At 66.0% G+C, this 57,671-nt stretch carries 46 protein-coding genes and 4 pseudogenes (1 of these 50 running past the window's edge); 28 read left to right on the top strand and 22 right to left on the bottom strand.

The annotated features are described in order from the left end of the window. Together A5753_RS11645 and A5753_RS11640 are read right to left on the bottom strand one after the other, a co-directional pair. On the bottom strand, positions 1-619 hold the 5' portion of the coding sequence (locus tag A5753_RS11645; RefSeq protein ID WP_082971282.1) for an ATP-binding cassette domain-containing protein. The gene continues 2,048 nt to the left of window position 1, outside the view; only the first 619 of its 2,667 coding nucleotides appear in the window; the start codon lies at positions 617-619; its stop codon lies beyond the left edge, outside the window. Positions 620-787: 168 nt separating this feature from the next. Beyond that, positions 788-1,831 carry an alpha/beta hydrolase gene (locus A5753_RS11640; RefSeq protein WP_082971281.1) on the bottom strand — a complete coding sequence of 348 codons (1,044 nt, stop codon included), beginning with the start codon at positions 1,829-1,831 and terminating at the stop codon, positions 788-790. A 204-nt stretch (positions 1,832-2,035) separates the two neighbouring features. On the opposite strand from A5753_RS11640, the gene A5753_RS11635 reads away from it, so the two are divergent. From A5753_RS11635 to A5753_RS11620, 4 genes are all read left to right on the top strand, one after another. Further along, positions 2,036-2,881, top strand: a complete 846-nt coding sequence (locus A5753_RS11635; RefSeq protein ID WP_067127449.1) for an SDR family NAD(P)-dependent oxidoreductase — start codon at positions 2,036-2,038, stop codon at positions 2,879-2,881. Between the two features lie 204 nt (positions 2,882-3,085). Next, positions 3,086-3,532 (top strand): nuclear transport factor 2 family protein, encoded by a 447-nt coding sequence (locus A5753_RS11630; RefSeq protein WP_067127483.1) that lies wholly within the window; start codon positions 3,086-3,088, stop codon positions 3,530-3,532. Positions 3,533-3,837: 305 nt separating this feature from the next. Continuing rightward, the gene (locus tag A5753_RS11625) at positions 3,838-5,232 is read left to right on the top strand and encodes a wax ester/triacylglycerol synthase family O-acyltransferase (RefSeq protein ID WP_067127447.1); all 1,395 of its coding nucleotides are present in this window, start codon (positions 3,838-3,840) and stop codon (positions 5,230-5,232) included. Positions 5,233-5,292: 60 nt separating this feature from the next. Then, positions 5,293-6,174 carry an alpha/beta fold hydrolase gene (locus tag A5753_RS11620; protein ID WP_067127445.1) on the top strand — a complete coding sequence of 294 codons (882 nt, stop codon included), beginning with the start codon at positions 5,293-5,295 and terminating at the stop codon, positions 6,172-6,174. 41 nt (positions 6,175-6,215) lie between these two features. Here the strand turns inward: A5753_RS11620 and A5753_RS25060 are convergent, their stop codons facing one another. The 4 genes from A5753_RS25060 to A5753_RS11605 are packed head-to-tail and all read right to left on the bottom strand — an operon-like array spanning position 6,216 to position 9,595. Beyond that, positions 6,216-6,350 (bottom strand): hypothetical protein, encoded by a 135-nt coding sequence (locus tag A5753_RS25060; protein WP_255361361.1) that lies wholly within the window; start codon positions 6,348-6,350, stop codon positions 6,216-6,218. A 4-nt stretch (positions 6,351-6,354) separates the two neighbouring features. After that, entirely contained in the window at positions 6,355-7,188 is an 834-nt protein-coding gene (locus A5753_RS11615; protein WP_067127442.1) for a mycofactocin-coupled SDR family oxidoreductase, read from the bottom strand. Next, entirely contained in the window at positions 7,185-7,988 is an 804-nt protein-coding gene (locus A5753_RS11610) for a mycofactocin-coupled SDR family oxidoreductase (protein ID WP_067127439.1), read from the bottom strand. Before A5753_RS11610 ends, A5753_RS11615 begins: the two co-directional genes overlap by 4 nt. Further along, complete coding sequence (locus A5753_RS11605) at positions 7,985-9,595, bottom strand: NAD(P)/FAD-dependent oxidoreductase (RefSeq protein WP_231990062.1); 1,611 nt, start codon at positions 9,593-9,595, stop codon at positions 7,985-7,987. The genes A5753_RS11610 and A5753_RS11605 overlap by 4 nt, the downstream gene beginning before the upstream one ends. A 196-nt stretch (positions 9,596-9,791) precedes the next feature. Here A5753_RS11605 and A5753_RS11600 point away from each other — a divergent pair, with 196 nt between their 5' ends. The 6 genes from A5753_RS11600 to A5753_RS11575 all read left to right on the top strand — a co-directional run bounded on the left by A5753_RS11600 (position 9,792) and on the right by A5753_RS11575 (position 15,397). Next, a complete protein-coding gene (locus A5753_RS11600) occupies positions 9,792-10,976 on the top strand; it encodes an acyl-CoA dehydrogenase family protein (protein WP_067127436.1) in 1,185 nt (394 codons plus the stop codon). A 15-nt stretch (positions 10,977-10,991) separates the two neighbouring features. Next, positions 10,992-11,900, top strand: coding sequence for a biphenyl-2,3-diol 1,2-dioxygenase (bphC, locus tag A5753_RS11595; RefSeq protein ID WP_067127433.1), 909 nt, complete (start codon positions 10,992-10,994; stop codon positions 11,898-11,900). After that, entirely contained in the window at positions 11,897-13,363 is a 1,467-nt protein-coding gene (locus A5753_RS11590; protein WP_156656066.1) for an FAD-dependent oxidoreductase, read from the top strand. The genes bphC and A5753_RS11590 overlap by 4 nt, the downstream gene beginning before the upstream one ends. A 143-nt stretch (positions 13,364-13,506) precedes the next feature. Beyond that, positions 13,507-14,334 carry an IclR family transcriptional regulator gene (locus A5753_RS11585; RefSeq protein ID WP_067127425.1) on the top strand — a complete coding sequence of 276 codons (828 nt, stop codon included), beginning with the start codon at positions 13,507-13,509 and terminating at the stop codon, positions 14,332-14,334. 90 nt (positions 14,335-14,424) lie between these two features. Further along, positions 14,425-14,772, top strand: a complete 348-nt coding sequence (locus tag A5753_RS11580; protein WP_067127423.1) for a hypothetical protein — start codon at positions 14,425-14,427, stop codon at positions 14,770-14,772. Beyond that, a complete protein-coding gene (locus A5753_RS11575) occupies positions 14,765-15,397 on the top strand; it encodes a Dabb family protein (protein ID WP_067127421.1) in 633 nt (210 codons plus the stop codon). The genes A5753_RS11580 and A5753_RS11575 overlap by 8 nt, the downstream gene beginning before the upstream one ends. Here A5753_RS11575 and A5753_RS11570 read toward each other — a convergent pair. After that, the gene (locus tag A5753_RS11570) at positions 15,394-16,281 is read right to left on the bottom strand and encodes an SDR family NAD(P)-dependent oxidoreductase (protein ID WP_067127418.1); all 888 of its coding nucleotides are present in this window, start codon (positions 16,279-16,281) and stop codon (positions 15,394-15,396) included. The two genes, A5753_RS11575 and A5753_RS11570, sit on opposite strands and share 4 nt — an antisense overlap. Further along, positions 16,278-18,200, bottom strand: a complete 1,923-nt coding sequence (locus A5753_RS11565) for an NAD(P)/FAD-dependent oxidoreductase (RefSeq protein ID WP_067127415.1) — start codon at positions 18,198-18,200, stop codon at positions 16,278-16,280. The genes A5753_RS11570 and A5753_RS11565 overlap by 4 nt, the downstream gene beginning before the upstream one ends. 326 nt (positions 18,201-18,526) lie before the next feature. Here A5753_RS11565 and A5753_RS11560 point away from each other — a divergent pair, with 326 nt between their 5' ends. From A5753_RS11560 to A5753_RS11535, 6 genes and pseudogenes are all read left to right on the top strand, one after another. Then, a complete protein-coding gene (locus A5753_RS11560) occupies positions 18,527-19,006 on the top strand; it encodes a nuclear transport factor 2 family protein (protein WP_067127412.1) in 480 nt (159 codons plus the stop codon). Beyond that, a pseudogene (locus A5753_RS11555) lies at positions 19,003-19,874 on the top strand (SDR family NAD(P)-dependent oxidoreductase). The gene A5753_RS11560 and the pseudogene A5753_RS11555 overlap by 4 nt, the downstream one beginning before the upstream one ends. Then, positions 19,871-20,812 (top strand): alpha/beta hydrolase, encoded by a 942-nt coding sequence (locus A5753_RS11550; RefSeq protein ID WP_067127404.1) that lies wholly within the window; start codon positions 19,871-19,873, stop codon positions 20,810-20,812. Before A5753_RS11555 ends, A5753_RS11550 begins: the two are co-directional and overlap by 4 nt. Before the next feature lie 117 nt (positions 20,813-20,929). Next, positions 20,930-22,006, top strand: a complete 1,077-nt coding sequence (locus A5753_RS11545; protein ID WP_067127477.1) for a hypothetical protein — start codon at positions 20,930-20,932, stop codon at positions 22,004-22,006. A gap of 84 nt (positions 22,007-22,090) precedes the next feature. Then, positions 22,091-22,684 (top strand): PaaI family thioesterase, encoded by a 594-nt coding sequence (locus A5753_RS11540; protein WP_067127401.1) that lies wholly within the window; start codon positions 22,091-22,093, stop codon positions 22,682-22,684. Positions 22,685-22,792: 108 nt separating this feature from the next. Continuing rightward, positions 22,793-23,116, top strand: a complete 324-nt coding sequence (locus tag A5753_RS11535; RefSeq protein ID WP_067127398.1) for a DUF732 domain-containing protein — start codon at positions 22,793-22,795, stop codon at positions 23,114-23,116. Positions 23,117-23,231: 115 nt separating this feature from the next. Here the strand turns inward: A5753_RS11535 and A5753_RS11530 are convergent. Both A5753_RS11530 and A5753_RS11525 read right to left on the bottom strand, forming a co-directional pair. Further along, positions 23,232-23,510, bottom strand: a pseudogene (locus tag A5753_RS11530) (ferredoxin); the annotation flags it as partial. Further along, on the bottom strand, positions 23,510-24,634 hold the full coding sequence (locus A5753_RS11525; protein ID WP_067127394.1) for a Rieske 2Fe-2S domain-containing protein: 1,125 nt from the start codon (positions 24,632-24,634) through the stop codon (positions 23,510-23,512). The pseudogene A5753_RS11530 and the gene A5753_RS11525, both read right to left, overlap by 1 nt. Positions 24,635-24,736: 102 nt before the next feature. Between A5753_RS11525 and A5753_RS11520 the strand changes: the two genes are divergently transcribed. Beyond that, on the top strand, positions 24,737-26,446 hold the full coding sequence (locus tag A5753_RS11520; protein ID WP_082971278.1) for a 3-ketosteroid-delta-1-dehydrogenase: 1,710 nt from the start codon (positions 24,737-24,739) through the stop codon (positions 26,444-26,446). 61 nt (positions 26,447-26,507) lie between these two features. On the opposite strand, the gene A5753_RS11515 is transcribed toward A5753_RS11520, so the two are convergent. Continuing rightward, on the bottom strand, positions 26,508-27,890 hold the full coding sequence (locus tag A5753_RS11515; RefSeq protein WP_067127391.1) for an HNH endonuclease signature motif containing protein: 1,383 nt from the start codon (positions 27,888-27,890) through the stop codon (positions 26,508-26,510). Between the two features lie 161 nt (positions 27,891-28,051). Then, positions 28,052-28,741, bottom strand: a complete 690-nt coding sequence (locus A5753_RS11510; protein WP_067127388.1) for a PadR family transcriptional regulator — start codon at positions 28,739-28,741, stop codon at positions 28,052-28,054. Between the two features lie 62 nt (positions 28,742-28,803). Between A5753_RS11510 and A5753_RS11505 the strand changes: the two genes are divergently transcribed. After that, positions 28,804-29,721, top strand: coding sequence for a TIGR03619 family F420-dependent LLM class oxidoreductase (locus A5753_RS11505; protein ID WP_067127384.1), 918 nt, complete (start codon positions 28,804-28,806; stop codon positions 29,719-29,721). Here A5753_RS11505 and A5753_RS11500 read toward each other — a convergent pair. Further along, a complete protein-coding gene (locus A5753_RS11500) occupies positions 29,718-30,608 on the bottom strand; it encodes a hypothetical protein (protein WP_369829308.1) in 891 nt (296 codons plus the stop codon). The genes A5753_RS11505 and A5753_RS11500 overlap by 4 nt on opposite strands. 70 nt (positions 30,609-30,678) lie before the next feature. Here A5753_RS11500 and A5753_RS11495 point away from each other — a divergent pair, with 70 nt between their 5' ends. The 5 genes and pseudogenes from A5753_RS11495 (at position 30,679) to A5753_RS11475 (ending at position 34,884) form a co-directional block, all read left to right on the top strand. After that, positions 30,679-31,803 carry an FAD-dependent oxidoreductase gene (locus A5753_RS11495; RefSeq protein WP_067127381.1) on the top strand — a complete coding sequence of 375 codons (1,125 nt, stop codon included), beginning with the start codon at positions 30,679-30,681 and terminating at the stop codon, positions 31,801-31,803. A gap of 58 nt (positions 31,804-31,861) precedes the next feature. Further along, positions 31,862-33,167, top strand: a pseudogene (locus A5753_RS11490) (APC family permease); the annotation flags it as partial. After that, positions 33,147-33,644, top strand: coding sequence for a flavin reductase family protein (locus tag A5753_RS11485; protein WP_067127375.1), 498 nt, complete (start codon positions 33,147-33,149; stop codon positions 33,642-33,644). The pseudogene A5753_RS11490 and the gene A5753_RS11485, both read left to right, overlap by 21 nt. A 3-nt stretch (positions 33,645-33,647) precedes the next feature. Further along, positions 33,648-34,364, top strand: coding sequence for a pyrimidine reductase family protein (locus A5753_RS11480; protein ID WP_067127372.1), 717 nt, complete (start codon positions 33,648-33,650; stop codon positions 34,362-34,364). Positions 34,365-34,542: 178 nt separating this feature from the next. Beyond that, positions 34,543-34,884: a hypothetical protein gene (locus A5753_RS11475; protein ID WP_067127369.1), complete on the top strand. Its 342-nt coding sequence runs from the start codon at positions 34,543-34,545 to the stop codon at positions 34,882-34,884. Positions 34,885-34,914: 30 nt separating this feature from the next. On the opposite strand, the gene A5753_RS11470 is transcribed toward A5753_RS11475, so the two are convergent. The 4 genes from A5753_RS11470 to A5753_RS11455 all read right to left on the bottom strand — a co-directional run bounded on the left by A5753_RS11470 (position 34,915) and on the right by A5753_RS11455 (position 41,712). Continuing rightward, complete coding sequence (locus tag A5753_RS11470; protein WP_067127366.1) at positions 34,915-36,399, bottom strand: MFS transporter; 1,485 nt, start codon at positions 36,397-36,399, stop codon at positions 34,915-34,917. Between the two features lie 93 nt (positions 36,400-36,492). Beyond that, on the bottom strand, positions 36,493-38,283 hold the full coding sequence (ngg, locus tag A5753_RS11465; protein ID WP_067127363.1) for an N-acetylglutaminylglutamine synthetase: 1,791 nt from the start codon (positions 38,281-38,283) through the stop codon (positions 36,493-36,495). Beyond that, positions 38,280-40,085, bottom strand: a complete 1,806-nt coding sequence (locus A5753_RS11460) for an N-acetylglutaminylglutamine amidotransferase (protein ID WP_067127361.1) — start codon at positions 40,083-40,085, stop codon at positions 38,280-38,282. Before A5753_RS11460 ends, ngg begins: the two co-directional genes overlap by 4 nt. A 142-nt stretch (positions 40,086-40,227) precedes the next feature. Then, positions 40,228-41,712, bottom strand: a complete 1,485-nt coding sequence (locus A5753_RS11455; RefSeq protein ID WP_231990061.1) for a wax ester/triacylglycerol synthase domain-containing protein — start codon at positions 41,710-41,712, stop codon at positions 40,228-40,230. A gap of 787 nt (positions 41,713-42,499) precedes the next feature. On the opposite strand from A5753_RS11455, the gene A5753_RS11450 reads away from it, so the two are divergent. Both A5753_RS11450 and A5753_RS24840 read left to right on the top strand, forming a co-directional pair. Then, positions 42,500-43,303: a transglutaminase family protein gene (locus A5753_RS11450; RefSeq protein ID WP_067127355.1), complete on the top strand. Its 804-nt coding sequence runs from the start codon at positions 42,500-42,502 to the stop codon at positions 43,301-43,303. Between the two features lie 154 nt (positions 43,304-43,457). Continuing rightward, positions 43,458-43,943: pseudogene (locus tag A5753_RS24840) on the top strand (DUF5994 family protein). Between the two features lie 101 nt (positions 43,944-44,044). Here the strand turns inward: A5753_RS24840 and A5753_RS11440 are convergent. Next, positions 44,045-44,509 (bottom strand): DUF5994 family protein, encoded by a 465-nt coding sequence (locus tag A5753_RS11440; protein ID WP_369829309.1) that lies wholly within the window; start codon positions 44,507-44,509, stop codon positions 44,045-44,047. Between the two features lie 1,451 nt (positions 44,510-45,960). On the opposite strand from A5753_RS11440, the gene A5753_RS11435 reads away from it, so the two are divergent. Then, positions 45,961-47,595 (top strand): fatty acyl-AMP ligase, encoded by a 1,635-nt coding sequence (locus A5753_RS11435; protein ID WP_067127350.1) that lies wholly within the window; start codon positions 45,961-45,963, stop codon positions 47,593-47,595. A gap of 55 nt (positions 47,596-47,650) precedes the next feature. Continuing rightward, positions 47,651-48,454, top strand: coding sequence for a GAF and ANTAR domain-containing protein (locus A5753_RS11430; RefSeq protein WP_067127468.1), 804 nt, complete (start codon positions 47,651-47,653; stop codon positions 48,452-48,454). A gap of 8 nt (positions 48,455-48,462) precedes the next feature. Here A5753_RS11430 and A5753_RS11425 read toward each other — a convergent pair whose 3' ends face one another. Together A5753_RS11425 and A5753_RS11420 are read right to left on the bottom strand one after the other, a co-directional pair. Then, positions 48,463-49,218, bottom strand: a complete 756-nt coding sequence (locus A5753_RS11425) for a GAF and ANTAR domain-containing protein (RefSeq protein WP_067127347.1) — start codon at positions 49,216-49,218, stop codon at positions 48,463-48,465. Positions 49,219-49,255: 37 nt separating this feature from the next. Next, on the bottom strand, positions 49,256-49,963 hold the full coding sequence (locus tag A5753_RS11420) for a GAF and ANTAR domain-containing protein (RefSeq protein ID WP_067127344.1): 708 nt from the start codon (positions 49,961-49,963) through the stop codon (positions 49,256-49,258). A 249-nt stretch (positions 49,964-50,212) separates the two neighbouring features. Here A5753_RS11420 and A5753_RS11415 point away from each other — a divergent pair, with 249 nt between their 5' ends. After that, complete coding sequence (locus tag A5753_RS11415) at positions 50,213-50,425, top strand: hypothetical protein (protein ID WP_156656065.1); 213 nt, start codon at positions 50,213-50,215, stop codon at positions 50,423-50,425. Between the two features lie 113 nt (positions 50,426-50,538). Here the strand turns inward: A5753_RS11415 and A5753_RS11410 are convergent, their stop codons facing one another. After that, positions 50,539-51,786, bottom strand: coding sequence for an acyl-CoA desaturase (locus A5753_RS11410; protein WP_067127338.1), 1,248 nt, complete (start codon positions 51,784-51,786; stop codon positions 50,539-50,541). Positions 51,787-52,265: 479 nt separating this feature from the next. Next, positions 52,266-57,671: non-ribosomal peptide synthetase (locus tag A5753_RS11405; protein WP_156656064.1), on the bottom strand; the 5,406-nt coding region annotated here is incomplete at its 5' end.

The raw sequence follows: 57,671 nt of genomic DNA, 5'->3' as shown, positions 1-57,671 counted from the left end.
CCGACGGCGACCGGTAAATCTGCGGCGCCGGCTGAGATCCGCTCGGCGGGGGGCTGGGTAGACCGCTGGTCGGGTATCGGGGCTGCGGCTCGGATGGATAGCTCGGCGTGGCTGCGCCGGCCGGCTGGCTCGGCTGCGCGGTGGTGGGCGGATGGACGGGGTGCCGGAACGAGGCGGACGCCGGCTGCTGGGGCTGGCCCGGGTGCTGCGTGCCGAATGCCTGGCTCTGTGGCGCCCGTGCCAGCGGTGCGTCGGGGTCGCTGACTATCGGTATCGACGTCGTCAGCGGGGGCCGCCCGGCCGAGCCCTGATGGCGGCCGACCTCGAAGGTGAGCGCCGGGCCGTCCGGATTGCCGACGTTGACCCGCAGCCCGTCCTGGATGTCGACGACCGGGACGCGCCGATTGTGAACATAGAGACCGTTGAGGCTGCCATTGTCGACGGCGACCCATCGGCCCTGGTCATAGCGCACGATGAGGTGGGTACGAGAGATCAGGGGGTGGGCGACCCGCAGGTCGGCGCGAAGGTCACGCCCGATCACTACATCGTTGCCCGGCGCGAAGGTGCGTTCTGATCCCTCGTACCGCACGGTCAGCGCAGGCGGGGCTGGTGAAGTCATCAGGACCAACTGTAACGGCAGCGGCGCGGCTTGTGCGCGGCGTTGTTTGTCAGGCTTTGCCCCACAGCACCGCCGACGGGCGCCAGCGGCGGACGACCAACCCGACCGCCGGAGTGAAAGAACCGGCCGAATATCGAACCCGCTTGTCGCCCAGCTACTTTAGTTGCTTCAACCGGCCACGGCGGCATTGCGCAGCCTGCGCATGCTCGGGGCCTTGGCGCGAGCGCCGGTGACGTCCTTGACAAAATTACCCAAGTATTTGATGGCCCGTCTGCCCTCGGGCAATACGTCTGCGGCCAGCGGGAAGTCGTGAATCTGACCCTCCCACAGGTGGAGGTCGCAGTGGATCCCACTGGCCTCCAAGCGCTTCGCCATCAGCTCGGCGTCCGCCAGCAGCAACTCGTCCGAGCTGGCCTGAATCATGACCGGCGGTAACGAGGACAGATCGGCGTCCACCGGGGAGGCAACCGTGGAGTCGCCCTGGCCTTCCACCACCTGTGCGTTATCGAGGAATTGCGCGAACCGCGAGAACGCCCGGCGGGTGAACATCGAACACTTTCGCGCGTTGCGGTGCTTGAGTTTTCGCACCGGATCCGTGTCGGTGAACGGCGAGACGGTCGCGACTCCGGCCGGCTCCGTGATGCCTTCCTGGATCGCCAAGAGCGTGGTCATGAACGCCAGGTATCCGCCGGCGGAGTCGCCGGCCACGACGATCTGGTCGCCGTCGTAGCCACGATCCAGCAACCAGCGCAGGCCGCTGATGCCGTCGTCGATGGCGTCGGTGATCTGATGTGCCGGCAGCTTCCGGTACGCGACGGTGAGCACGGCCGCATCGGCAGCCTTCGACAAGCGAGTCACCATGGAGCGGTGGGTGTTGAGGCCACAGGTCAGGAACGCGCCGCCGTGCAAATACAGGATCACCCGGTCCCCCGATACGCCGGGAGCGCGAACCCATTCGGCGGCGCAATGGTCCAGCCGCACCCGATCGATGTTCGCTTTCGACCCGAATTGCGGGACCAGCCCCACGACACCATCGACGTATTCGAAAGGCCAGTGCAGGTTCGGCGCCACGGCCCACGCGCGGACGGTGTTCTTCACGATCAGCCGACTGGCGAGCCCAACGGCAACCGACTGCGGACTATGGCGATGATGGACGCGCCGCGTGATCGCCACACTCGGCAAGATATGCGTCGGTTCGGCCGTGTTCACCATTGCTGTCACCTCCTTGAGTGGAGGGCGGATACCCGCCCCGCTGGCGGCTAACTGCAAATTAACGCGCGGGAAATGTTGCGTACATCACGTTTTCCCGGTGCAGGGTTGGGTATCACTCGCTCATCTCTCTCGAGGCTGCCGCGCGGGTGGGAACAGACCGGCTTCGGTGTTGCCGAGGCCCCCGGTTGGCCCTATATATGAGCGATGGCACACGCTAAGCCTCCCGTTTCGCTGCTCACCGACCGGGTGGCCGTCGTTACGGGCGGTGCTGGGGGTATCGGCGCGGCGACCGCGCGGTTGTTCGCCGAACACGGTGCCGACGTGGTCATCGCCGATATCGACGCCGACCTCGCCCGCGCGACGGCCACCGCGATCACCGAATCCGGTGGGTCGGCCTCGGCCGTCATTGCTGACGTCAGAGACCCCGGCCAGGTCGCCCGCTTGGCGCGAACGGTGCTCGATGAATGTGGCCGGGTCGACGTGCTGGTCAACAACGCGGGCCATTGGTTGCGCCACCCCGGAAATTTCGTCGACACCTGTCCGCAGCTGTGGGACGAGCTGTACCGGATCAACCTGCACCACGTCTTCCTTGTGACGCAGGCGTTTCTGCCGGCCATGGCCGAGCGGCACACGGGTGCGATCGTGAACGTCTCGTCGATCGAGGGGATACGGGGCTATCCGGAGGACCCGGTGTACGCCGCCTTCAAATCCGCGGTCAACGCGTTCACTCGCAGCCTCGCGGTCCAAGTGGGCAACGACGGGGTCCGGGTCAACGCCGTCGCGCCCGATGTCACCGAATCCCTGCAAGTGCCCTATTCGCAATGGCTTTCGGCCGACGAACAGATGCAATGGCCGCAATGGGTCCCGGTCGGTCGGATGGGCCTACCGGAGGATCAGGCCAGGGTCATCCTGTTCTTGGCCTCGGATCTCTCGGGGTTCGTCACCGGCCACATCATCCCCACCGACGGCGGCACCGGTGCTGCCGGCGGATGGTTCCGGTCCACGCGCCGCGCCGACCGCCAGTGGACGAATCGGCCCCTCTCCCCCTGATCGACCGGGAAAGGCGCTGTGGGACTGCGTGTATCGATTCACGCCCGTGCAGCACGCTCGCTCCCCTTGCTGCCCAACCTGTGAATTCCCGAAACGTGGCCGACGAGTTGCCCTCGCCACTGTCCTTCCGCTGCCCTACTGCCGGCGCTGTCACCCAATGCGCCTACGCTGGGCTAATCGGCGGCGGCGCGAGGAGTCGTGACGGTGGAGATCTGGGAACTGATCGCGCGCGAGCGAATCCGGGACACCCTGGCGCGCTATAACTGGTCGGGTGACGCGGGGCGACTCGACGGCCTCGCGGAGACTTTCTGTGCAGACGGCATCCTCGAGATACGCGGTTCGCGGCGGCTCTGCGGACGTCCCGAGATCGCGGCTTTCCTGAGCGGCGTCACCGGAAAGATCCCCGTAAAAGCGGGCGTGAAACCGATTGTGCGCCATAACATCGCGAACGTGTTGTTCGCCGAGGTGGCGCCCGACCAGGCCCGGGTCGACTCCTACTTCACCGTGGTCACCCATATCGGGCTCGACCACTGCGGCCGCTACCGCGACATCCTGGTACCCGAGGCTGACACCTGGCTGATCAAGCACCGCAAGGTCTCGACCGACTGGGCGGCGCCAGACTCGTCGATGGCTCGCCAGCCCTCCGAGTGATCACGGCTGTTGCGACGCACCGAATCTATTGTCCGCGTTGACATTCAACGTTCTGCCGCCTGCTCGACCGCCACGGGTCAGCCTGTGCGTCATCGGCAATGCCGACCCCGGCACCCGGGCGACTGCGAGTGACGATCTCGTTAAAGGTACCTGCGCAATGTTTGCCGAAACAGCCTCAACGGCTACAGACAAGAGTCACACGAAAAGATTGCGGCTGCCCTGCTGGTATGTCCCCTCAGGAGCGCCGGGGTGACCGCCGGTCACTGTGACCAGCGGTCATGGCCGCACAGAAGAGACGAGCAAGCATGCAACGACTCAGCGGGTTGGACGCGTTCTTTCTATACCTGGAATCGCCGACGCAGCCTTTGAATATTTGCTGCGTCCTGGAAATGGACCCCACCACCATGCCCGGGGGTTACACGTTCGATCGCTTCCAAGAGGCGCTGTCGGTGCGCGTGGACGCCGTGCCCGAATTCCGCCTCAAGCTGGCCGACAGCGAATTGAACTTCGACCATCCGGTCTGGGTGGACGACGATCGGTTCGATCTTTCTCGTCACCTTCACCGCGTCGCCCTGCCCTCGCCCGGCGGGCCGAAAGAATTAGCGGACGTCTGCGGCCATATCGCCGGGCTTGCGCTCGATCGGGATCGTCCGCTGTGGGAAATGTGGGTGGTCGAAGGCCGGCACGGCCCAGACGCGCTGTCCGTCGTCCTCAAGGTCCACCACGCCGTGGTCGACGGCGTGGGCGGAGCCAACCTGCTCGCGCAGTTGTGCAGCGCTGTGCCTGACGCCAAGCCGCCGGAACCGGCCGAGCGCACCGGCGCGGCGAATCCGCTGCAGATCGCCGCCAGTGGGCTGATCGGCGCCGCGCTGCGGCCGTGGCGCCTGACCAAAGTCGTGCAGTCAACGGCGCTGACCCTGGCGCAAACGGTGGTGCGTGCGCGCGGCGGTGGGCAGACGATGGCGGCTCCGTTCGCCGCACCCCAGACGGCGTTCAACGGTCAGTTCACCCGGCGCCGTAACGTCGCGCTGACCAGCGTGGAACTCGAGGACGTGAAAACCGTCAAGCGCAGGTTCGGGGTAACGGTCAACGACGTCGTGACGGCGATGTGCGCGGGGGCGCTGCGGCGGTACTTCCATGACCGCGACGCGCTCCCAGACCTCCCACTGGTCGCCAGCGTGCCCGTATCCGTCCGCGACCAATCGGCCCGGGCGGGCCGCAACCAGATGACCTGGATGCTGTGCCGGCTCGAAACTCACATCGAAGATCCCGTGGAACGGCTGGCGAGCATCGCCGCCGGAAACGCCGCGGCCAAGGAGCACTCGGCGGCGCTGGGCCCCACCCTGCTACACGATTGGACACAGGTGGCCGGACAGACGATGTTCGGGGCGGCCAGGAAACTGCTGCCGCGCATGCCCCTGCCCGACAAGCCGCCACACAATCTGGTGATGTCCAACGTGGCCGGCCCACAAGAACAGCTGTACTTCCTGGGGTGCCGACTCGACACCATGTATCCGCTCGGGCCCATCATTGCCGGCGCCGCGCTCAACATCACCGTGATGTCGCTCAACGGCCGACTGGGAGTGGGCATCGTCTCCTGCCCCGACCTCGTTGCGGACTTGTGGGACCTTGCCGATGCGTTCCCCGCCGCACTCAAAGAACTGTTGAATTGTGCCGAGGCCGCCCACGGCCCGCTCTGAGCGGCCCGGTCAGCGGAACCCGGTCCACCTTCGCCGCGACGGCATGGCAGGGTGACATCCGTGGCTGACACTTCCGAACCGACGACTATCACAGCGCAAGATCTGCATGAAATCGGCACTGAAAAGGGCGCTTTGCGTTATTACGACAGCGGCGGCCCGGAGTCCACGCCGGTGCTGCTTTTCCTGCACGGGTCCGGTCCCGGTGTCACGGGCTGGCGCAACTTCCGCGGCGTGTTGCCCGCCTTCGCCGCCCACTATCGGTGCCTGATCCTCGAATTCCCCGGTTTCGGGGTCAGCGACGACTTCGGCGGCCATCCGATGGTCACCGCGTTCGGCACGGTGACGCCTTTCCTGGACGCGCTGGGCGTCGACAAGGTCCACATCGTCGGCAACTCGATGGGCGGCGGCGTCGGGATCAACTTCGCAACCCACAATCCGGGGCGTGTCGATCGGTTGGTGACCATCGGCGGCATCGGTACCAACATCTTCAGTCCCAGTCCCAGCGAAGGCATTCGGCTGCTTCAGGAGTTCGTCGAGGACCCCACGCGGCAGCGCCTAGTCGACTGGCTCAAATCGATGGTCTACGACCAGGCGCTGGTCACCGAACAGCTGATCGAGGAACGCTGGCAGCTGGCCACCGACCCGGAAACGCTTGCCGCGGCGCGACGTATGTACGGCAAGGCGGCATTCGCCGGCATGAACGCCGCGATGAACGCCTCCGACCGGCCGCCGCCCTGGGCCACCATGCACAAGCTCACCGCTCCCACACTGCTGACGTGGGGCCGCGACGACAGGGTGAGCCCGCCGGACATGGCGCTGATCCCGATGCGCACCATCCCCAATGCGGAGCTGCACATCTTCCCAAACTCGGGACACTGGGCGATGATCGAGGCCAAGGAAGCGTTCGAAAGCACCGTTCTGGCGTTCCTGTCGCGCGGTTGAGGCAGCGGCGATTGCGAGCGCGGCGGAGCGGGACACCGCAATCAACTCTGTCCCGCAAGGCCTTTCGTCAACAGGGTGACGACACACGGCCCGAGGAAGTGCGAGCAGCCCTTGGCCACCAACTCCTGATGGGCCTGCGAGCTGATCATCGCGTGTACGTCGGCGCGGCTTTCCATGCGCTCATCGCTGGGTCGCCCCGGCGTCGACGGGCAGGGTCGCCGCCGTAATGTAACGCGCCTCGTCGGACGCCAGGAACAGCGCCGCGTTGGCCACGTCCACCGCGTCCACCCACGGCACCGCGAGCATGTTCATCGAGCGCGCGGCCTCGGCGAATTCCGCGCGCGTGGGCGGGCGGTCCAGGTCGGGGCGAAACGCGCTACTGACGAGGTCATTGTGGATCATCGGTGTGTCGACGTTGGTCGGGCTGATGCAGTTAACCCGGACATTGTGCGGCGCAAGCTCATTGGCCAGCGAGCGCATCAAGCCGATAACGCCGTGTTTGGCGGCGGTGTAATGTGCGACGCCGACCAGCCCGCGCAGGCCCGCGATGGAACTTGTCAGGACCATCGACCCCGCCCCGCGCGCGATCAGGTGCGGTGCGGTGGCGCGGCAGGTGTGCCAGACCCCGGTGAGGTTGACGTCGAGCATGGTGCGCCAGGTGTTCTCGTCAAGCTCGATCGCCATACCGCGTGACGTGATGCCGGCCGTCGCGCACACCGCATCCAAGCCGCCGAACCATTCGGCGCCGCGGTCGGTGGCGGACTGCATCGCTTCAAAGTCACGTACGTCGATGGCCTCGGTGTGCACCCGCGCGCCCGCCGCGGCCACCAATGCGGCCGTCTCTGCCAAGTCGGCCGCCGTGCTGTGCGGAATGCTCACCGTGTCGACCGGACCGCACACGTCGAGCGCGACGACGTCGGCACCCTCCTGCGCGAACCGCACCGCCTGCGCGCGGCCAATTCCGCGCGCGGCGCCGGTGACCAGGGCGACCTTTCCTTTCACGCGCCCAGTCATGTCGTCTTCTGCGTCAGGCCGGCATCCACGACGAGCTGGGTGCCGGTGATGTAGCGGGCCGCGTCGGAAGCCAAGAACAGCACGGCGTTGGCGATGTCGACGGGCTCGACCCAGGGCACCGGGAGCAGATTGCGCGCCTGCAGCACCTCGGCCGCATCGGCCGCGGTCGGGTTGTCCAGGTCCGGCCGCAGCCGCCGAAAGGTAGCCTCGTTCAGCACCATTGGCGTGGCCACCGCGCCGGGATGCACGGTGTTGACCCGGATACCGCGCGGACCGAGCTCGTTGGCCAGGGTGCGCGCCAGTCCCACCACCGCGTGCTTGCTGGCCGTGTAGTGGGCGGTATTCGCCGTACCACGAATACCGTTGGTGGAACTGATGATAACGACGGAGCCGCCGTCGGCGCCCAGGTGTGGCACGGTCGCCTTGACCGTGTGCCAGACCCCGGTGAGGTTGATGTCGAGCGTGCGTTGCCAGTCCCTCGGGTCGAGTTCCCAGGCGGGAGCGCCCGGAAGATGGATTCCGGCGTTGGCGACGACGACATCCAGCCGGCCCAGCACGGCGACGCCGGCATCCACGGCGGCGGTCACCGCCGCGAGATCGCTGACATCGGCGAGGCCGGTCGCGCAGCGTCGACCACGGTCCTCGACTCCCCTTGCGGTGTCTTGCAACTCGTCGGCCGCGGTTTCGGCGTCGAGCGCGATCACGTCGGCGCCCTCATCGGCGAAGCGCGCACAGTGCACCCGCCCGGTGCCTTTGGCGGCGCCGGTGACCACCACAACCTTGCCGCGCAATCCCGTCATTGCGGCGCCTTGACCAGTTCGAAGCCCTTGTAGCCGGCCTCGGCGACCTCGGTGCAGATGTCGTTGTACGTCGCGAAGCCTCCGACGAATAACATGAATCCCCTTGGTTTTCCGGGCACATTGGCGCCCATGTACCAAGAGTTCGCCTTGGTGAAGAGGGTGGCCTCGGCACGCCGGGCGCACTCGGCTCCCCAGGCGTCGACGGCGTCGCTGGTCGGTTCGATGCCGGCGTAACCGTGGTGGTCGAGGTAGCCGATGGCCGCGGCGACCCAGTTCACCTGCGTCTCGGCGTGCAGCACCATGTTGGCCAGCACCGCCGGCGCGCCGGGACCCGAGATCAGGAACAGATTCGGGAATGCGTCGACGCCCAACCCGAGGTAGGTGCGCGGCCCGTGCGCCCAGTCGTCGCGCAGGTTCACGCCGCGGCGGCCGACGATATCGATTTTGCCCAACGCGCCGGTCATTGCGTCGAAACCCGTTGCCAGCACGATCATGTCGAGGTCGTAGTGCGCTTGGTCGGTGTTGATGCCAGCGGCGTCGATCGATTCAATCGGCGTGTCGCGAACGCTGACGAGCGACACGTTGGGCCGATTGAACGTCTGAAAGTAGTTGCTGTCGGTGCAGATTCGCTTGGTTCCGATCGGATGGTCGGTGGGGATCAGCAGGTCAGCCACGGCCGGGTCGTCGATGACGGCCCGGACCTTCTCCTCGTAGAACCTGCGTGCCTCTTCGTTGGCCGCCGGATCCGTCATCTGGTCCGGGAACGTCTTGGAGAACAGCACGCCACCCAGCTGCCATCGCGTTTCGAACGCCGCGCGGCGCTCCTCGGGCGTGAATTCCAGGGTCGGCTTGGGGGCGGTGATGTGCGGTGATCCGCCACCGCTGCGCCAGGACAGCCGGCGCCGCTGCGCGTAGCGGGACTTGATGTCGTCGAGTTCCGCACTGGATAAGGGTTTATTTCCCGCCGGCACACTGTAGTTAGGCGTGCGCTGGAAGACGTAGAGGTGTGCGGCCCGCTCGGCGATGATCGGAATCGATTGAATTCCAGACGATCCGGTACCGATCACCGCCACCCCCTTGCCAATGAAGTCGACGGGCTCGTGCGGCCACGCTGCGGTGTGGTAGACCTCCCCCGCGAATGAATCCAGGCCGCTGAAATTCGGGGTGAGCGCGGCCGACAGCGGGCCCGTCGCCATCACACAGAAGCGCGCGGACAGCACCCGCCCCGTTTGGGTGGTGACGATCCAGCGCAGCGTCGCCTCATCGAGTACCGCGGACAGCACGCGGGTATCGAACGCGATGTCGCCGCGCAGGTCGAGTTTGTCGGCGACCCAATTCAGGTACGCGAGGATCTCGGCCTGGGTCGCATACTTCTCCGTCCAGTTCCACTCCTGCTGCAGTTCGTCGGAGAACGAATAGCAGTAGTCGACGCTCTCCACGTCGCAACGGGCACCCGGATACCGGTTGTGGTACCAGGTGCCGCCCAGTTGGGGCGCCGCTTCCAGCACCCGCACCGAAAGTCCCTGGTTGCGCAGGGTATACAGCGCGTAAAGGCCGGCGAACCCCGCGCCGACGACGACGGCATCGAGGGGCTGTGCGGTTGTCACAACGACAGACAGTAGGCGCCGCGATCGCCGGCGGCGGGTCCACCTCCCGGTCACCGGACGCTGTGATGGAGTCCTCCCGGCCATCGGGCAAGCGCATATTTTGACCGCGATTGCGTCCGCTCACCGGGAATGCCTTCGGCGAGAACACGAACTGCGGTAGACCATTACTAGGCCCACACACGTAAGGACAACAAATATGAGCGACCGGGTACTCGACCAGGTAGTGGCCATGGCCGATCAGCTGCGCGACCAGGCCGCGGAAGCCGAGCGCATCGGCCGGCTCACCGACGACACCGTCAAGCTGATGAAGGGCGCCGGCCTGATCCGGCTGCTGCAGACCAAGCAGTACCAAGGCTTCGAGGTCCACCCGCGGGAATTCGCCGAGACGACGATGGCTACCGCGGCGCTGGATCCGGCGGCCGGCTGGATCGTCGGCGTCGTCGGCGTGCACCCCTACCAGCTGGCTTACGCCGACCCGAAGGTCGCCGCCGAAATCTGGGCCGACGACGTCGACACCTGGATGGCGTCGCCGTATGCGCCGCAGGGGGTGGCCAAACCCGTCGACGGCGGCTACCTCTTCAACGGTCGCTGGCAGTTCAGCTCGGGCACCGACCATTGCGACTGGATCATCCTGGGCGCCATGCTCGGCGACGAGAAGGGCATCCCGTTGATGCCGCCGCAGATGCTGCACATGATCCTGCCGCGCAAGGACTACGAGATCGTCGACGACTCGTGGAATGTGGTGGGGCTGCGTGGAACCGGCTCTAAAGATGTCATCGTCAAGGACGCGTTCGTGCCCAGCTACCGGACCATGGACGCGACCAAGGTGATGGACGGCACCGCCCAGCGCGAGGCCGGCATGACCGAGCCGCTGTACCTGATGCCGTGGTCGACGATGTTCCCGCTGGGCATCTCCGCGGCGACCATCGGCATCGCCGAAGGGGCGCTGGCCTCGCACCTGGACTATCAGCGCGAGCGCGTCGGCGCCACCGGCACCGCGATCAAGGACGACCCCTACGTCATGCACGCGATCGGCGAGGCGGCCGCCGACATCAACGCCGCCCGCCAAGAGCTGCTGGCCAACGCCGACCGCATCTACGACATGGTCGCGGCCGGCAAGGAGGTCTCCTTCGCCGACCGGGCGGCCGGGCGCCGGACGCAGGTGCGCGCGGTGTGGCGCGCGGTGTCCGCGGTCGACGAGATCTTCGCCCGCTCGGGCGGCAACGCCGCGCGAATGGACAAACCACTGCAACGGTATTGGCGTGACGTGCACGTCGGACAGATGCATGCCATCCACGTGCCCGGCACCACGTATCACGCCTCGGCGCTGAGTTCGATCGGCATCGATCCGCCCGAGGGCCCGCTGCGAGCCCTGATCTGAGCAGGAGACCAATCCGTGAGCGACCTGAAAAGCCTTGGTTACATCACCATTTCGACCAACGACATCGACCGCTGGAGACAGTTCGCCTTCGGCGTGCTGGGTTTTGCGCAAGGCAAGGGCCCCGATCCGTCCGCGCTGTACCTGCGGATGGACGAGCGGGCGGCCCGGCTCATCGTGGTGCCCGGTGAGACCGACCGGGTGCTGACCGTCGGCTGGGAGGTGCGCGACCACCCGGCGTTGTTGCGCGTGCAGGCCGCCCTCGACGGCGCCGGCGTGGCGTACAAGCAACTATCCCCCGACGAGGCCGAGGCGCGCCGGGTCGAAGAGGTGATCACCTTCGAGGATCCCGCCGGCACCACGCTCGAGGTGTTCCACGGCGCGGTGCTCGACCACAGCCCGGTCGTCACGCCGTTTGGCGCGAAGTTCGTCACCGGCGACCAGGGCATGGGCCACGTGGTGGTGCCGGCCACCGACCCCAACGGGCTCTTCGACTTCTACACCGAGGTGCTGGGCTTCCGCGCCCGCGGCGCATTCCGGGTGCCACTGCCGAAAGAGTTTGGCCCGGTGCGGGTTCGCTTCCTGGGCATCAACGAGCGCCACCACAGCCTGGCGATCGTCCCGGCCGCACACCAGCGCGACCCGCGCCTGGTCCACATTATGGTCGAGGTCGACACCCTCGACGCCGTGGGGCAGGCACTGGACCGGGTCAACGCCGAGGGGTTCCAGCTGTCGTCTACCCTCGGGCGCCACACCAACGACAAAATGGTGTCGTTCTACGTCCGCGCACCCGGGGACTGGGACATCGAATTCGGCACCGACGGCATGCGGGTCGACGAAACCTACTACACGGCAGAGGAGATCACCGCCGACAGCTACTGGGGTCACCAGTGGGTCGGCGAAATGCCCGCGGCCATGCGACTGTGACGCCCGAATCGGACGTGACGCCGGTCCCCGCGTCGTCCATCACCTCATGGGATGACGAGGCCGACGTCGTCATCGCCGGCTACGGCATCGCCGGGGCGGCCGCTGCCGTGGAGGCGGCCCGGTCCGGCGCCGACGTATTGGTGCTGGAGCGCACCGGCTCCTGGGGCGGCGCCGCGTCGATGGCCGGCGGCTTCATCTACCTCGGTGGCGGCACCCCGATCCAAAAGGCCTGTGGGTTCATCGATTCCGTCGACAACATGGCGGCCTTCCTCAACGTCGCGATGGGCCCCGGCGCCGACGAGAACAGGATCGCCGACTACTGCGCCGGCAGCGTCGCCCACTTCGAATGGCTGGTCGGCTGCGGTGTCCCGTTCAAGGCGGAGTTCTTCTCCGAACCCGGCTGGGAGCCGATGGGCGACCAGGGGCTGATGTACAGCGGCGGCGAAAACTCCTTCCCTTTCAACACCATTGCCTCCCCCGCGCCGCGCGGGCACGTCCCGCAGATGCAGAACAAGAAGCAGGGCGAAGCCAGCGCCGGCTACATGCTGATGAAGCCACTGGTCGAAACCGCGACCGCGGCCGGCGTGCGGGCGCGCTACGACGTGCGGGTGCAGCGACTGATCACCGAATCCGACGGCCAGGTGGTCGGCATCCGCGCCCGCCAGTACGGCACCGAGATGAGCATCCGGGCGCGCACCGGGGTGGTCCTCGCGACCGGCAGCTTCGCCTACAACGACGCGATGGTCGAGCGCTACGCGCCGCGCATCGCCGGCCGGCCCGCCGCCTCGATCGAGCAGCACGACGGGCAGGCGATCCGGATGGCGCAAGCCTTGGGCGCCGATCTCGCCCACATGGACGCCACCGAGGTCGCGATCTTCATCGACCCGCAGCAATTGGTGCGCGGCATCCTGGTCAACGGCCGCGGTCAGCGCTACGTCGCCGAGGACACCTACCCGGGCCGGATCGGGCAGCTCACCCTCTACCAGCAGGACAACGTCGCCTATCTGATCATCGACGGCGACGCGCAGGAGGAGGCGATGGCCTCGTGGTCGCCGAAATTCATGCTGCGCCCAGCGACCTGGGTGGCGGACACCGTCGCCGACCTGGAACGCGACATGGGGCTGCCACCCGGCTCGCTGCAGGCGACGGTGGCCGCGTACAACGAGGGCGCCGCCCGCAGCGAGGATCCGCTGCTGCACAAGAAGCCCGAGTGGATCAAACCGATCGGCTCCCCCGTCGGCGCCGTCGACCTGCGGGAGAACACCGGCGGCTTCACCCTGGGCGGACTGGCCACCACGCTGGACGCCGAGGTGCTGCACGTCAGCGGCGAACCCATCCCGGGACTCTTCGCCGCCGGCCGGTGCACCGCCGGCCTGGCCGCCTGGGGGTACGCCAGCGGCGTCTCGCTGGGTGACGGCAGCTTCTACGGCCGCCGCGCCGGCCGCTCCGCAGCCAAGGGCTGACTCGCGCCCCGATCGCCGCCGGACACTCGTCGTCGTCCGGCGGTTTTCTCGCGTGTGGTGTGACAGCGGCCACAGGGGTGTGGTAGAAACAGATATTCCTAATAGGAATATGCCAGCCAGATAGTTTCAGTCAGGAGGGCCGGATGCCAGGCACCGCGGAATCAGCAACGCCCACGGCGGTCATCGACCGCATCTCGCTCGTCCTGGACGCGTTCGACGGCCCCGGACGCCTCACGCTGGCCCAGATCGTCCGGCGCACCGGCCTGCCGCGCTCATCGGCGCACCGGATGCTCGAGCGTCTGGTGCAGCTGCGCTGGCTGCGCCGCAGCGGCCGCGACTACGAGCTGGGCATGCGCCTGGTCGAGTTGGGCTCACTGGCCGTGCATCAGGACCGCCTGGTGCGCGCGGCCCACCCCCTGCTGGGCGAATTACACCGCGCCACAGGGCTCGTCGTACATCTCGCGGTTCTCGACGGGCCGGACGTGGTCTACCTCGACAAGGTGGGCGACTCGCCGCTGGCGCCGATACCCACGCGGGTGGGCAGCCGTCAGCCCGCGCATTGCACCGCCGTCGGCAAGGCGATACTGGCCTACCGCGACGAGGACGCGCCGGTGGACCTACGAATCCGCAAAACGAAGTACTCGATCGCCACCGGCTCACAGCTGGCCGTCGAGTTGTCCCGGGTGCGCGCGCACGGCGTCGCCTTCGAGCGTGAGGAGTCGCTGCTCGGATTCGGTTGTGTGGCAGCGCCCATCGGCGGGGCCGGCGAGGACCAGGACGTCATCGCCGCGGTGTCGGTGTGCGGTCCGATGAACCGGATGAAGTTCGACCAGCGTTTGATCGCCCCGGTCAGGATGACGGCGATGGGCATCTTGCGGCACGCCGAGGACGGCCCGCACCGCGTCGCCCCGACCCTGCAGCCCTTGCGTCCGCTGCGCCCCGCGCCGCGGCCCGCGTTGCAGTACGCGTGAGCCTCGATACCTGCCAAGCCGGTGAACGGCGCCTCCCGGTGGCCGGGACTTTGTCCGTCCCAATCCGAGACGGCGCCATACCCTTTGCACATGGCCAACGGTGAGATCTTTGTCGTCGACCGTGTCATCACGCGCCCCGGTTGCGCTAGGGAATTCGTGGACACCTACCTCAACGAGTACGCACCGGCCGCACGCGACCGAGGCATGACGCTGCGGGACATTCTGGTCAGCCCGCCGATCTGGTTCGACGACCAAGCCAACACCGTGACCATCACCTGGTCACTACCCAGCCTGCAGGCGTGGTGGGAGATGACGTGGCAGGGCCGGCCGGACCCCACCCTCGGGCCATGGTGGGAAGGCATCGGCGATCTCGTCGAGACGCGCGGACGCAGTGTGGCCGCCGCGGCCAACGACGTCGATCGGCTCTGCGATGTATAGCGTGACACGGCTGCTCGACGTCGCTGAGCATAATCGCGACCGCGTGCTGACCGCTGTGCGTGCCGCCGCCGCAAGCACCGGGGCGCAACGCCAACTCGTCGAGCCGACCCTACCGGGCGCGCGCAACGGCGGCGATGTCATGGTGCACCTGCGCTTCGGCGCCGAAAGCCAATGGCATTGCGCCGAACCCGATTTCGCGGCATTGCTTAAAGATCCCGCGATCACCGCCATCAACGGCGCCTGCTATTCAGGCGCGGCTTCCTGTACCGGCGCAACCGGCACCGTCTATCGCGCGCTGCTGATGTGCGTGCTGCCCGGCACCGACGGCGACACCATCGCCCGCTTCGAAGACGAGCTGCGCTTGATGCTGCGCTATATCAAGACGATCACCGCCTGGCAGCTGAGCCGTGTCGAGCGAGCGATCGGGACGCGGGAGTGGACCCACGTGTTCGAGCAGGAATTCACCGACGTCGAAGGGCTGATGGGCGCCTACCTGATGCACCCGATCCACTGGGCCGTTGTGGACCGCTGGTTCGATCCCGAGTGTCCCGAAGTGATCATCCGGAATCCGGTGTGCCACAGCTTCTGCGCGATCACCGACCCCGTGCTGAGCTATCCCGCCTAGTACCCCGCCGGCAGGATGTTGGGGTTGGCCGTCGTCGGTGGCTCCAGCGCGGGCAGCTCGCCTTTGCCGTCCAGTGTGTGCACTCGCAGCTGCTGTGACCACGGATAGTGCAGGCTGAATGCGACCAGGCCGGTGCGCTCGGCCGCGCGAAGGTGACACATCGCCAGCACTGTCTCGGCCAGGTATTCCACCGGTTCGGTCGGAAACGAGTCGGGAATCAACTGTGCCGCACCGGGTGTCCGGACCGCTGTCGACGGGCCCACGCAGTTGACCGCAATGTTGGCGTCCAGCAGTTCCGCCGCTACACCCTGGGTGAAGCGGTGCAGCGCGGCCTTGACGGCCCCGTAGATCACGTCGCCCGATGTCTTGTTGTAGTCGCGGTACGGCCGCACCGGCGCCACCCCGGTCACCGACCCGATGTTCACTATCCAGCCCCCGCCTTGCTTGCGCATGTGGGGCACAGCGGCTTTCGTCAGGACGAACGGCGTGCGCAGGTAGTGCTCCACCGTGCGGTCGAACGTCTCCAGACTCATCTCCTCGATCACCGAGTAGTCGGCGAAGCCCGCATTGTTGACCAGAATGTCGATACGGCCCGTGCGGTCGAGCACCTCGTCGATCAGACCGGCACGGGCGCCGTCGTCTTCGAGGTCGACGGCCAGCCCGAACGCCGATCCACCTGCGTTCTCGATCAGGGCGATCGTCTCATCGATCGTCCCCGGCAGCACTGTAGCCAGCCCCGCCCGGGTGGATCGCGAGGGCGTGTGGTTTCGCGCCGTCACCGCCACCGTGGCACCCTCGGCGGCCAATCGCCGCGCGATCGCCCGGCCAATCCCCCGGCTGCTGCCGGTGACCAAAGCCGTTCTACCGGAGAGCATTTGTGTCATCGCAACTCAAAGTGCTCTTCGATCGGCGCTCGGTGTTCATGCCAGAGGTCGACCAGCCGGTACGGAGTGGCCACCACGACGCGTCCCGAACCGGAGCGGTAATAGGTGTGCGCGTTCGGGGTGTGGCACCACACCGTGTTGGCCATGGCCTCGTCGACGGCGGCCACATAATCGTCGTAAGCCTGTCGTGTGACCTCCATCGTCGTCGCGCCGCGCAGGGCCATCAGATGCAGGCATTCGATGATGTAGTGCGACAGCACTTCCATCGAGAAATTGGCGCCGGCGCCGTGACCCGGACTGTAGTTCGGTGCTGAGGTGATGAACAGGTTGGGGAAGCCCGGCACGGTGCCGCCGCGGTAGGCGCGGGGGCTGTCACCCCACTCGTCGGTGAGCTTGCGCCCGCCGCGCCCGCGAATATCGATGGTAGACAAGAAATCGAGGTGATATCCGGTGGCATAGATGATCACATCGAGATCGATCTGCCTACCGTCCTGCGTGACGATACCTTTGGCGTTGACCGCGGCCGGCTCGCTGGCTTCCACATCGACGTGCTCACGGGTCAGAGCCTCGTAGTAACCACCTGGATCACGGATGATCCGCTTGCCGTAGGGCGCAAAATCCGGCGTCACCTTCTTCGCCAGTTCAGTCCCCGAGCCAAAGGTCGTGTTGATGTAGTCCGTACACACTCGTAGGAGCACGTCGTTCGCGGGCGAGATCGATAGGTGCGTTTTCGCCCACTGCCGGTCACGCAGGATGACGGGATAGTTGTTGTCCGCCGTGCCCCAGTACGACTTCAGCCTGTTCCATTTGGCGTAATTGGGGACGTGCCGGCCGAGGTAACGGCGGTACTCGGGAACGTCGTCGGTCAGGCGCTTACGCGGCGCCACCCAGTGTGGCTGGCGCTGAAACAGCGTGAGGTGCTCGACTTCGTTCACGCAAGCGTCGACGATTTGCACCGCCGTGCAACCGGCACCGATGATCGCCACTCGCTTGCCCGCGAGGTCCAGCGATCTATCCCATCGTGCGGAGTGAATGCTGGTGCCCGCGAATGCCTCTCGGCCCGATAGCTCGGGCCAACGCGGCCGGTTCAGGTAGCCTGCGGCGGTGATCACCACCCGCGCCTGGGTGACGTCGTGGTTGCCGTCGCGATCAACCGAGCGGATTTGCCAATGAGCACGGTCCTCGTCCCACCACAGCGCCGTGACCTCGGTGCCGAATCGTATGTGTTCACGCAGTCCGTATTTGTCGGCCAACGCAACGAGGTAGGCCTGGTACTCAGCGCCCTGCGGGTAGTAGCTCGTCCATTCGGGGTTCACCTCGCGCGACAATGAGTAGTACGCCGAGGGTGTGTCGACTCCGATGCCGGGGTAGGTCGTGGTCAACCACGTACCCCCGACTTCGTGATTGCGGTCGAAGATTTCGTAGCCTATCTCGGCCTCGGCGGCCGCGAGCGCAGCGATGATGCCGGCGATGCCAGCCCCGATGATGACCACATTCGTCGTTTCAGGGATCGGCACCGTGCGGTGCGGCGTCGGCCGCGAGAGTGCAAACCCGCCCTGCTCGAGCAGCAGTGGGACGAACTCGTCGTCCACCTCCGACCCCAGCGCCAGCGGGAGCAAGCGCCTGAACAGCTCGGCGTCGACGCCGGGCGGAGCACTCGTGCTGTGGACCAGGGCGTCAACCAGGGTGCTCACCAGTTCCGCCGCGGTGTCGTCATCGGTGACGCCGGCCCGTTCGGGGGGATCCGGGACGTGGGAGATCTTCGGCGCGAACCTCTCGATGACGGACGAGTCGCCCGTCAGCTGCGCCAGGACCGCGACCAGCACGCCGGGGTCGGCCTGGCCAAGGTGCGCCCGCAGTTCGTCGATATCGAACGTGTCCGAGTTGGGACGCGACGTCGATTCTGTGGCGGAGGTCATGACACCGAGTATCGGAGCGGGCAAGCGGGTTGGGCACTGCTCTGTCTACTCAGCGGGAGGTGAGAACCGAGGGCTCTGCCATGGCGGGCCGCCCTCCGACGTATGCAACGGGCATCCCTCTGAATCCGGCGCTGGGTAGGACCACAGCGGCGTTGCGCGACAACGGCTTTGCGTCCGCTGCTAGCGCACCACTGTTAGCTGTGTGCGGTCCTGGTGTTCGTGTCGTCGTGGTTGCCGACCAAATTCCTCGCTAGCGGAGGCAGGCGGTGTTCCACTGACCGGGCATCCTCGTGTTTGCATGACCGTACTGGGAGTTCACTGATGCCATGAGCGACGACGTCACACTGTCAGACCTGCAGGAGTTCATCGCCGGGTTTTGGTATCACTACGACGAGGCGCATTACGAGGAGCTGGCGGCAGGCTACGCCGAGGACGTGCGCTATGTAACCCGCAGCGATACGGGCACCAGCCCGTTCGAGGAACTGATGTCGCCCGAATTGTGCGGCCGGGCCGCTGTTATGCAGTGGTTGTCCGAACATCGCAAACAGAGTCCGTACCCGTTGCGCCACCACGCCACGAACGTGCACCGCACGGGCACCGATGGTGATGTCACGCATGCGCGGTTCTACATCTTCGTCAACCAGACGGCCAACTTCGTGCCGTTCGGGGTCTCCACCGGCGTGGCCAACGTTGGTGTGCGGCGCGGCGCGGGCGGGCTGGAGTTCACCGAGATGGACATCGTTCTCGACACCACGAATTCGGTGTTGATGTCCGAGCTCACCGCCGACAGCGCCACTGGTTCGTGACCGCTCGCGAAACATTCTCTGGCGGCATCGCCGTCATTACCGGCGCCGGCGCAGGCATCGGTGCCGGACTGGCTCGACACGCCAGCCGGTTGGGGATGACGGTGGTGCTGGCCGACATCGACGCCCACGCCATCGCCACGCTGCGCGACGAGCTCTGTGCGGCGGGAGGGGCAGCGCTGGATGTGGTGTGCGACGTTCGCGAACCCGACGCCGTCGATGCGCTCGCCGAGAAGACCTACCGCGATGTCGGTGCCGTGCGGCTGCTGGTGAACAACGCGGGTGTCGAACAGTTCGGCTACCTGTGGGACACACCCGTCGTCAACTGGCGGCGCGTCATCGACGTAAACATCAGCGGCGTCTTCCACGGTGTGCGGGCCTTTCTGCCCAGGATGATGGCCACCGACGAGCAGGCGTGGGTGTGGAATCTGTCGTCGGTCGGTGGCGTGGTGTCGATTCCGTTGCAGGCGCCTTACATCGTGAGCAAACACGCGGTGCTCGCATTGACGGAATGTCTACACCTCGACGTTCAGGCGGCTGGACACCACGACCACATTCACGTGCAGGCCGTGCTGCCTGGTGCAGTGGTGTCGAACATCTTCGAGTCGGCGGGTGGCGTCGACGCCGACGATGCGAGCGACCCTGACGCGGCGGAGTCTCAGCGATCCGCGATGCTCGACATCAAGGCCGATGCCATGGATGCGCTCACCGCCGCCGACGTGGTGTTCGAGCAGGCCGCCGAAGGCCGGTTCTATCTCCTTACACAACCCGAATTCGTGGGGAACGCGATGCGGGAACGAGCGGATGTGCTTGCAGCACAACGACCGCCGACGCTAGCCCCAAACGCCGCTTCGATCCCGCCGAACAATGAGCGCGCCAGCACTTGACCCCGATGCCGCTGCCAGGGTGGCGGCCTTGGGCCGCGTCGCGCCGATGCGGGAAAGAGGCCTTGCGGTGGTGCGCGATTCCCTCGAGTCAATGCCATTGCCACCGATGCCCGACACGGCCGAAGTGACCGACCACGTCATAACCGGATCCAGCGGCGAGCTTCCGCTGCGCATCTACCGACCGACCCGAGACGTCGATGCGCCGGCGTTGGTCTATTTCCATGGCGGCGGCATGGTGCTGGGCTCCAACCATTCCTTCGAGCCGCTGGCCCGCAACCTCGCACAGGCGTCCGGTGCAACCGTCGTCGCGGTTGGCTACCGCCTCGCCCCGGAAGCCGCACCCCCGGCGCAGTTCGACGATGCGTTCAGCGCGACCGCATGGGTCGCCTCGAACGCAACCGAGTTACGTTTGGATGCAAACCGATTGGGGGTGATCGGCGACAGCGCGGGTGGCACGCTGGCCGCGGGCGTCGCACTGGCTGCCCGTGACCGAGGCGGCCCGGCGTTGTTCTGCCAGGTGTTGTTGTACCCGGCCTTGGATCGCGACATGACCGTGCCATCGCTCGCGACGCTGCGATCTGCACCCATGCTGAGCCTCGACGACATCCATTACATGCACGAACTGGCCGACGCGGGAGCCGGGCCACCCGAAGATCCATACCTCGTGCCGGCGTACGCCACCAACCTGTCCCATCTACCGCAGGCCATCGTGGCGACCGCCGCGGTCGATCCGATCCGCGACTGGGGAGAACGGTACGCGGAGCGGTTGCGGGATGCCGGGGTGCAGACGACCGTCACTCGTTATCCCGGTGTGTATCACGGCTTTCTGATGCGTTCAGAATCCGTCGCTCGCGCCGGCCTCGCGCTCGCCGAGACCGGCGCGTTGCTCAGGGCGAAGTTTGAGCATCCGCTCCCGTTCTGACGCCCGGCATCCGTAGGAACCTTCGTCCCGATCACCGGACATAGGTGACCCGTCGCCGTGCCAATCGGACCAAGATCGACAGCAACATGATCGAGTGCCATGCCGAAGGAGACCTCGATGCTGACCGACGAGCGGCGGACAGAGTTGTCCGACATCCTGCGTCCCGCCGCACCGCCCCGGGAAATCACGGACGTCTACACCGACGATCAGCGGGAACAACTCCTCGACGTCGTGCGCACCGAGGGTCCATGGAAGCTGATCATCGCGCAACACTTCGCATCGGCCGACGAACTGATCGCCACCATGAGTGGTGCCTTCCCCGAGGGATTCACGCCGTCGCTGGACCTCTTCCTCACCCCGACGTTCCGCGGCTACCTGGCCAACTACGGCGCGGCGCTCTACCCGCAACTGCATGATTGCTTCTACAACGCGCGGTTCCTGGAGATGGCTAAAAGCTACTGGAACGCCGAGTACGCCAAACCACAGCTGATGCTGTTCAACATCAACGGTCCGTGCGCCAATCGCGACCCGGGACACCTGGATTCGCCCAGCTTCCGCGGCGTGCGGCACGAAAACGCGCCGACCTGGCTCACCAGTGTCATGGGCAAGTCCGGGCTCTTCAAGGATTACCTGATCAAGATGGCTCAGGTAATCACCTGGTTCTCGCTGGATGGCGGCAGTGGATTCACCTACTGGCCCAACGGGCCACTCAAGGCGCCTAAGCGAGTCATGCCGCCGATCAACAACCGCGGCGTTGTGGTGCAGAACGAAATGATGGTGCACCGCGGCGAGGCGAACGGGCCCCTAGACCAACAGATTCCGGCCGGCTTGGCCTTCGACACCGTGTTCACCGGCGATCCTGACGACCGCGACCGCTGGCTGCTGAAGAACGGCGAAGACGTGATCGCGCGCCACCACACGGACGAGTTGCGGTTCCTGGTGCACTGGTCGGCCGAGGTGTTCTCCGATTTCGACGACCTGAAGAAGAACATGGAGGGTTCGGACGACCTGACCGCCGAGCGGGCCATCGACATGATGGTCGACGACCTCAAGGCCAGAGGGATCAGGCTCGACATTCCCAGTGAACCGCTGCAAGACGCGGCGTTCATCGGCGCGCTCAACGCCGCTTACGACCTGGGCGGTCCGGCCGTTTATCCCGAAGAGGCGCCGATCAGCGCTTTCCAGCTCGCATGATCGAAAAAGGATGCCCGCTAGAGCGTTTCGCACCCCTGCACGGGGTCAACGCCGCCAGCAAGGCTGGGATGCTGTCGTTCACGCATGCGTTGGTGCTCGGCGGCGCACGTGACTGACACGCTGCGCGAACGGCTTGCGCAGTCGGTGCGACGTCTGATCGACGTCACCATTCGCAGCGAGGCCGACGAAGCCGCCGTGGCGCATGCCCTGGCCCTTGTCGACCAAACCGTCGACGTGTTGAGCACACGGCTCATGCCAGGGTCGTTCGGTGTGCGCACGAACCCTGACGGCAAAACCGTCGTCGCGGGCAATGTGGCCATCGGGCTGCACAACCCGATTGCCCCGCCACTGGTCGTCCGGCAAGACGCGGGGGGCGGCGTTCATGCCGATGTGCACCTCGGCGCCGGCTACGAGGGGCCCCCCGGTCATGTACACGGCGGCATGTGCGCCCTGATCCTGGACCATGTTCTGGGCGCGACGGCACATCAGCCGGGTAGACCGGCGTACACCGGCACCATCACCGTGCGGTATCTGCGTCCCACGCCCTTGGGCGCCCTGCGAGCCGAGGCCCGGCTGGAGCGGATTGATGGCAGCAAGACGTATGCGACCGGCCAGCTCAGTAACGTCGACGGTGTCACGGTGGAAGCCGAGGGCGTATTCATCACGCCCCGCGGGTAATCGGCGAATGCCGCCACAATGTGCGGCAGAATCGAGTCGTACAACCGAAGCGTCGGTCCGGTTATAGGATTCGGTTTCGGCGCGACCAACTCAGGGAGCCCGTCAGACATGGTTGCCCGCCTGCTCGCCAGTTTGGGGGCCGCATCGGTCGCCCTGCTGGCGGCGGCGCCGGCCGCTTATGCCGACACCACCGACGAGAAATTTCTGGCGGCCCTCGAGGAGCAGGGCATCGTCGACCAAGGCTCGGCCGGACACGCGATCGAAGCCGCCCATTACGTGTGCGCGCGACTCGACACCGGCGAAACGCCCATGGCGGTGATGCAGGACGTGCTGGCCAGCAGCAGCTTGCCGGAGTTTCACACCGGTTTCTTCGTGGCCCAGAGCATCTACTCGTACTGCCCCCGGCACAAGGATGAGATCCCGCGAGGATAGGCGCACCGGAAACTCTGAATTATTTCGGTGCACAATCTTTCTCGTCAACGACAGCTTTCTCGTCAACGACAGCTTTCTCGTCAACGACAGCTTTCTCGTCAACGAAGGCTTTCTCGTCAACGACAGCCAGATCGCCGCGCCGCACCGCGTCCATGATCGACGCACTCAGCGCCGAACACACGATGAAGATACCCCGGCTGCCCGGCGTGGCTATCTTCTGCGCGTCGGCCCGCTCGGCGCAGCGGGCCGTCGCGTCGGCGTTCCACTGCACGCTGGTCTGATTCCAGCTGCTCTTGCGGGCCAGCACCCGCGCCCCACAATGACCGCACGCCACCGGCACCATCGGCATCTCGTCGAGCCGATTGTCCTCTCGCACCGACGATTCCGGCGTCATCACGCGCGGGCCGCCATGTTGGCCTCGACCTCTTTCATCCACGCCTCGTTGGGCCGGGTGGTGTCGAGCTCGAATTCGAAGCGGTCCACCATGTCCGGTTGCACGTCGGCGGCGTCGACGTAGAACTGCTGATACCAGCGCCGTAATTGGTAGACCGGGCCGTCCTCCTCGACCAGCAGCGGATTGTCGATGCGTGCCTTGTGCCGCCAGATCTCGACGTCCTGCTCGAAACCGAGCTTGACGTAGTCGCCGAGTTTGATCGCGGTCTGCATCGCCTCGTCTCCGGGCATCGTCTCCGACTTCTTCACGATGATGCCGTATTGCAGCACAAAGGAATTCGCATCGATCGGATAGTGGCAATTGATGAGGATCGTCTTGGCATCGCCGTGCTGGTAGTGGTAGGTCAGGTCGTCGATCATGAAGGACGGGCCGTAGTAGGACGCCACCGAGGTGTTGCCCAGCATCTGTGCGCCTTCGGTGCCGCCCATGTCGGGACGGCCCTCGCCGTTCATGTATTGCGTCGCGACGTGCCCCTCGAAGATGTTCTTGAAGTAGGTGGGCAACGCGCCGTGGATGTAGTAGAAGTGGGCCATATCCACCACGTTGTCGATGATTTCGCGGCAATTGCTCTGTACGACCGTGGTGTACCAATGCCAGTCAGTCCACTGGTCGCTGGTGGCGCCCTCGATGCGCGGGATCGTCACCTCGGGCGGAGGCGGTTTACGCTCCGGGTCATTCCACACGAACAACATGCCGTCTTGCTCCAGCGTCGTCCACGCTTGGGTGCGGGCCAGTTTGGGGGCCCGCCGGCTGTAGGGCACCTGCTTGCAGCGTCCGTCGCCGCCCCAGCGCCAGTCGTGGAACGGGCAGGCGATCTCGTTGCCCTTGACCTGGCCCTGGGACAGGTCGCCGCCCATGTGCCGGCAATATCCGTCGAGCACGCTGATGTTCCCGTCCCCGCTGCGGAAGACGACGAGTCTTTGCCCGAAGGCGTTGATCGCATGGGGCTTTCCGTCGCCGAAATCCTTGGTCAGCCCGAGGCAGTGCCAGCCGCGGGCAAACCGCGTCGGCGCGGCCTGCGCTTCAATGAACCGAATTTCGTCAGCCTCGATCTGCGACGTCATGAGGCTGATCTAACTCCTCCGGACCCGGCCGCGGGACCCCCTTGTTCCACTGATCAGGACGAAGCTTCCTGCGCCGCGCCGCCGCGGCCTACCGTTGCGGACGTGACGACGCACAGCGCGACGATCCCCGCCGGACTTCCCGTGGCCGACGCATGCGTTGACCTGCTCGTCGTCGGCTCCGGCACGGGCACGGCCGCGGCGCTGGCCGCCCACGAGTCGGGGCTGTCGGTGCTGATCGTGGAGAAATCGTCGTACGTGGGCGGCTCGACCGCCCGGTCGGGCGGCGCGCTATGGCTGCCGGCCAGTCCGGTGCTTGCGCAGGCGAACGCCGGCGACACCGCGGAGCGCGCCGGCACCTACCTGGACGCGGTGGTCGCGGGCTCGGCGCCGGCGCAACGGTCGGCGGCGTTCGTGGCGCACGTGGCGGCGACGGTGGACATGCTGCGCCGGACGACGCCGCTGCGGCTGTTTTGGGCCCGCGATTATTCCGACTACCACCCCGAGGAACCGGGCGGCAGCGCGGCTGGGCGCACCTGTGAGTGCCACCCGTTCGACACCTCCCTACTCGGCAAGTACCGCACTAGGTTGGAGCCCGGCCTGATGGAGGTCACCGTCCCGATGCCGACGACGGGCGCCGACTACCGGTGGATGAATCTAGTGGCACGGATGCCGCGCAAGGGAATTCCCGTCTACGGCAAGCGCCTGGCGCAGGGTGTGGCCGGCCGAGTGGTGGGCCGTCGCTACGCCGCGGGCGGCCAGGGCCTGATGGCCGGGCTGTTCACCGGAGTGCTGCGCGCCGGCATCCCGGTCTGGACCGGCACCGCGCTGGCGCGCCTTTCCCGCGAGGGCGACCGCGTGACCGGCGCGGTCCTGGACCAGGGCGGGCGCGAGGTGACGATCACCGCGCGGCGCGGGGTGGTGCTGGCCACGGGGGGTTTCGACCATCGCATGGACATGCGGTGGAAATTTCAGTCGGAATCGTTGGGCCGCAACCTGAGTCTGGGCGCCGCCGGCAATACCGGCGACGGAATCCGCGCGGGCCAGGATATCGGCGCGGGCATCGATTTGATGGATCAGGCGTGGTGGTTCCCCGCCATCGCACCGCTGCCCGGCAAAGCTCCGGCGGTGATGCTCGCCGAGCGGTCGCTGCCGGGCTGTCTGATCGTGGATCAGCATGGGCGCCGGTTCGCCAACGAGGCGACGGATTACATGTCGTTCGGGCAGCGATTGCTGGAGTTGGAGCGCTCGGGCAGCCCGGTGGAGGCGATGTGGATCGTCTTCGACCAGCAATACCGCAACAGTTACGTCTTTGGTGCCGAACTCTTTCCGCGAATGAGCATCCCGCAGTCGTGGTATGACGCCGGCATCGCGGTGCGCGCGGACAACCTCACCGATCTGGGCGCCCGGATGGGTGTTGAAGTGTCGGAGTTCTTTGCGACGATGACCCGCTTCAACCAAAATTCTTCTGCCGGTGAGGATCCCGACTTCGGCCGCGGTCGCAGCGCCTACGACCGCTACTACGGCGACCCGACCGTCAAGCCGAACCCCAACCTGCGGCCGTTGGTCAACGGCCCGTTCTACGGGGTGAAAATGGTGTTGTCCGATCTGGGCACCTGCGGTGGGCTGACGACCGACGAGCGGGCGCGGGTGCTGCGCGAGGACGGCGGGGCGATCGCCGGGCTGTACGCGATCGGCAACACCGCCGCCAACGCGTTCGGCACGACGTACCCGGGCGCGGGAGCAACGATCGCGCAGGGGCTGGTATACGGCTATATCGCAGCCAGGGAGGCAGCCAGGGAGGCGGCCGGCTAGTCCGGCGGAGCCGAGGGCAGCGGGTCGCGACCACCAGATCCGGCCGCGTCGTGTGCGGCGGTCATTGCGACCCTGGGCTGGCGTCCTCGTCGTCGTCTCCATCGCTGAGAAGTTTCTCGGGGTGGTGGAAGGTGTTGGTGCGGGGCTTCCCGGTGTCCAGGTGCGGAGGCGGGATCCATTCGGTGTCGCCGCGGGCGTTTTTGCGGGTCATCCAGCCGCCGGGTCGCAGCAGGCGGTGGTGGGGGCCGCAGGCGAAGGTGAGGTCGTCGATGTCGGTGGTGTGGGAGGCGGCGTAGTCGGTTACGTGGTGGACCTCGCAGTAATAGCCGGGCACGGTGCAGCCTGGGTTTGAGCAGCCATGGTCCTTGGCGTACAACACAATTCGCTGCCCCGCAGAGGCGAGCCGCTTCGTGTGATACAGAGCCAGCGCCTTGCCTTTGTCGAAGACCGCTAGGTAGTGGTGGGCGTGGCGGGCCAGGCGAATCACGTCGCTCATCGGCAGGAGGGTGCCGCCACCGGTCAGGCCGCGACCGGCGGCGGCCTCGAGTTCGTTGAGCGTGGTGGTGACCACGATGGAGGCCGGTAACCCGTTGTGCTGACCCAGTTCTCCGGAGGCCAGCAGTGCACGCAATGCCGCGTTGAGTCCGTCATGGTTGCGCTGGCCGGTGCTGCGGGAATCCCGTTCGATGGCCTGTTCACTGGGATTGCCGTCCACACAAGGTCTTTCCTCGTCGGGATTGCACATGCCGGGAGCGGCTAGTTTGGCCAGCACTGCCTCCAGGGTGGCGCGGGCTTCGGGTGTCAGCCAGCCGCGCAACTGCGACATGCCGTCGCGCTGCTGGCTACCCAGCGTCAGGCCGCGTTGGCGGGCGCGGTCTTCGTCGGTGAGGGTGCCATCGGGATTGAGGCAATCGGCAAGCGCATTGGCCAGACCAGCCAGTTGTTCGGGACGAAACCGGCTGCCCTCCTGGGCCAACCGCGCCTCAGCCTGCTCGCGGGTCGCGAGGTCCACCCAACCGGGCAGCTGATGGTAGAACTTGCGAATCACCGCGACTTGGCCGGCGCCCAGGGTGCCGCCGCGTTGGGCGGCCGCGGTGGCGGCCAGGGTGGGTGGGATGGGTTCGCCGGTTAGGCCGTGGCGTGGGCCCAGATCGCGCGCCTCCTTGAGGCGGCGGGAGGCTTCGCTGCGGCTGATCAGCGTCGCCTCAGCGATGGCATTGACCACTGTGCCGCCGAGTTCAAGCGAAGGTGCTTGGCGGACGAGGGAATTGATCACCGGGTGCTCGACGGCCGGGATGCGCCGGCGCTGCTTTTCGCAGCGCAGCAACACCGTCAGCTGTTGCTGCGGGTCAAGCGTGTCGAAGCTCAGCGCGCAGGCTCGATCCCAGGCGGCATCGAGCGCGTCGAACACCGCATCGACATCCTGTTGATCAGTTGCACCCACACCGCCAAACTAGCCGCACCCACCGACAGAAACCCAGGCCTGGCGGTCATAGAAACCACAGTGGCACAAGTGATTTCGTTATGCGTTTTGGATATTCATAATTTCTCGGGTAGAGGGGCCGGACGCCGCCGGACACGCGAAACCGGTCGCCACCGTCGGAACTAATCCGCTTCGCGCTTGGCCTGAACTTGCCTTTCGACCTCGCGCCAGTACCCAGGCTTGGGGCGCGGTTGTCCGAAACCACCGGTGGCGGCCTTCTGCAGGATGGCGTCGGCCTCGTCGATCTCCTTGATCATCTCCAGCGCGAATTCGCGCTCGGCGGCGTAATACTTGGCCGCCCAGCGCAGCGCTAGCACCGAATACGCCCACGCGGGCTCCGCCTCGGCCCCCTCGGCGTCCTCGACGGCCTTGCGGTGCCTGGTTTCGGCATACGTCACATGCTCCTGCAGCAATTCCTTGAGCCGACTCGGATTACTAAGGTGCCCGAACGTAACGCGCAGCAGCACAGAGTGTTTGAGCACCGGTGGATCCACGCGTGCATGGTTGGTCCAGTCGGTGACCGCCTCCATGCCTTGCGGGGTGATCTTGTAGAGCCGGCGGGTGCGGGTACCCTCGTCGCGTTCGACCCGCGACGTCACCAGTCCCAGCGACTCCAGCTTCTTCAACTCGGTGTAGATCTGACTGTACGAGGGACTCCAGTAGTAGAGGTCGACGCTCCAGTCGATCCACTTCTTGAGGTCGTAACCCGAGACTTCCTCTTCGTAGGACATCATGCCCAGCAGCGCCCAGCTGGTGGCGGCAAGGGCCGCGTTGGTCGCCTTTCGGCTGGCAGGGTCCGTTTCGGAGTCCATGTCGCCAGGTTAACAACACCGCCCCCTAGATTGGAGGACATGGACCGCTGGCTGGGACGACCGTGAAATTCGCCTTCCCCCTTCCGCACCTGCTGCGACTCAAAGCGATTACGCAGCCCTGGGAGGCCGCCGTCACCGGAGAAGACCAGCGACGCATGATGCAATGCGCCGACCGGTGGGGCTACGACATGATCGCGGTGCCCGAGCATCTCGTCATCCCCACCGACCACGTCGAGTTGTCCGGGCCGCACTATCTGCACTCGACGACGGCGCAAGCATTCATCGCCGGCGCCACCGAGCGGGTGGCCATCAACTCGTGCGTCACCATCTTGCCGTTGCAGCACCCCATCGTGCTGGCCAAAGCCCTGGCCACCGCCGACTGGATGAGCGGGGGCCGGATGATGGTGACCTTCGGGGTCGGTTGGCTGGCCCGCGAATTCGAGCTGCTTTCGGTGCCGTTCAAGGACAGGGGCCGCATCGCCGACGAATACCTGGCGGCCATCGTCGAATTGTGGACCAGTGACACACCGCGGTTCGAAGGCCGGTATGTGTCATTCGCCGACATCGCCTTCGAGCCGAAACCCGTTCAAAAGCCCCATCTTCCGATCTGGATCGGCGGTGACGCGGACGCCGCGCTGCGCCGGGCGGCCACCTTCGGGTCAGGCTGGTGGCCGTTTCTCACGCCGCCCGAACAGATTGCTCAAAAGCTCGACTTCATCAAGTCCCAACCCGGTTACGACGGCCGCAATTTCGAGGTGATGCACGGGCTGGGCACCAACCGGGTCGGCGAAGGACACGTCGCCCGCCGCGCGACAGACCGGCCGGGTATGAGCGCCGCACACATCGTTGACCGGTTGAACTGGTTCTCCGAGCAGGGCGCGACCGTGACCGCGGTTCCCGTCCCCGCCGTGGGCGGCGTGGACGAATACCTCGATTACGCGCAGTGGGTGATCGAAGAGATCAAACCCCAGGTGTCCTAGCGGATCTGCAACCCGCGCCTGCGCACCCAATACAGCGCGGCGGCGCTGCCGGCGATCCACACGCTCGCGGCGATGGCGAGGTGAACGAAGCTTTTCGCTTCACGCCCGAACACCGGCCAGATCAGGGTGGGCGCCTGCTTCCACAACACGCGGTGCTCCACGCCGTTCATCGGATCGGCCACGTAGTACAGCGCATAGGGCAGTGTCAGGGCCAGCACCCAACTGCGGGTGCGGCGCAGATCGCCGCGCTGGCGCCAGCGCCGAATCAGCGGCTCGGCGCTGACCGGGTGCAGCACCGAGATGAGATTGCCGACACCCAGCCACGACACGACGGGCACGGCGACGGTGGGGATCGTAATGCCCAGCCGCCCCGGCGTTTCCAGCCACAGCGTCAACGCGACCGCGGCGGCCAGCGTGGGCAGCCCGACGATCCCGAGCAGGGCGAGGTTCTTGACCAACAGGATCCGCCAGAAAGGCGTTCCGTCCGACAAGCCCTGGAGGATGCGGTAATGGTCGGCGCCCAGAAAATTGGTGGTGGTGACATCGGCCAGGACCCACGAGGAGAAGTAGGTGCCCACCAGGATCACCCAGTCGTGGTGGTGACGGCCAAGGGTCAGCGGCTGTACCAGCAACCAGCCGGCGGCGAAGATGACGTTGGCCACAACACCCATCAGCCAGGTGCGCGGCGGGGTGAACGACCACCGGATTTCGGCGATGACCGCCGGACACAGGCCCTTCTTGAAGTCCTTGGCTGCGCGCCGGGCAGCGGCGGGTCGAGGCGCCGACGCCCGCACCGCGGCGCGCAGCGCGGCACTCAACCGTGGACGCGCCGGAGGCTCCGACTCCCCCAGGCGCTCCGGGTTATCGATCCTGCGGGAGACGATCAACTGATGTGCCCCTCTCGCTCGCGGGTCGGTCGACAGCTCGTCCAAAACCTATGCAGGGCAGGATAACGGGATGAACCGTAAGCGTGTCATCGTCGCCGGGCTCGGGGACGCGGGCGTCCTTGCGGCGATCCGGCTGTCCCGGCATGCCGACGTCGTCGGGATCTCGGCCAAACCCGCGCTGGTGAGCGGCCAGGAGCTCGGCGTCCGGCTGTCGCGCCCACACGACTGGGCCCGCGACTACTGGATCCCGTTCGACCGGTTCCGCCGCCTCGACGGGGTTCGCACCGTGCAGGCCACGCTGACCGGAGTGGATCTGGACGCACAAACGGTCTTCGGCCGAACCGAAGACGGCGCGGCCCTCACCGAGGCTTACGACGCGCTGATCATCTCGACCGGGGTCAGCAACGGATTTTGGCGCCAGCCGACGTTGCAGTCCGCCGCCGACATCGGCGCGGGACTGCGCTCCGCGCACGACCGGCTGGCCGCCGCCGCGTCGGTGGTCGTGGTGGGTGGCGGGGCGGCGGCGGTCAGCAGCGCCCTCAACATGGCGACCACCTGGCCGGACAAGCGGATCGACCTGTACTTCCCCGGCGAGACCGCTCTCGAGGGGCACCATCCCCGGATATGGCAGCGTATCCGGGGCCGACTGACTCGGCTGGGCGTCGGCGTGCATCCCGGACACCGCGCGGTGGTGGCCGACGGGTTCACGGGCGACGAACTCACCGGCGCACCCGTGCACTGGAGCACGGGCCAACCCGCGGCCGACGCCGACGCGGTGCTGTGGGCGATCGGGCGGGTGCGGCCCAACACCGCCTGGCTACCGGCGGACCTGCTCGATGAGCGTGGATTCGTGCGCGTCACCCAGGAGCTGCGGGTGCCCGGCCGCCGGGGTGTGTTCGCCGTCGGCGACGTCGCGGCAACCGACCCGTTACGCAGCTCCGCCCGTAACCGCGGCGACGTCTTGGTGGCGCGCAACATCCTCGCCGACTTCGCCGGCCGGCCGCTACGGGCCTACCGGGCGCCGACGCGGCGGTGGGGTTCGCTTGTCGGCATACAACCCAACGGCTTGGAGGTGTTCCTGCCCACCGGTCATGGTTTCCGCTTCCCGTCCTGGTCGGTCGAGCGTGTGGTGATGCCGTGGATCGTGCGCTGGGGCATGTACCGAGGGGTGCGCCAGAACGACCCGCTGGGTTGAGGAATGAGCCGATGCACCCGATGATTCCGCAATCGATCGCTGTTTCGGAAGCAGCCCGATGAAGGCCCCGGCAAACCACGGCGAATTGCGTCGCAGCCTCGGGGTTTTCGACGCGGTGGCGATCGGGCTTGGCTCGATGATCGGCGCCGGAATTTTCGCGGCGCTGGGACCCGCGGCGGGTGCCGCCGGCTCGGGACTGCTGCTGGGCCTCGCGTTGGCCGCGGCGGTCGCTTACTGCAACGCCACCTCCTCCGCGCGGCTGGCGGCACGCTACCCCGCGTCGGGCGGCACCTATGTCTACGGCCGAAAACGGTTGGGAGACTTCTGGGGATACCTGGCCGGGTGGGGCTTCATCGTCGGCAAGACCGCCTCATGCGCGGCGATGGCCTTGACGGTCGGCCTCTATGTCTGGCCGGCGCAGGCGCATGCGGTGGCCGTCGCGGCGGTAATCGCGCTGACCGCGGTGAACTACGCCGGGGTGCACAAATCGGCCTGGCTGACCCGCATCATCGTCGCCGCGGTGCTCGCCGTGCTGACAGCGGTGTGCGTCGCCGCGTTCGCCTCCCCGGCCGTCGACGCCGATCGACTCCGCCTGACCGGCACCACCACTGCCGGCGTTATCCAGGCGGCGGGCCTGCTGTTCTTCGCGTTCGCCGGTTATGCGCGCATCGCGACGCTCGGCGAGGAGGTGCGCGACCCGGCCCGCACCATTCCACGGGCGATTCCGCTGGCGCTGAGCATCACCCTGGCCGTCTACGCAGTCGTCGCCGTGGCCACGCTCGCGGCGCTGGGGCCGAACCGTCTCGCCCAGAGCGCCGCTCCGCTGGTCGAAACGGCCCGCGCCGCAGGCACGGTCTGGCTGGTGCCCGTCGTGCAGCTAGGGGCGGTGGTCGCGGCGATGGGCTCCCTGCTCGCGCTGATTCTCGGCGTCTCGCGCACCACGCTAGCCATGGCCCGGGACCGCCATCTGCCCCACGCGCTGGCCGCTGTGCACCCACGGTTTCGGGTGCCCCACCGCGCGGAGCTGCTGATCGGCGTCATCGTTGCGATCTTGGCCGCCACCACCGACCTTCGCGACGTCATCGGTTTCTCGTCGTTCGCGGTGTTGATCTACTACGCCGTCGCCAACGCCTCCGCATTCACCCTCGGACCCGATGAGGGCCGCCCGCACCGCGTCATTCCGGTGATCGGGCTGCTCGGCTGCATGGTGCTGGCTTTCGCGATGCCACTGTCGTCCGTGGTTACCGGTGTGGCGGTTCTGGGCATCGGCGTCGCCGCCTATCTAATTCGCCGCTTCATCAACCACGCGATTCCGCGCGGGCCGCACGGGGAAGACTGAGCTGATGTCCGACCCCGCAACCGAAGCATTCGACAAGCTAGTGGCACTGCTGAACTATCCGATGTACGTCGTCACCACGCAGGCCGACGACACCCCGGCCGGCTGCCTGGTGGGTTTCGCCAGCCAGACCAGCATCCATCCGCCCCGGTTCCTGGTCGGCCTGTCTCGGCGCAACCACACCTTCCGCATCGCCCACGACGCCTCCCACCTGGCCGTGCACGTGTTCGACCATGACCACCTGGACGTGGTGGAGCTCTTCGGCAGCCAGACCGGCGACAAGGTCGACAAGTTCGACCGATGTTCCTGGCACCCCGGCCCCGAACGGCTGCCCATCCTCGACGACGCCGCCGCCTGGTTCGTCGGCGAAATCCTGGAACGTTTCTCGCTGGGCGACCACGTCGGGCACCTGCTGGCACCGGTGGGCGGCAGTCCGCCAAAGGAACTGGAAACCTGGGTGTCGTTCGGCGACGTGCGCGAGCTGGAACCCGGCCATGAGGCCTAGCGTGTGAGCGAGTCGCCCCGGATCAGTGCCGTCCCCAGCATCATCGAACTCGCGCCGTTCTACGCCGATCCCCCGGATGGCGTGCGCGCCAACATGATCTTCAGCGCCGACGGCGCCGCCGCGTTCGGCGGTCGCGCCGGCCCGCTGTCATGCCCCACCGATCAGCGGCTGTTGAACATCCTGCGCGGCCTCGCCGACGTCGTGCTCGTCGGCGCCGGCACCGCCCGTGCCGAAAACTATGGCCCGGTGACCCTCAGCGATGCGGCGCGCGCCCGACGGCACCACGAAGGGCGGCCCGAACCACCGCCGATCGCCGTCGTGAGCCGCAGCGGTGAGCTACCGGCCCGGCTGTTCAGCAACCCGGACCAGCCGCCGATCCTGGTGACCTGCGCGAGCACCGCCGCACGACAAGACCTCGACGAAGGCCGGCAACACATCATGGTTGCCGGAGAGGAGTCGGTGGACGTCTCGCGAGTGGTCGCGACACTGCGTGAGCAGGGCATGCATCGCATCCTCTGCGAGGGCGGGCCGACGCTGCTCGACGAGCTGGTCGAAGCCGACGCCGTCACCGAGATCTGCGTGACGCTCGCCCCCAAACTGGCCGCGAGCCAACCGGTGGGCCACCGACTGCACCCCGCACGACTGCCCGCCCCGGTCACCATGAGCCTCGAGCACGCGCTGTTCTGCGAAGGCTATCTGTATCTCAAGTACTGCCGCTGAGGCCCCCGCGCCGGGCTCACCTGGAACGCACGTGCGCAAAAGCGCTCAACATGCAGCAGACGACGCCTCTTCCTATGATGAAAGTGCCCGCTTTGAAACCCGATTGCTTCGCGCGACCGTCCCGGCGATTGATCGACGTCCCCTTCCCCAATGCGCACAGAATAGGATCACCGGCCAGGTGAGCAGTTCAGCCGACGACCATGATTACCGTAATCTGGCGGTGAACCGACTGCGCCCCAGTGAAATTCACTGGGCACTGAACCACGACTCGGTGCACGGGATCGCGTACGCGTTCAAGAATCCCGTCGCCGTCGCGGACTCCCTCGAGGATCCCGACGACGACCGGAAGACCTACCTGGTGCGGGTCAAGCGCGACGATCTGGCCAATGCGCTGGAAAAGATCAACGAATGGATCTTCGACAATCCCGGCCCGGCCGGGATGCAGGCCTACGGATTCGTCCGGGCGCTGTCCCGCGAGGGTCTCACCGAACGCGCCACCGGCGATGACGACAACCGCTGATGTTGAGAAAGCTCACGGAAAGCAAGGGACCTAGTCGGTAGCTGGCTCCGAATCGTCCTGGCGCTCAGCGTCTTCCACGGTTAACGGCAAAGCAAGCTCCTCCAGCGGGCGCTGCTCGGCGGCGATGCCGAGCCACAGTTCGACCAGGCCGGCCGCGGCCATCACGACCGCCACGATGAGGAAGGACCAGACAACCTCGCTGCGCACCCCCGAGTTGATCAGCTGACCGAACAGCAACGGGCCGGTGATACCGCCGATCGCCGTGCCCATCGCGTAGAAGAACGCGATCGCCAGCGCCCTGGTCTCCATCGGGAAGATCTCGCTGACCGTCAGGTACGCCGCGCTGGCACCCGCCGACGCCAGGAAGAACGCGACGATCAGCAGGCCGATGAAGGCCCAGACACCGCCGGCCTCGGTGAGAAAGACCAGTGCCAGCGCCACCACCGCCACGCCGGAGCCGATGTACGTCAGGGTGATCATCGGCTTGCGGCCCACGGTGTCGAACAGATGCCCAAGCACCAGCGGGCCGGCGAAATTGCTCAGGGCCCACAGCACGAAGAACACCGGAACCATGCCGGACGGCACATTGTAGAACCTGTGGAGCAGCGTGCCGAGGTTGAACGTGACGCCGTTATAGAGGAACGCCTGCCCGATGAACAGCGCCAGTCCGAGGATCGCGCGGCGCGGGTACAGCTTGAACGCCACGGCTGCGATCTCCCGGAACGAAATCGCCGTGCGCTGCCGGATCCGCAGCGCCTTGCCCTCCGGTTCGGGCAGCGGTTCGCCCGTCTCATGCGCGACCGCGGCTTCGATGTCGCCGACGATCTGCTCCGCCTCGTCCTCGCGGCCGTGAATGAACAGCCAGCGCGGGCTCTCCGGCACATTGCGCCGCACCAGCAGCACGAAGATGCCGAGGATGGCACCGATGCCGAAGGCGAGCCGCCAGCCGATGTTGGGCGGGAAGTTCGATGTGTTCAGCAGGATCAGCGCGCCACCCGCGCCCGCGGCCGAACCCAGCCAATAGGTTCCGTTGATGATCAGGTCCACGCGACCGCGCACTCGCGCGGGAATCAGCTCGTCGATGGCCGAATTTATGGCGGCGTATTCGCCACCGATGCCGGAGCCGGTGAAGAAACGGGTCAGGAAGAAATACCACGGGGCGAAGGCGAACGCGGTGGCGACCGTGGCCACCAAATAAATGGCGAGGGTGATGATGAACAGGTTTCGCCGGCCGAAGCGATCGGTCAGGTGGCCGAAGAACAGCGCACCCGAGCACGCCCCGGCGATGTAGATCGCGGCCGCCATGCCGATCTGCGCGGCGTTCAGCGCGATGCCGCTGTTGTGCTCCATGAGCCGGGCCGACACGTTGCCGACCATCGTGACCTCGAGCCCGTCGAGCACCCACACCCCACCCAGACCGACGACGACGCGCCAGTGGAACCGGGACCACGGCAGCCGGTCCAGCCGCGCCGGGACATGGGTCGAGATGGTTTTGGTTTGCGCGCTCGCACTCATGCACTCTCCGTTCTGGGTTGACAGAGGACTTACCCACCCAAGCCCGTCGTTAGCCCTCAGCGGGATATCGCACCTACGCCGCGCTCGCCGTCGTCAGCCGCGCTCGGAGCGGGACTCCTCGGGAGTCCAGGCCTGCGGCTGGCCGGGGTGGCCGGGGAACAGGAAGTCGATGAAGGCCGCGGCCGTCGGCTGAGGCTCGTGGTTGGCCAGCCCCGGGCGCTCATTGGCTTCGATGAATGCGTACTCGGCGCCCGAGACATCGGGCACCAACAGGTCGATGCCGGTCACCGGGATCCCGATCGCCTCGGCGGCGGTCACCGCGACGCGGCACAATTCGCGGTTCACGTGCGCGGTGACGTCGTGGATGGTGCCGCCCTGATGCAGGTTGGCGGTGCGGCGAACCCGCAGCCGAGTCCCCTGCGGCAGCACATCGTCCAGCTTCCAACCGGCTTCGGCCACGGTCGACTCCGTCAGGTCGTCGAGCGGGATGCGGGACTCACCGCCGGTGGCCGCCGAACGGCGCCGGCTCTCGGCCGCGATCAGGTCGCGCACGCTGTGCTCCCCCGTGCCGATGATCTCCGGGGGCATCCGCAGCGCGGCGGCGACGACACGGCCGTCGATCACCACCAGGCGAAGGTCGTCGCCGGTCACCCGCTGCTCGATCAGCACGTCCGGGTATTGCTGGCGGGCCCGCGCCAGGGCCGAGCTGAGGTCGTCGGGACCATTGTCCGGGACGACCCCGACGGTGATGCCCTTGCCCTGCTCGCCGCGGGTCGGTTTGACGACGACCTCGCCGACCTCCTTGAGGAACGCGAAGTCGCTCTCGTCGAAGGTGGCCAGCCGCGCCCTGGGCACGGTGATGCCGGCCTCGGAGACCAGGCGCCGGGTCCGCCGCTTGTCGTCGCAGCGGCACAAGGCCACCGCCGAGGTGTACTCGGACAGCGATTCCCGGGTGATGACACTGCGACCGCCGTGGGTCAGGCGCATCTCGCCGGTCTCGGCGTCGAGCACCTCGACCCAAATCCCGCGGCGCAGCGCCTCTTCGGCGATGATCCGGGCATAGGGATTGAGGTCATCGACCGTCTCGGGCGGCGGGCTGAACAGCGGCTCGTTGATCGCGTTCTTGCGCTTGATCGCCAGCACCGGGACGCGGCGGAAACCTAGCTTCTCGTAGAGGCCGATGGCCGCGGCGTTGTCGTGCGCCACCGACAGATCCATGTAGGCGCGGCCCGCGCTGCGGAAGTGCTCGGCCAGCGCCTTGGTGAGGGCGCCGCCGACGCCGGGCAGCCCGGCGGCCGGATCGACCGCCAGGGTCCACAGGCTCGACCCCTCTTCCGGGTCGTTGAACAGCAACTCGTGGTCGACGCCGGTGACCGTGCCGACCACCGCGCCGTCCTCGTCGCGCACCGCCAGCAGATACTTCACCGCCGGCACGTGCTGATGGTTGTCCCAGATCACGTCGACGCCGGCCGGGACCATGCCGCAGCGCACGTAGACGCGGTTCATGGCGTCGGCGTCGATCGGGTCGTTGAGCGTGCGCACCGTCACGCCCAGCGGCGGCGGCGCAAGGTTCTTCGTCTTGGGGGTGAACCGCAGCCGGTAAGTGTGGCTGGGGTCGATGAACAACTCGGTGGGCGCCTCGGCGACCACAACGTGGGATTCGCGGGCGTAGATGCAGATGTCGCGGCGCCCGGGCCCCTCGCGGCGCAGCGCCTCGACCAGCTCCTGGGAATTGGCGAAGGTCTGCCCGAAAATCAGCCGGCCCCAACCCAATTCGAGCTCGACATCCTTGGCCATCGCGTCGACCAACTCGGGCGGCGAGGCGTCGTGCAGACCGAGCGTGATCGCCTCGGTGTGGTCGCCTGGAGGGTCGACCATGGTCATGCGACCGGGCCGGTAACACCGTGGCGCTGCAGCCAGAGCTCGAGCAGGGCGATCTGCCAGAGCTCGTTGCCGCGCAACGGGGTCAGCTTGCCGTTGGGGTTGGCCAGCAGCGCATCGACCGCGTCGGTGTTGAACAGGCCGCGCTCCTTGGCCGTGGGCGCGTACAGAGCGTCGCGGACCATGTCGAGGTACGGGCCTTCCAGGTGGGTCAGCGCCGGAACCGGAAAGTAGCCCTTGGGGCGGTCGATGACCTCCGACGGGATCACCCGTCGCGCAGCCTGCTTCAGGACGCCCTTGCCTTCGTGGGCGATCTTGAGTTCCGGCGGACAGGTAGCCGCCAGCTCGACCAACTCGTGGTCGAGGAACGGCACCCGGCCTTCCAGCCCCCACGCCATCGTCATGTTGTCCACCCGCTTCACCGGGTCGTCGATCAGCATCACCGTCGTGTCGAGCCGCAGCGCCCGGTCGATGCCGGTTTCGGCGCCGGCCTGCGCGAAGTGCTCGGTGACGAATCGCATGCTCGGGTCGTCGGGCGCGATGATGCCGGATCCGACCAACCCTCGCACCGCGGCCGCATCCCGGTCGAAAAACGCCCCGCGGTATTGGGCGACGGCACCGTCCAGGGTCGCCGCGGCAGGCTCGCCCATCGGCGGGTACCAGTGATAGCCGGCGAACACCTCGTCGGCGCCCTGGCCGGACTGCACGACCTTCACGTGTCGCGCCACTTCCTGGCTGAGCAGGTAGAAGGCGACGCAGTCGTGGCTGACCATCGGCTCGCTCATCGCACCGATGGCCCCGTCCAGCGCGGGCAGCATCCGGTCGGAACCGATGCGGATCTGGTGATGGTCGGTTTCGAAGCGCTTGGCCACGATGTCGGAGTACTGGAATTCGTCGCCCTTGACGCCGCCCGCCGACTCGAAGCCGATGGAGAAGGTCGACAACCCGTGCTGACCGGCTTCGGCGAGCAGACCCACGATCAGGCTGGAGTCCACGCCGCCGGACAGCAGGCAACCGACCGGCACGTCGGCGACCAGGCGGCGCTTCACCGCCAGCCGCAGCGTGGACAGCACGGCGTCTTCCCAGTCGCGCTCCGACCAGTTGGCGCGGTCGGAGTGACGGGTGAAATCGGGCGCCCAGTAGGTGGTGACGGAGCGCTTGCCGTCGGGTTCGATGGCGACCAGCGAGGCCGGCGGCACTTTGCGGACCCCGCGCAGGATGGTGTTCGGCGCGGGAACCACCGAGTGGAAGCTCATGTAGTGGTGCAGCGCGACGGGGTCGATCCGGGTGTCCACCCCGCCGCCGGCCAACAGGGCGGGCAGCGTGGAAGCGAACCGGACCCGGTGGTTGTCCTCGGTCAGGTACAGCGGCTTGATGCCAAGCCGATCGCGACCGAGCAGCACCCGCCCGCTATCGCGTTCGACGATGGCAAAAGCGAACATGCCGAACAGGTGGCTGACGAAGTCGTCGCCCCACCGGTGATAGGCCTTGATCAAAACTTCGGTGTCGCTGTGCGAGAAGAAGCGGTAGCCGTAGCCGCTGAGTTCTTGCCGCAACTCCTTGTAGTTGTAGATGCAGCCGTTCCACGCCAGGGACAGACCCAGCTCCGAGTCGACCATCGGCTGGGCGCCGGCTTCGGTCAGGTCGATGATTTTGAGGCGACGGTGGCCAAGCGCGACCCGGCCCTGCGACCAGGCGCCGCCGGTATCCGGGCCCCGTGGCGTCAACACGGCGGCCATCGCCGACACCGCCGCTACATCGGGCGCCTGCCCGTCGAGCCGTACCTCCCCGGTGACTCCGCACACGACTTCGACCCTACCTTTGACCGCATCGAAGCGCGTCAGCCGACCAGCCGAACAGCAGTGCGATGACTCACCCGGCCAAACCGGGGGCCGATCCTCCAGCGGCCCGTGGTCGAATTATGAGGCGTTGGCGCGGCTCCCGAAATCATCGAACCCGCCAGTGGCCGCGCGAACGATTCGCCGGGTGTGACGTCATCTCGGTGACGACCGAACAGCCTTGTCCACGAGGAGTTTTTAGTGCGGCCGCTGCGAGGACATCGACCGAGTGCACGATGCCGGCCGCGATCTCGTCAACCGCAGGCACATTGTCTGGGCATGCACACACGCTCACATCAAGATCGTCACCGCGCGATGTCAGCATGATGCCTAACCCACTGCCGTCGGCTAGCGGCGTCACGGTATGCATGCCGACGACCTCGGCGTCGGCGCAGTAAACCGGCGACGACGCGCTCGGAACATAGGAAACATTTCCGTGACAGACCGGGTTGAGCTGGCGCCGCAAGCCTGACCGGGTATAGATCCGCATACCCAAGCGAGCCACGGCTGGCGGAGTGAGCGAGACCATGGTCGCTAGATCGACTGTAGAATAAGAACTTTCGTTGCTACGACCGCGGATTGCGTTCAGCCTTTCGGTGGCGGTATGCAGATTGGCGAGGATCTGCACGGGGTCGTCGAGGTGTACGGGGATACGAAGCCTTCCGAAGGTCACCGACCTGCCCACTCTGGCGGGATTCGTCGCTGGTAACTCGAACGGGATGCGCATCAGCAGTGGATCGTCAGGTACCTTCGCGTGCCGCTGCAGCCACCCGCGTAACGACAGTGTGCAGGCAGCCAGAACAACGTTGGTGATGCTGCCGCCGAACGCGGTGCTGACCGCCTTCACGTCTGCCCAGGGGATCGAGGCAAAGGCCACCGCACGCCGCTTGGTCAACGGGGCATTGAACACCGTATGCGGCACCGGACCGCTCATCGATGATGCCGCCGGGGCCCCGGACCGCGCGCGGTGCAGCCGACCGCTGACGGCCTGCAGCACATCAGACGCCGTCTCGGCGACGAACCACAGTGCAGCCACCTGGTTTTCGACGATCTCCGTCAGCACGTCGGTAACGAGGTCGCCGGCGGAGGGCACCGGCCCCAGGCTCGGCTCGCTCGGCAGATTTTTGGCGGGGCCGGCGTATGGCAGGGTAGTCAACAGCCGCGGCCATATGGACGCTGCCCCTGCGGCTCCGTCGTTCAGTGCAGGCGACATCTTCACCGCCAACGCCCACCGTCCGCCGGCCAGTCCGTCGATACTCCACGCTTCCCACAGCCGATCGAGGCGATCCTGTCGCTCGGTCGTCACGTCCGCAATGAGATCGGCCAACTCGCGCCGACCGCCGGGGGCACGGACCGTTGCGCAATGAATTTGCGGACTTGGGTCATAGTCGTCAATCTCGGCCCACAGGGGCTGGCCTATCCCGAACGGCTTGAACACAAGCCGACTGCGGAAGCGCGCCAGTTGAGGCAGCGACGCGGCCACCAGTCCGTGTAGCCGATGGTGGCTGAGTTGATCGGACGCCTCGATGATGACCAGCGTGACCGTATGTGCGGGCGTCTTCGAGCCCTGCGTGCGCAACGACAGCGCATCCACCGCTGACAATCGCATACCGGTCCGCACACCCCTTTCACAAAACCTGGTGCCATGACCCCATCAGTGACCGTGGCGAGTCGTCTATTCGGTTGTGGCGGTGGCTTTCACTTCGATGAGTTGACTCCGATTCTGGTCGCCCCGTTTGCGACGAAGCTGAGTGCGATCCGCCACCCGCTGCCGTGCGCAGTGGTTGCCCACCGTAATGCGGGCGTACGAAGCCCCGTACGACGTCGCAGGTCGAGCTGTCGCGGACTTGCCTCGCGTCATTGCAACGCTCCCGTTCTGACCGCATAACAGGCTAAAGCAGGTGGATCGGCGAACGACACACCCGGGAACGATCACCAAACGGTGGAAGCGCTGATGCATTCTTCACCCTACGCCAATGCGCTCTGAACACGACGAAGCCAACGAGCATGCTCGTTTAGATTTGCGGCCAACATAGCTCGGGCTCTCGCAGAGCATGAGGCGCGCCATGACCGCGGTAGACCCTGAGTAGGTGATTTTCCGATAAGGGACCGTCAGTCCGACGGCCCCGCTGCGTTGGTTCACACAGTCAAAAAGCGACGGCGGCCAGCCTGATGCTGACTGCTTAACACCACAGTTGCGCACCAGCGACCATCTAGCAGCAGACCCCCGAATGCAACCTCTTCAATCCGCCGCTGTCGTCCAGGGTAGGCGAAATGCGGTCAAGACATAAGGTTCGAATACGAGTCCGCACCACACAGTTCGTTCCGGTGACCCCGTGGCTCGCCTGGCGAACGCGCGAGGATTGGCGCACGATCAGGCTATGAAACGTGAAGTGGGCGTCCAGATCGAAGCCGAAATCACCGCGCCCACGACGCTCGAGTTTCAGGTAGCCGTGGCGCCGCATCCGCGCACCGAGGTCTTCGAATCGCTGCGCTTCGTCTTGAACGGGCGTCCCGTCCAGCCGTCGGAGATCAGGGGTCTACACGGCAACCGCATCCACCATTTCGACGCGGGGGTGGGCACATTGAAAGTCCACTACGCGGCCACGATCGTGGGCCAGACTGATCCGGCACCGGTGACCGAACACGACCTGTCGATGTATCTGCGGCCCAGCCGCTATGCCGAGGCCGATAAGTTCTACGGTTTCGCTGCAACCGAATTCGGCACGTACGGTGATTCGGCGTCGCTGTTGGAGAATGTGAGCTCGTGGGTAGGCACACGGCTGAACTATGTGCCCGGCTCAAGCGATCCAATCGACGGGGCTGTGGACACGTTGCTATCCGGCAAAGGCGTGTGCCGCGACTACGCGCACCTGGTGGTGGCCCTGCTGCGCGCGGTGAACGTCCCGGCCCGCCTGGTCTCGGTGTACGCGCCGGGTGTGTATCCGATGGACTTTCATGCGGTGGCCGAGGCTTTTGTGGCGGGGCATTGGCGGGTGGTCGACGCGACTCTGCTAGCGCCGCGGCAAACCCTGGTGCGCATAGCCACAGGTCGTGACGCCTCCGACACAGCGTTCCTCGATAATCATCGGGGCCAGATCGAGCTCAACACGCTGGTCGTCACGGCGGTCGTCGACGGGGACCTGCCCGCGGATTCAATAGATCAGCTGGTTTCGATCCGCTGACGAACCGCACGCGGGCAGCCGGTTCCGGTGGTTAGTGGCCGGCCACCCGAGTAGTGTGCGAACCATCGGCGATATCTCGTACCTGACTATTCACAGCCATGTCGTCGCCGGTTCGAACGCACTGGCCCTTTGCGGTCAAGACGGGAGCGTCGCAGTGACGCTGAAAACAGATTATGTGGACGCGGGCCGCCGGCACTCCCCACCGGTGCACACGCCGCGCTTGCGGCTCAAGCGCAGGGCGCCCCAAAGCGGTTATGTCGATGGTGCTTGGTGGCCCCACAGCCTGGATCTCGCGGCAGAGCTCCCTGATCTGCTGTCGGTGTTGTCGGTTCGACTCGGCCCGATTGGCCGCGTGATCTAAAACGTGAACGAATGGGACAAGACGCAAGCGGCGAAATTCGTGGCCGGCGGGCGAACGGTGCGGCTCGACGGATATCTTCGCCAGCCGGTCAGTACCATCGAATTGCTCGGTCTTGATTCCGGAAAGATCGTCTTACTGGTAATTTCCCCACACGTCGATGCAGCCCAGGCACACGCGATCATGATGGCCGCGGCCGGCCCAAGCAATGCCTCGACAGTCGAGGACCTCCTCAGGGCCAGTGTCGCGGACGTGGATCCTCAGACATCAGCCCAAACGTAACGCCCTGAGTATCAACGAATCCCGCTGTTCAGTGGTCTCGCGTACGTCGTCAAATGCTGGGCGCAGCCGGTTCGTCTCAACCCGGACGGTCTTGAAACGCATCACCGCGGTGCCCGCCGCCCGCCGCGCGCTTCGAACATTCGCTCGCCCCGGGCCAGGCGGACAATGGATTCGGCGACCTGGAAGGCACGAGAATCACGATGCGCGTCGAATACGGGTAGGCCAGCCGCCTGGCGCAACACCATCACCGCAAGTGCCGTACCAGTTCGGTGCGGAACGAGCAGGAGGGTAGCCTGCGCATCGCGGCCGCCAAACGTCATAACGTGCGGGCGTATCCCCTGCCACCAGTCCCAATTGAGGTCGTGCTGGCGTTGCAACGATGACCAGTTGACGTCTATTTCGCTGATCTGACCCAGCCGCGCGTCCAAGACAGTGACCAATTCAGTGAGCTCTCGCGAGATCATCCCGGTACGGGGCCACCACGCGCCATCGATCTTGTTCCCGAGCCGGGATGCGAGAGTGAGGCGCACCGGGCTGGCGGGCCGGCTGGGCCCCGCCATACCGATTGTGTATGTCGAGGGATCCGTCGCTGGGGCAGTCACCCACCCGTCCCGGTGCTGCAGAGATGTGGCGCTCACTTCTGTTGCCGAATCCTGTTGGGCGACAATGGTACCGATCGGAGGCCCTACTTGCGTCATGAGACACCATTCGCAGTTCGATCGATCAGCCCGCGAAACGGGCCGACGGAGAAATCACATTGCGCGTGATCTCGATGGGAATGCCGTTGGGCACCGAGGCTACCGCTCACAACGAAACAGCTCGTTAGGGATGTTACGCCACAATTTACTCTCGCGCGGTCGTACACGTTGCGAAGCCGGCGCCGAGCGCGGCGCCGAGGCCCATGCCATCGCCCAGTTGAATGCCATTAGCCCTCCGAAACAGGGCCGTGCCCTTGATATGGCACTGCGCGACAGCAGATTTCGAGTAATTTTGCAGCGATCCGGATCCAATCGCGGCTGAGGCGTACAAATGCGTAGCACCAAGGCGCGTATGCTGACGGAACAGGGACCGACATAGGCCCCCAAAAGCAAAGGGCCGCGATGTCTGATAAGTCTCCGAGGCAAAGCATGACCAAGAAATCGGCTAAATCCCTGAAGCAGAAACGCGCGGCGAAGCGTACAAAAGCCGCCGAAGCCCTACCGGGCGAGGCGTTGCTGCACTCCAAGAACCGCTGAGCTCAACGCATCTGGAAGATCGAGGCATCCGGACGTAACCCAGACGAACTCGTCGATAGGGTCCCGCCTTTTCGCTCTTCCGATGACAATCTGCGGGGCGAGAACCAACCGGCCGTGGCTTGAATAACCTGGACGGGCAACGTGTTTCTGGCCGGCAGCGGTTTGTCGACTCAGCGACGAGCAACCCGACACGGGCGTGTATTACCGCCAGGCGCCGCTTGCCCTGCGCCGGGAAAGCAGAACTTCAGGCCACCTGATCCGGCAGACTGGTGCACGGTTTACCGGCCCTGACCGGAAACGCCGTACCTGCACGCCGAGGGCGATTTCGACTACTCTCGTGCGCCTCTGCGATATCGTTGATTGCGGTTGACTCCCCAGCCTGCCGGAAACGTCCGGTGGCGATCCGTTGAGGTCCCCGCCGGCGACGATTCCGCACAGCCTCAATGACCGACAGTCACAAGATCGTGCTGCTGGATCGACACGACGGAGTCGTGCGCCCAGGGGTTTAAGGGCTACCGCTGAAGCTAGCGACGGTTTCAGCGCGCCTTCGCGCCCGGTTGCCAGTCGGCACGTAGCATCAACGCGTCCGAACTGCTCGATCCCCCGCTCAGACCGGCGCGAAGGTGCGTGCTTGAAAGGGGCAGGCGCTTCCGCGGCACTCAGCCTCAGTAAACCGTCGGCGGTCATTCCTAGACACCGCTTTACGGCGTCATGCGTGCCCGCCATCAAACGTCTCAGTCGCCTACGCGGGCGCCCGCGGGCCCGAGCCAAAGGGAAAGATCTTGAGTAAGTTCACCGAAACCATGTATCGGACCGCCCAGTCCAGTTCGAAGGGTCTGGTCACCGGGGAGCCGAACTGCCCGGTCCGGCACACCTGGGGCGAGGTGCACGAACGGGCCCGTCGTATCGCGGGTGGCTTGGCTAACGGCGGCGTCTGCCCCGGCGATGCCGTACCGGTGCTGGCCGGTGCCCCGGCCGAGATCGCGCCCACCAGCCAGGGCATCTGGATGCGCGGCGCCATCCTCTCCATGCTCCACCAGCCCACGCCGCGCACCGATCTCGCTCGCTGGGCCGAGGAGACCACCGCCGTCGTCAAGATGATCGGCGCCAAGACGATTGTCATCTCGGACCCATTCATGGCCGCGGCCGCGGCGCTGTCCGAGCTGGGCATGCAGGTGCTCATCATCGAGCGGCTGCTGGACAGTCGCCCGATCGATCCGGTCGAGACGGACGACGACGATGTCGCGCTTCTTCAGCTGACTTCCGGTTCTACCGGGTCACCCAAGGCGGTTCGGATCACCCACGGCAACGTCGTTTCAAACGCGGAGGCGATGTTCGCCGGCGCGCAGGTCGACATCGAAACCGACGTCATCGTGAGCTGGCTGCCCCTCTTCCATGACATGGGTATGACCGGGTTCTTAACCGTGCCAATGTATTTCGGCGCAGAACTCGTCAAGGTCACGCCGATGGATTTTTTACGCGACACGCTGCTGTGGGCCAAGCTCATCGACAAGTACAAGGGCACCATGACCGCGGCGCCCAACTTCGCCTACACGCTGCTCGCCAAACGCCTACGCAAGCTGGCCAAGCCCGGCCAATTCGACCTGTCCACCCTGCGATGGGCGCTGTCGGGCGCCGAACAGGTCGAACCAGCCGACGTCGAAGACCTCTGTGATGCGGGCAAGCCGTTCGGGTTACGTCCGGAGGCGATTCTGCCGGCCTACGGCATGGCCGAGACGACGGTGGCGGTGTCGTTCTCGGATTGTGGCACAGGCCTGTTGATCGATGAGGTCGACGCCGACCTGCTCGCCCTACTACATCGGGCTGTCCCCGCGAGCAAAGGCAAAACACGGCGACTAGCCACGCTCGGGCGCGTGCTCCAGGGACTGGAGGTGCGCATCGTCGACGAAGACGGCAACATCCTGCCCGCCCGCGCGGTCGGCGTCATCGAGGTGCGCGGTGAGCCGGTGACCCTGGGTTACGAGACGATGGCGGGTTTCGTCACAGCACAGGACGACCAGGGCTGGTATGACACGGGCGATCTGGGTTACCTCACCGAGACCGGTCACGTCGTCGTCTGCGGCCGGGTCAAGGACGTGATCATCATGGCCGGACGAAACATCTACCCGACCGACATCGAACGCGCCGCCGCGCGTGTTTCCGGGGTGCGGCCAGGGGGTGCCGTGGCGGTGCGCCTGGTAGCGGAGCATGTGCGAGAGACGTTTGCGGTCGCCGTGGAGTCCAACGATTGGCAGAACACGGCCGAGGTGCGCCGCATCGAACAACAGGTGGCACACGAGGTGGTTACCGAGGTCGACGTCCGGCCGCGCAATGTGGTGGTGCTCGAGCCCGGATCGATCCCCAAGACGCCGTCCGGCAAGCTGCGGCGTGCCCATACGTTGGCACTTGTCGGCTGATTTCGGGTACCCGAGGGACAGTACGTTTGGTCGACGGTGTACGCGAGGAGCGATGTTGGCGGAGTTCGACGCCCAACCCAACCGCGGGGTGCGCGCGGGGCCAGAACTTCCCCCCGGTCAGAGGGAAGCAGACGAGGCCGAACTTTATGCGGGGTTACGTGGAGTCGCCGGGATTGTGGCCGGTGGCCGCGGGGTGATCGACCTTCTCCGAGACGTGGCGGAGTTCGCCATGCAAGCGATTCCGGGCGCCGACGGTGTCGGGGTCTCATTAATCGATCCACAGCGCGGCATCTCCAGCGTCCGCACCTGGGCGGCGACAGCGGTGCTCGTCCACGACATCGACACCGTGCAATACACCGAACTGCAGGAGGGCCCTTGCATCACGTGCATGGAGTCCCAACGCCCCATCGTGAGCGGATCGCTGGGCAGTGACATCCGTTGGCCGCACTTCGGCGGCCGGGTGGCCCGGATGCGCATGCACTCCGCGTTAGCGCTGCCCCTGATCGTCGGCGGTCAGGTAATCGGTTCGATCAATGCCTACGCCGCGACTCGCGACGCGTTCGCCGCTCATGCCGTGCAGTTAGGGTCGCAATTCGCCAAAACCGCCGCAGTCTCGGTGTACAACGCCCAGTTGCTGGCCATTGCGCATGAACGGACGCTGCGATTGCAGCGCGCATTAGACAGCCGATCGGTGATCGATCAGGCGATCGGTATCATCCGTAGCCGATCGGGGACGGGTCCGGAGGAGGCCTTTGAACGGCTCGCCCAGATCAGCCAGACCGAAAATGTGAAGCTGCACACCGTCGCCGAGCGGCTGGTCGATGAGGCCGCGCGGCGAGCCCGAGCGCGACGCGGCTGAAAGCGTTATTACCGTGGCCCGGCACGCAGCTCGGCTAAGTCCGCCACGACAAGAGCCCGCGAGTCCTTGTCGGTCATCAATCTGCGGGCGACGTCCGTCAGATGTTCGCCCTTGGCCCGTGCATAGATTCGCAACAGCTTGAAGGCATCCTCCACGGGCACATCCAGCAGTTGGCGAATCAAACCCTTGGCCTGCTCGACAACGACGCGGCCGGTCAGCGCCGAACGTAGTCGCGGCATCACGGACGACGGTGCGGGCGGATGTTCTTGGAGGATCGCCACGCATGCGATGTGTGTCAGCGTTTTGCCGACGAGCAGATCGGCGTCATTGAGTTCGCCACGACGCGTGCCGAACAAGCCGAGTGCGCCCAGCACCATGCCGGCAGCCCGCATCGGAACCGCGTGTACCGATGCGAAGCCGGCATCGACCGCGGCCGGAACGAACCGTGGCCACCGCTCCAACGCGCCTTGGACGTCGGCAACGGAGACTGGTAGGCCGCTGCTGTAGCAGTCCACGCATGGACCTTCGTCGGCTTGCAGCTGGAACAGCTCCAGCTGCCGGGCCTCCTCCGAGGTGGCGGCCAGCAGGCGTAGCCGGTTCAGTGGGTCGGCGAGCAAAAATCCCGCGGCTTCGATGTCGAGCAACTCACTACATCGCTCTGTCAACCCAGTCAGCAGGTCGACGACGTCGAAGTCGTCAAGCAAACTATCGACGATCGATACGACGGCATCCAGCACACGGGTTTCACGAGGGGCCCCAATCACGCTGTCCTCCTTCCTGACTGGCGACGGTCAAGGCGCATCAGTCCACCTCGAGCCGCAGACGGCGATCAAGGATGTCCCGGGCGACCTCGGTGGCGCTGCGGCCCGTGGCGTAGGCATGGGCCCGCAGCCGGATCAGCGCCTCGGCTGGCTCCACTTCGAGCTGGGCGACGAGCATGCCGGTGGCCTGGCTGACCTCTGCGCGACCCAACGCGTTGAGTTCGGCCCAGGCATTGCTGTTGGGGTCCGCGACCGCAGCCTGCAGGTCGGCGTCCAGTAGATCGAGCAGCGGAACCCCTGCCAGCTCTGCGGCGGCGACAGCGCTGGTCAGCTCGTTGCCCGGTAACGGACCCGGCTGAGCGCGAAAGAGATCGAGCGCACCGACAAACTCACCGGCAACCACGAGGGGTATGGCATAAACACCCCTGATCTGGTTGCCGAGCATGGCGGGGCCGTATATGGGCCAGCGCGCCTCCTTGGGATCGGCGAGGTCGACGACCAGGACCGGAATCCGCTGGGCGACGGAATCCAGGCAGGGGCCCTCCCCAAGGATGAACTGAAGTTCGTCGTACCTGCGGGCGGGCTCGCCGCTGGCTCCCAGTGTTCCGCTGCTTGCCCCGTCGAAGACGATCGAGATCGCGGCCGCGTCAACATCGAGCAGGATCACACAGGCCTCGCACAACCGGTCCGCAGCCTCTGTCCCTCGCCGGCCTTCGACAGCAGCGCGGAGTTGCTCGTGGATTGCCACATTTAGCCGCACAGGGGCCGGGCGGCTGCACAGGTTCCCACGTGGCTCGCCGGGGACGTCATTCCCCCAGCCTTTCACGAGTTAGGCGCATTTACGAACGCGAACGCCGCCGGGTTGGTCGACGGGTTTTGGCGACCAGCTGAACCCTTCGTTGACCGCTGCGGTTGACTGGATTAAACCTCAAGGTGATCGTCGGGATGATCCCCGGATGGTGGTCACTGCCCGTCACCACGACATTTACGGAGGGCCATGAGTTCGGAACATGCAATAGAGAAAGTGCCGCTGTCGGAGATCCGGGAGGGCGACATGCTCCAAGATCCGACGTCTGGCAGGTGGATCAAAGTCACGCACACGGCCGACGACACCGCCAGCGGTCACCATCGCGTCTACTACGGCGACGGCGGCGAAGAGATCGATTCGCGTTACGTTGTTGGTCTCGTCAATCGCCAGGTACGGGAGTAGCGATAGCCTCAGTAATGACGGCCACTCTGCCGGTCATGCACTATCGCCGTGTGACTTACCAGCCATCCGCAGAGAAGGCGGGATCCGTTACGTCGCAGTCGGATTAGGGAACATCAGCGGAAAAGCGGCCGGCGGCCTCGGCGCCCGACTGAGTGCTTTCGGGCGAGTATCGCTGTCGATAATCCGCGCCGCTTTGCATCATTGCCTGTTCCGGATCGCGTCGCTGCTTCCCCCGCGATCCGAAACTTGTTCTCCGAGGCCGTTTCTGGCGCATCGTCAGTGGAGGCGAACAGAAACCGGTCGGGCAACGCAAGTTTGCAGATGGTGCGCACGGTGAGCAGGTACTGGCGAGCCAACGGACCGGTCGTATAAGGCAGGTCGTAGGTGACACACAACGCGCGAACCTGCGCGGCGATCTGAGGGTACCGGTTACTCGGCAAATCGGGGAAGAGGTGGTGTTCGATTTGGTAGCAGAGGTTTCCACTCATGAATGCCATGCCCGGCCCCGCATTGAAGTTCGCCGTACCCAGCATCTGGCGCAGGTACCATTCGGCCTTCGTCTCACCGTCCAGGACCGACTCGGTGAACTTTTCCGCACCATCCGTGAAGTGACCGCAGACAATGACGAGATAGGCCCAGACATTGCGAAGCCCGTTGGCCACCACGTTGGCCCCCAGCGTCCGGCGCCACCGGCCGCGGCTCAGCGCGGGGAACAGAACATAATCCTTGCCGGCCTGCCGAACGATCTTGCGGCGGAGGGCTTTTGCTAGGGCCGATTTACCAGCAGCCGTCTCCTCGCGTTCCTGCACTGCATACAGACAGTGCAATGCCACGCCCCATTCGAACAAGAGGGCCAGCAGCACCGCGCGCAACGGCTGCATCAGCGCGCTCGGCTGCCATGCGTCGTCACGGGTGACGCGCATGATGCCGAACCCGAGGTCGTCATCGACGCCGACGACGTTCGCGAAGACGTGGTGCCGGTAGTTGTGGGAGTGCTGCCACTGCGCCGAGAGACCGGCCATGTCCCATTCCCACGTACTCGAATGGATTTCGGGGTCGTTCATCCAATCCCATTGACCGTGGCTGATGTTATGGCCTAGTTCCATATTTTCGATGCATTTGGCCGCGGCCAGGGCCGCGGTCCCAACGGCCCATCCGCGTTTGCCTCTGCTGGTGGCGATGACCAGCCGCGCCGCGATCTCCAGGTAACGCTGAATAGCGATGGCGCGCAGGATGTATGCCCGGTCCTTGGCGCCGCGCGAAACCTCGATACCACGACGGATCGCTTCCAGATCGGCCGCGAACGCCTCAAGGTCTTCGTCGCTCAGATGAGCGTATTCAGGTACTTCGGTAATAGCCATTGAAATCAACTAGATTCGGGCGCGCTCAGAGGCGTCTGCGCGACGACACGCAGCCAAGGACAGTTCGCGAACCGCAGCATCAGAAATTATGTCCGATCAATGAGTAGTCAGTCGCCCGCGAGACGCCGTCAGGCACACGGTCAAAATGAGCCGGATAAATCTGGATCAGCAGGACTGCGGCATCGGGCGACGAGTTACTTCTCGTCGGCCGCGAATACGGCTGTACTACTTGCTGCAGTTACCGTCGTTGCCCTCGTCACCGGAGCCGGACCGTACGGCAGCCTGTCCGGACCTAGGGATCCGGAGGGCGTTGAGCCATCTGATTGATATACCTGCCTTAGCGGCTCGACGCCGTGTGCACTGACCGTAGGCGTTTGGGCGCACTCATGCAACACCGAGACCGCCGAGCAACGCGTCGACAGCTGCACGAGACCCTGTTGAACCGGCTGCTGACCATCCGGTCGTACGTGATCGAGCGGTCAGTGCCCGAGACTGCCGTCTCGCCGCGCGAGATCGACGTCGAGCAGGCGCTTGAGTTCCTTGCCGTACATACCGGTCGATTCGGTCGTCAGCATCTCATTGTGCGTGCAGTCGACCTCGTACACGGTGATGTCGCCCGCAGCGTAGGGTCGCCAACTTTGCCGAAGATGGGTACCGCGATCGCTGTCTTCTCGCGCGGCGGCAAAGACCGTCACATCGCCGTCCAGGACGCCGGGTTGGTGAGCCCGATAGAAAGCGAGATTGGTGTTCAGGTTCTGAACGAGCAGATTCAGCAGATCTTTGTGTCGGGAAAGCTCAATGGCTTCGTGATGGCGGATTAAATCTTCGATTTGCTCGTACGACAGCGACTCATTCGGTTCGGGCGTGGTGACACCGTAGAACTGCAGAATTTCTTTCACGATCTGAGCTTCGTCCAGAGCATAGTCGCGCAGGGCCATGCTGCTGTCGATGATCGGCTGAGCGTCGAGAAGGAACAGGTTGGTGACCCTTTCCCGTTGCCGAAGCTCGACGGCGAGTTCATGAGCGATCACACCCCCGTAAGACCAGCCGAGGAGGTTATACGGCCCGTCGGGATCAACGCTCTGGATCCGGTCGGCGTAGGACTTAGCCATATCTCGAATCGACTGGGGCTCAAGCTCTTCGGGCCGCGTAATCTGCTGAATTCCGATAATCGGGCAGTCCAGGTGATTGCCGAGCACCTGGTACGGCCAACTCACCCCACCTGCGGGATGAACGCAGAACAGCGGGGTACCGCTGCCCCCTTTCAGATGCTGGAGGGGAAGCACTTCTTGAGTGGAAGCCGTGTGCGTCTGCAGCCGGTGACTCAACGTGCGCACCGTGGGCGCTTCAAACAGCGCCGGTACCGCAAAATCGGCGTCCATGGTGGCGTTGACCGCGGCGATCACGCGCATCGCCGAAATGCTGTCGCCACCGAGATCGAAGAACGAGTCGTCGACACCGACGCGGTCGATTCCGAGGACGTCGGCGTAGATTCTGGCCAGGGTCTCCTCGGCGGGGGTGCTCGGGGCACGGTACTGGCCCGCGGTGTGTCCGGGCGCCGGCAGGCTGCGGACGTCGACTTTGCCGTTGGGCGTCAACGGCAGCGCCTCGAGACTTACCAGCGTTGGAACCATGTAGCCCGGGAGCCGTTCGCTCAGCGCGGCGCGCGCCTCGGCCAGATCGATTGTGCCGGTGACATACCCCACCAGACGCTTCTCACCCGGTCGGTCCTCACGAGCGACCACCACCGCCTGCGCCACCCCGTCAAGCGCAGACAACGCCGCCTGGATCTCGGTCAGTTCGACGCGATAGCCGCGGATCTTGACCTGCTGATCGGCGCGGCCCACGTAGTCCAACTGCCCGTCGGCACGCCACCGCACCAGATCGCCGGTGCGGTACATCCGTGTGCCGGGCGCTCCGAATGGGCAGGCCACAAAGCGCGACGCGGTCAAGCCGGCCCTGCTCACATAGCCGCACGCCACCCCCCAACCGGCCACATACAACTCACCGACCACCCCGGCCGGCACCGAGCGCAACCAGCCGTCCAGCACGAACAACGCCGCACCCGAGACCGGCGACCCGATGGGCGGTGTCCCTGATCCGGCCGCTAGTGGCGCACTCATCGCCGCGTACACCGTGGTCTCGGTTGGACCGTAGGCGTTGACCATCAGCCGGCCCGGCGCCCACCGATCCACCACGTCGGCCGGGCATGGCTCGCCACCGATCAGCAACGCCGTCGACTCCAAGCCCTCCGGCGAGAGCGCCCCCACCGCCGACGGCGTCTGGGTCAACACGTTCACCCGCTGCGCCACCAGCAGGTCGTGGAAGTCGACCGGCGAGGCCACCACCTCTTCGGGCACCACCACCAACCGCTCTCCGTGCAGCAGTGCACCCCACATCTCCCACACCGAGAAGTCGAAGGCGTAGGAGTGACACTGCGTCCACACTTGTCCGGAGGGCAGGCCCGCGCCGAAGGAGTCGAGCAGCTGGGCCACGTTCTGGTGCGTGATCGCCACTCCCTTCGGCGCACCCGTCGTGCCCGAGGTGTAGATGATGTGCGCGATGTCATCGGGGGCCGGGACCGGCGGTGCGGTGCCCGGTTGGCCGTCGATAACCGGGTCGTTGACATCGATGACCGGCAGGTCATGCCCGTCGAATCGGTCGGCCAGCCCCGCTGCGGTGACCGCGGCGATCGGCGCGGCATCGGCCACCATGAACCCGATCCGCGCCGCGGGCACCGCCGGGTCGATCGGCAGATACGCCGCCCCGGTCTTGAGGACGCCCAAGATCGCCACGATCGCCTCGGCCGACCGTTTGAACAACACCGCAACGCAATTGCCCGGGCCCGCGCCCCGAGCGGCCAGCAGCTGGGCCAATCGATTGGCGGACTCATCCAGCTCGAGGTAAGTCCAGGTGCGCTCACCGCACACCAGCGCCACCGCCTCCGGTGAGCGGGCGACCTGCGCGGCGAACAACGCCGGAACGGAGACCCGCTGGGGTGCGGACTGGAGTGACGCCGCCTGGTTACCGAGTTCCTTTAGGCGGGCATCGCCATCGCTACCCAGCAAATCGATCGCCGAGAGCCGCCGGTTGGGTGCGGAGGCCATCGCCGCCAGTACCCAATGCAACCGGTCGATCAGCGTTTCGATATCGGAGCGATCGAACACGCCGGTGTCGAATTCGACACGCAGGCCCAGTTCGCTACCGGGCAGGACTTGTACGGTCAGCGGGTAGTGGGTGGATTCGTGCCGAACGATATCGCCGATTGCCATCTCCCCATTGGCGGCCAGTGCGGCGGCGTCCACCGGGTAGTTCTCATAGGCGAGCAGCGTGTCGAACAGCTGGTCGTGACCGGTGATGCGGTGGATCTCGCTGAGCGCGAGGTGCTGGTGCTCGAGCGTGCGGTTGTTCGTGCTTCGCAGTTGCTCGAGCAGGTCGATCGCGGTGGTGGTGGGCGTGATACGCGCCCGGACCGGCACCGTGTTGATCAACAGTCCGACCATCGACTCGGCGCCGACGAGGTCGGCCGGCCTGCCCGAAACGGTGGTACCGAATGCCACATCGTGCTGGCCAGTCAGCCAGCACAGCAACTGGGCATAGGCACCCTGCAGCACCGTATTGACTGTGGTCTGACAAGAACGCGCCAAGGCACCGACGGCGTCCGTGATCTCGGCGGGCAGCCCAAAAGATGCCACGCCTCGATTACCCGACAATGGGTGCCCCGGGCTGACCAGAGCGGGGGCGTCAAAGCCGTTCAACACCTCGGCCCAGGCCGAGTGGGCGGCATCCAGATCACGATCGGCCAGCCACGTCACAAACCGTCGGTACGATCCGGCCGGGCCCAGCGGCTGACCGTGATAACTGCTGAAGATCTCCCCCATCAAGATCGGCAACGACCAGCCGTCGACCACGATGTGGTGATTGGTCAGCACGAACCGGTGCCGATCCGCGCTGATGCGCACCAATGCCACCCGGAAGGCCGGCTCGCCGTTCAGCTCGCAGACCGCGGCGCGCTCGGCGGCGCACACTTGCTCGATCTGGCGATCAACCTCGGCATCGCTGGTCCCGGTGAGGTAGATATAGCGCCAAGGCGGCCCGGGATCAGCCGGAATGATCTGCACCGGCTCGTCGAATTGCGGACAGAACCGGGCTACCAGATGTGGATGCCGCTTGACCACCGTGTGCACCGCATCGCGCAGCCGGTAGGGGTCAAGGGCACCGGTCACCGCGATGTTCAGCTGCACGGCGTAGAGGTCGTCGGCGCTGACCTGCGCGGTGCGGGCGTGAAAGAGCAGCCCCTGCTGCAGCGGGGACAACGGCAAGATGTCGGCCACCGCGTGGTGCTGTTGCAGCTCGTCGATCTGGTGCTGGCTCAACCGGGCCGGAGCGATATCAGAAGGCGTCAACCCACCCCCGCCGCGTCGCACATGCGCGCAGATACCGGCCAGGGCGTCAAACCACAACCGGCTCAACCGGGCGATCTGACCTTCGTCCAGTGCCGACCGCGCCCAGGTCCAGTTGGCTTGCAGGCGCGGGCCGGTCTCGGTGTCGACGGTGCCGGCATTGAGGTCCACGGTGTGCATCAGCGGCATCGGTATTGCCGTGGCCGCCTGGGTAATCCATAAGCCGTCCGGGCTGATCCCCCAGCCGTCACCCGATACGTCGGCCGGCCCGCCCATGCGCCCGAAGTAGTTGAACCCGATCGGTGGGTCGGAGCCTTCCAGGTCAACCTCGGCGTTCAGGTAGCGCAGCATCCCATAGGTGATGCCGTCAGGGAGGGCACGAAGCTGCTCTTTAGCGTCCTTGATCACCGCCCCGAGCTCTGCGTCGCCGGCGACCACCTGCGCCCAGGTCAGCCCGCCGGCGGTCAACGCCACGGGGTACTTGGTGGTGAACCAACCCACCGCGCGCGACAGGTCGACACCGGGCGCCAGCTCCTCGTGGCGCCCGTGGCCTTCGACGTCGATCGCGATCGGGTCGGCACCGGTACCCAAGAACTCCGTCATCGCCAAGGCGAACGAGATCAACAAAATCTCGTGTATGCCGGCATGGAACGCGGCGGGCACCTCACCGAGGAGCATCCGAGTCGTCTCGGCGTCGTCCAGCGACATCGACAGGCGCCCGGCAGTCTCATACGTATCGACGGGCTGCACTGCCGGCAACGCCGCCGGCGTCGCCGCGACCTGCCGCCACATCTGCGCCTTTTCAACGACTTTCGAGCTGCGGGCGTGCTTGTCGAGAAACTCCGCCCAGCGGGCAAACGACGTCCCGGTCACCGGAAGCACTATCGGTTGTTCGGCACGATGCTGTGCCCAGCCGATGTTGAGGTCCTCCAACACAATTCGCCACGACACGCCGTCGACTGCCAGGTGGTGGATCATCAACACCAGCTGGCCCGTCGAGGCGGCCCACAATGCGCTGAGCACCTTGCCGGCGGCCGGATTCAACCGCGACCGCGCCCGTATCACCGCATCCTCGGACAGCGCCTCCACCCGCTGCAGGCAGGAGCGGGCGTCCACTGAGCCGGCCTCGAGGACCTGCATCGACCACGCGCCGGCGCCGTCGTCCTCGAGGCGCAGTCGCAGCATGGCATGCCGATCCAGCAGGGCCTGCACCAGCACCACCACGTCGGCCTCGGTCACCCCGTGGGGAGCCTGCACCACCACCGTCTGGTTGAACTGATCGACCGGCCCCTCGACCTCGGCCAGCCACCGCATGATCGGCGTGCCCAGCACCGCACCGATGCCCTCATCGACTGGACCGCCGCCACCTTCGGCCACCCCAGCCACCCGGGCCAACCGGGCCACCGTCTGCTCGACGAAGATATCGCGCGGCCGACACACCAGGCCGGCGGCGCGGGCCCGGGCCACCACCTGCATGGACAA

The organism is Mycobacterium sp. 852002-51971_SCH5477799-a (assembly GCF_001667145.1).
Lineage (GTDB): Bacteria > Actinomycetota > Actinomycetes > Mycobacteriales > Mycobacteriaceae > Mycobacterium.
This window is presented reverse-complemented; position numbering and strand designations above follow the sequence as displayed.

Coding starts and splice junctions, on each gene's coding strand:
- A5753_RS11640 (WP_082971281.1), bottom strand. CDS start 1,831: ATGGTGAACACGGCCGAACCGACGCATATCTTGCCGAGTGTGGCGATC.
- A5753_RS11635 (WP_067127449.1), top strand. CDS start 2,036: ATGGCACACGCTAAGCCTCCCGTTTCGCTGCTCACCGACCGGGTGGCC.
- A5753_RS11625 (WP_067127447.1), top strand. CDS start 3,838: ATGCAACGACTCAGCGGGTTGGACGCGTTCTTTCTATACCTGGAATCG.
- A5753_RS25060 (WP_255361361.1), bottom strand. CDS start 6,350: ATGGAAAGCCGCGCCGACGTACACGCGATGATCAGCTCGCAGGCCCAT.
- A5753_RS11615 (WP_067127442.1), bottom strand. CDS start 7,188: ATGACTGGGCGCGTGAAAGGAAAGGTCGCCCTGGTCACCGGCGCCGCG.
- A5753_RS11610 (WP_067127439.1), bottom strand. CDS start 7,988: ATGACGGGATTGCGCGGCAAGGTTGTGGTGGTCACCGGCGCCGCCAAA.
- A5753_RS11600 (WP_067127436.1), top strand. CDS start 9,792: ATGAGCGACCGGGTACTCGACCAGGTAGTGGCCATGGCCGATCAGCTG.
- A5753_RS11585 (WP_067127425.1), top strand. CDS start 13,507: ATGCCAGGCACCGCGGAATCAGCAACGCCCACGGCGGTCATCGACCGC.
- A5753_RS11580 (WP_067127423.1), top strand. CDS start 14,425: ATGGCCAACGGTGAGATCTTTGTCGTCGACCGTGTCATCACGCGCCCC.
- A5753_RS11575 (WP_067127421.1), top strand. CDS start 14,765: ATGTATAGCGTGACACGGCTGCTCGACGTCGCTGAGCATAATCGCGAC.
- A5753_RS11570 (WP_067127418.1), bottom strand. CDS start 16,281: ATGACACAAATGCTCTCCGGTAGAACGGCTTTGGTCACCGGCAGCAGC.
- A5753_RS11565 (WP_067127415.1), bottom strand. CDS start 18,200: ATGACCTCCGCCACAGAATCGACGTCGCGTCCCAACTCGGACACGTTC.
- A5753_RS11560 (WP_067127412.1), top strand. CDS start 18,527: ATGAGCGACGACGTCACACTGTCAGACCTGCAGGAGTTCATCGCCGGG.
- A5753_RS11550 (WP_067127404.1), top strand. CDS start 19,871: ATGAGCGCGCCAGCACTTGACCCCGATGCCGCTGCCAGGGTGGCGGCC.
- A5753_RS11545 (WP_067127477.1), top strand. CDS start 20,930: ATGCTGACCGACGAGCGGCGGACAGAGTTGTCCGACATCCTGCGTCCC.
- A5753_RS11540 (WP_067127401.1), top strand. CDS start 22,091: ATGCGTTGGTGCTCGGCGGCGCACGTGACTGACACGCTGCGCGAACGG.
- A5753_RS11535 (WP_067127398.1), top strand. CDS start 22,793: ATGGTTGCCCGCCTGCTCGCCAGTTTGGGGGCCGCATCGGTCGCCCTG.
- A5753_RS11525 (WP_067127394.1), bottom strand. CDS start 24,634: ATGACGTCGCAGATCGAGGCTGACGAAATTCGGTTCATTGAAGCGCAG.
- A5753_RS11510 (WP_067127388.1), bottom strand. CDS start 28,741: ATGGACTCCGAAACGGACCCTGCCAGCCGAAAGGCGACCAACGCGGCC.
- A5753_RS11495 (WP_067127381.1), top strand. CDS start 30,679: ATGAACCGTAAGCGTGTCATCGTCGCCGGGCTCGGGGACGCGGGCGTC.
- A5753_RS11485 (WP_067127375.1), top strand. CDS start 33,147: ATGTCCGACCCCGCAACCGAAGCATTCGACAAGCTAGTGGCACTGCTG.
- A5753_RS11470 (WP_067127366.1), bottom strand. CDS start 36,399: ATGAGTGCGAGCGCGCAAACCAAAACCATCTCGACCCATGTCCCGGCG.
- ngg (WP_067127363.1), bottom strand. CDS start 38,283: ATGACCATGGTCGACCCTCCAGGCGACCACACCGAGGCGATCACGCTC.
- A5753_RS11450 (WP_067127355.1), top strand. CDS start 42,500: ATGAAACGTGAAGTGGGCGTCCAGATCGAAGCCGAAATCACCGCGCCC.
- A5753_RS11415 (WP_156656065.1), top strand. CDS start 50,213: ATGAGTTCGGAACATGCAATAGAGAAAGTGCCGCTGTCGGAGATCCGG.
- A5753_RS11410 (WP_067127338.1), bottom strand. CDS start 51,786: ATGGCTATTACCGAAGTACCTGAATACGCTCATCTGAGCGACGAAGAC.